The sequence below is a fragment of the Pseudomonas sp. Leaf48 genome (assembly GCF_001421885.1).
GTDB lineage: Bacteria > Pseudomonadota > Gammaproteobacteria > Pseudomonadales > Pseudomonadaceae > Aquipseudomonas.
On the sequence record NZ_LMLH01000028.1, the window covers coordinates 682,056 to 739,726 of the forward strand.

The window sequence follows — 57,671 nt, forward strand, 5'->3', positions numbered from 1 at the left end:
TACGCGCCTACCCCCCGGATGAACACCTCCACTCAGCCTCCCGACGGGGCGGGTGGATCAAGATCAAAAGCTGCAGGCGAGCTAACGCTCGGCCTGTTGAGTGGTGAAAAGCGAGGGGTGTACGCCGATCCATTGTGGGAGCGGGCTTGCTCGCGAAGGCGGCCTGCCAGCCGACCAAACTCTGACGGATATCCCCGTCCTCTGTGGGAGCCAGCCTGCTGGCGATGGCGGCCTGCCAGCCGACCTGTCTTTTGCGGCTGCCCCCAATCCCTGTGGAAGCTGGCTTGCCAGCAAAGGCGGCCTGACAGCCGCCATGTCTCTTGCGGCTGCCCCCAATCTCTGTGGGAGCTGGCTTGCCAGCGAAGGCGGCCTGACAGCCGCCATGTCTCTTGCGGCTGTACCCAATCCCTGTGGGAGCCAGCCTGCTGGCGATGGCGACCTGCCAACCGTCCAAACCCCAGGGGAGACATGTATATCCGGTCCATCAGGCCGGCCGGTAGGCCGCCTCGCTTTTGCTTTTGATATTTTGCCTCTTCGGCAGGCCGAGCGTAGGTGTTCATCAGGGGGGTGGGCGCGCAGCGCCGTGCGGCGAAGCCGCACACATCGAGAGGAGGTCGTAGCGAAGCAGACCGGAGGCGATGCCCCCTGATGGACACCGTAGCGAGGGAACACCGAGCCTCAGCGAGGTGCCGTACGCCGGGGCAAAGCCTTTTGCTTGCTTTTCGCTGGGCCGGCACTCCGGCGTTTGGAAAAGTGAGTCGCTGTAAGAGCGAAACCATAAGCCGCCGTTATCGCAGCAACGGATATGTACACCGACGAAAAAAAACCGCCGTCACCGCAGCAACGGATATGTACACAAACCATCACCGCCATCACGACCGCAATCACCCCATCTAATACCCAACCATTCAGCAAAAACAAACATCCCCCCGGTTAACAAAACATAACGTGTCGTCGATTGTCAGCCCTTCAAAAACACCGATAGGATAAGCCAGCTTCCGAAGGGGCTCTGGATTGCGGGTTTCAGAACCATGCTCTGAAAAGACTGATCCAGACACGCACCCTTACGGCGCCCTGAAAGGTTGAACGACCTAACAATAATAATGGGGGAAGGTCTATGAGTGAGCCTGTCATGGGTGTGGGTATCTGCCGCCCGCCGGCGTTGCGCAAAATCGCGTTGCTGGCTACAGCGCTCTCGCTGCTGGGCTCTGCCATGCTGTCGGCACCTGTGCTGGCTGCGGCTGCGCCGGCATCCGACGTTGTTTATTCCATTGAATCGGCCAAGGCTGCGAAAAGCCTGATGCTCGATGTCGTGCACGCAGGCAAGCGCCTGGTGGCGGTCGGGGATCGCGGGCACATTCTGTATTCCGATGACCAGGGTACGACCTGGACTCAAGCCAGGGTCCCGACCCGGGCACTGCTGACGTCGGTGTTTTTCGTCGATGACAAGCACGGCTGGGCCGTCGGCCATGATGCACAGATCCTCGCCAGCGAGGACGGTGGTATCACCTGGACCAAGCAATTCGAAGATTTGAAGCGCGAATCGCCGCTGCTGGATGTCTGGTTCAAGGACGTCGACAGCGGCTTTGCCGTGGGTGCCTATGGCGCCTTGCTGGAAACCACCGACGGTGGCAAGCACTGGGAAGATGTCAGCGATCGCCTGGACAACGAAGACCAGTTCCACCTCAACGGGCTCGCGGCGGTCAAGGATGCCGGGCTGTTCATCGTCGGCGAGCAGGGCAGCATGTTCCGTTCCGCCGACTGGGGCCAGACCTGGGAAAAGCTCGAAGGTCCGTATGAAGGCTCGCTGTTCGGGGTGATCGGCACAGCGCAACCTTCGACCTTGCTGGCCTATGGTTTGCGCGGCAACCTCTACCGCTCCAGTGATTTCGGCAGCACCTGGCAGCAGATCGAACTCAAGGCCCAACGCGGCGATCTGGAGTTCGGCCTGTCCGGCGGCACACTGCTTGAGGATGGTTCGATCGTGATCGTCGGCAACGGCGGCTCGGTGGTTCGCAGCAGCGACAATGGCGAAACCTTCAACGTGGTCAATCGCCCGGATCGCATCTCCGTCTCGGCGGTCACGGCGGCGGGCAATGGTAATCTGATCTTGGCCGGGCAGGGCGGCGTTCGCGTCACTTCGGCCAACGGCACCGAGGCGGGAAAATGAGCCGGGTTAATAATAAGAAGGTGCAGCTATGACTTCCCTGAGCACTCCTCATCAGGAAAAGGCGACGCTCCTTGAGCGCCTGATTTTCAACAACCGCCCGGCAGTGATCTTCATCTGCCTGATGGTCAGCGTTTTCCTGTTCTGGCAGGCGACGCTGATTCGGCCGTCCACCAGTTTCGAAAAGATGATCCCGCTGGAGCATCCATTCATTCAAAAGATGATGGAGCACCGCAATGACCTGGCGAACCTGGGCAATACCGTGCGGATTTCGGTGGAAGCCACCGATGGCGACATCTTCTCCAAGGAATACATGGAGACCCTGCGCCAGATCAACGACGAGGTGTTCTACATCTCCGGCGTCGATCGTTCCGGCCTCAAGTCGCTGTGGAGTCCGAGCGTACGCTGGACCGAAGTGACCGAGGAGGGCTTCGCCGGCGGTGAAGTGATCCCGCAAAGCTACAACGGCTCCCAGCAAAGCCTCGACCTGCTGCGCAACAACGTGCTCAAGTCCGGGCAAGTCGGGCGCCTGGTGGCCAACGACTTCAAGTCGAGCATCGTCGACATCCCGTTGCTGGAGTCCTACCCGGACCCGCAGGACCAAGGCAAGTTGCTGGCGCTGGACTACCGCAAGTTCTCCCACGAGCTTGAAGACAAGATCCGCAACAAGTTCGAAGCGCAGAACCCCAACGTCAAGATCCATATCGTCGGTTTCGCCAAGAAGGTTGGCGACCTGATCGATGGCCTGGTGATGGTGGTGATGTTCTTCGGCGTTGCCTTCGTCATTACCCTGATCCTGCTCTACTGGTTCACCAACTGCATGCGCAGCACCGTGGCCGTATTGAGTACGACGCTGGTGGCGGTGATCTGGCAGCTGGGCTTGATGCACTTCTTCGGCTTCGGGCTTGATCCGTATTCGATGCTGGTGCCGTTCCTGATCTTCGCCATCGGTATTTCCCACGGCGTGCAGAAGATCAACGGCATTGCCCTGCAATCGAGCGAGGCCGACAACGCCTTGACCGCTGCACGGCGAACCTTCCGCCAACTGTTCCTGCCGGGGATGATCGCGATTCTGGCCGATGCGGTGGGTTTCATCACGCTGCTGATCATCGATATCGGCGTGATCCGTGAGCTGGCCATCGGTGCATCCATCGGCGTGGCAGTTATCGTGTTCACCAACCTGATCCTGCTGCCGGTGGCGATTTCCTATGTCGGCATCAGCAAGCGTGCAGTCGAGCGCAGCAAGAAGGACGCCCACCGCGAGCATCCGTTCTGGCGCCTGCTGGCTAACTTTGCCAGCGCGAAAGTCGCTCCGGTGTCCATTCTGCTGGCGTTGATCGCCTTTGGTGGCGGCCTCTGGTACAGCCAGAACCTGAAAATCGGCGACCTCGACCAGGGCGCGCCGGAGTTGCGTCCGGACTCGCGCTACAACAAGGACAACAACTTCATCATCAGCAACTACTCCACCAGTTCCGACGTGCTGGTGGTGATGGTCAAGACCAAGGCCGAAGGCTGCTCGCGTTACGAGGCCATGGGGCCGATCGACGAACTGATGTGGAAGATGCAGAACACCGAGGGCGTGCAGTCGGCGATTTCCCTGGTGACCGTGTCCAAGCAGATGATCAAGGGCATGAATGAGGGCAACCTGAAATGGGAAACCCTGTCGCGCAACCCCGACGTGCTGAACAACTCGATTGCCCGGGCCGACGGCCTGTACAACAACAGTTGCTCGCTGGCGCCGGTGCTGGTGTTCCTCAACGATCACAAGGCCGAAACCCTTGACCGTGCGGTGCATGCGGTGCAGGAATTCGCCAAGGAGAACAACAAGGACGGCCTGGAATTCATCCTCGCCGCCGGTAACGCCGGGATTGAAGCGGCCACCAACGAGGTGATCAAGGAATCCGAGTTGACCATCCTGATCCTGGTGTACATCTGTGTCGCGACCATGTGCATGATCACCTTCCGTTCCTGGGCGGCGACCCTGTGCATCGTGCTGCCTCTGGTGCTGACCTCGGTACTGGGTAACGCCCTGATGGCCTTCATGGGCATCGGCGTGAAGGTCGCGACCCTGCCGGTCGTGGCGCTGGGCGTGGGTATTGGCGTGGACTACGGCATCTACATCTACAGCCGTCTGGAAAGTTTCCTGCGCGCCGGCCTGCCGCTGCAAGAGGCTTACTACCAGACCCTGAAGTCCACCGGTAAAGCCGTGCTGTTCACCGGCCTGTGCCTGGCCATCGGCGTGTGCACCTGGATCTTCTCGGCCATCAAGTTCCAGGCCGACATGGGCCTGATGCTGACCTTCATGCTGCTGTGGAACATGTTCGGTGCGCTGTGGCTGCTGCCGGCACTGGCGCGGTTCCTGATCAAGCCGGAGAAGCTGGCGGGGCAGAAGGGCAATTCGCTGTTCGCCCACTGATCCTGTGCCAATGAACAACGCCGCGACTTTGATCGCGGCGTTGTGCTTTGTGCGTTATCAAGAAGTGTAAAAGAACAGCTTTCTGGCCATGTCGGGCGATACCTTGCTGCGCCAGATTCGCGCAACTTCCTTGTTGTCCCGCGCTTGCTTGAGTTGGGCCTTGAACCCGATGTTGCGTTGGTCCGCGCGTTTCAAGTGCCCGACGCTATAGTCCATCTCGGGGCCGGCGCTGCCGACATAGTGAAAATGGGCATACCACAGGACTTCATTGGACTGTTTGTCCCTGATGGCAAACTCCGTTAGATAGTCCTTCGCGTGGGTGGCTTCGCGGGTTTTCACCAAGTGAATATCCAGCTCTTCGCTTTTCCATAACGCAAACACCTTGTCCGGTGTCGGCGCTTGCCTTTTGTATCCGGCATTGCGGTATTGCCGACCTGCTTCCCGCAAGTCCTGTGCCTGGGCGCGAAAATCTTCGATGGCTGTCAGTGTCTCCTGGGGTGGATTTTCAAGGCGGCCCAGCTCGTCGATGATTGAGTCCAGTTCTTCGGCGAGCTGCTCCAGCAGGCGGTTCCATTCCCAAGGGCTCTTTTCTTCGCGCAATACAGGGTCATCGAGTTGTTTGATTTCGCGGTTAATCATTTTGACCCGTTTTTCGCGCTCCAGCAGCAGCTTGCGCCCTTGCGCAATAATGGTTGCCGCCGACCGTGCTGGCGGTTTTGCCGGGACAGGTGCTGCCTGTACCACTTCAACGTAGATATTTTCCTGCGGGTTTTTACGAAAGGTGCCGATGATCGCGCCGGATTGAAAATCGTGGATGTCGATGAATTCTCCTTGCGCGTCGGGTTGCGACGGGCGAACGTCTCCGACGAGCGTGCCTTTGTTGCGTGATTTGAACACGCGCTTGCTGTCTGATTTGCGGCTTTGCGGCTTTGACGTGGAAGGCAATACTTTAGCCTCCTCGACCTCCAGGATGGCATCAGCCAGGTCTTGCTCGGCGAGAACGCGAGCTTCGTCCAGGCGGCGTATAAAACCGTCCTTGTATTGCACGCGCACATGGCGCGAACCCAGCTCCTCGAGCGCTCGGGTTGCATGGTCACTGAGCGCGTACTGCTTGATTGCGCTTTCATAAAGCGAAATACGTTCATCCGGCGAGTAGCCGCGCCTGCTGCGAGTTTCAATGTGTGCGATATACGCCGATTGAAATTGATTGCCGGCCATCTGGCTGATGAAGAAAGCCTCGGTCTCGTTATCGATCATGCCTGTTCGGACAAGCGTCAGTTCTTTATGGATATTGAGCGATTGCAGCTTCAGGTTGTCGGAAAAGTACACCTCTGGCAGCTGGACCTGCCTTAAAAGTGTATCGCGGGCAGCCGCCCCTGCCGCCGAGACCTTGCCCATTTCCTCAAGGGTTTGCTCCTGCCATATCGCGCACTCGATCAGCGCGTCTGCCCTGGTCAGATCAACTTTATGCAGCGCAAAAAACTCCTCATACGCGTCCGTTTCGCCACGGCGCATCTGCTCATCCATCCGGCGCAGCAGCGCTGACACACGTTCACCTCGCGAGGTAATGAACAGGTCACGACCAAGGTCGCGCAGCATGCCGCTGTAGATAATTTGTACGGTTGAGATGTTGGACAGCGCGTGCAATTGCTCCCTCTCGTGCACGGCTGCGTTGTCCAGCGCACGGATTCGGGTGAGGATGTCCAGCAGTTCCCGGCGTACCGGTTTGGATTCATCCATGCGTCGTCGCAATAAGCGCATGGTGACCTCTAATGCAATCTGGGCTGCCCGGGTTTTTTCCTGCTCGACTTGATGCTCCTGTGTGATCCGGTCCTTCTCCGTTGGCGAGGCCGCTTCCAGGTTGTCGAAGGCAGTCACCAGCTTTTCCCGCTGCAACTCAAAATCGGACCTGGCCTGGCGGACGCTGGTGAGTGCTTGATTTTGCGTGGTGACAAGCGTTTCGAGTCGAGCATTGATCTGTTGTTTATCGATCATCAGTTGCGCAACGCTGGCGGCGACTTCTGCGCGCTTGGCTTGAATCCTGCTTTTGGGTCCGCCACCTGTCAGCTTGAGGCCGCGATCAAGTGTCCAGTGACCCAGGCCATCGGTTTTAAGTTTGATGCCAGGATGGCCAGGCTTTTGTGGATGAATAATGAAAACCTCGCCAGAACCTGGAACGACGCTCACTCGGAAAAACAGCCCGGCGACCGACGCATGCCAGGTGTTGTCGATCTTGAAAAGTCCTTTGAGCGTGCCTATAGCAATCGGCTCGACCGGCTCTTTTGGCCAGTCGACACGTACGCTCTGCAGTTTTGCCAGCAGTCGCGCCGCGGATGAATCGCGCGCCAGGGTTTTGTCGAAGTCGAGCAGCGTTGTGCCGCCCCCCGGTGGTTCCGAGGGCAGTCCGACAGTACCTGGCTTGATGAGGTGGGCCGGTGGCGCGGGTTGATCGGGCGGCCGGCGCAGTGGTTCCAGCAGCACCCTCAAGCCTGTGTCTTTCTCAATCGTAATGGGGGCGTCCGTTGAGTCCGGGGACTGCACTGCGTGCAGCAACACCATGGCAATGTTCAGCAGAAAATCGATCCATGCCGGGTCACGTATGCTGGGGTCAGTGCTGGAGAGTGCAGGAATATCCTCGATGAGGCTATTGGTCAGCGACACCATCCAGCCGGCCAGCATCAGCGGTGTGCCGAGCGGCAACGCCAGTACCGTGTTGAAGAGCAGCCAGCCGCCTTCGCGTAAAATCGCCCATCGGCTCTCGGTGTTGGAAATGGAGTCACGGTCGGCCAGGTCGACCAACGCCCGGGCATTGCTGCCAAACAGGTACTCCATCAGTTTGCCGTTGTGCAGCGACGCCAGCAGTTCTTCGCCGGACGCTGCGGTGGTCAAGGTAGCGGGGCGGGGTTTGTCCGGCAGGCCGAAGGGGTCCAGTGGGGTAAAATGGACGATGTGCGGTTCCTTGAAACCACCCAGGTCATAAATTGGCCGGGCACGGTCCGACAGCCAGGTCAGCACGCTGGTCTGGATCTCGCCCGGTTCGGCAATGGCGGCGAGCAGTGCTGCACGAGTCGGGTATTGGTGCAAAGACTGCTGGTAGACAGGGCGGTAAAGGATATGCGGGCCGCGGTCGATGTCGGCGGGTTCGATCACAAACATGTTGGTGACCTCGTCCGCGTCGGCTCCCGGCTTGCGCAGCAACGCCAGCGGCCGGATGACAATATCGTCTTCGCCGACGAGCTGATCGGAACGGGCGGGCTGTACCAGCGCGGCAATCAACTGGTAGCCACGGCGGGTAAACCCGCGTTCACCCTTGATCGCCAGCGCCAATGCGTCCAGCGGTAATGTCACCTTGAGTTCATTGGCAAAAAGAACTTCGCGGTTTCGGGCGTCAGCGTCGTCACTTAACAGGAGCTGTTTGATCCTCTCGGGAAAGTGCTTGCCGATATCGACTTTGCTGACCAGCCCAAGCAGGTACTCAGGTGTCATCCATTGCGCCAGTGGTTTTCCATCAAGGTGGCGCAGGGTCATGCTGCCCTTGGGTTTTCCCGCCAGATTTTTCAGGGCCAGGTCGGTCAGGGACATTTTCACTGATTCCAGGTAGCCGCTGCCCAGATCACCGACGGGAACGTGAAAGGTCAACTCCAGGTCATCGGACGATACATCTGGTGCGTCGGAGTGATCCGCCACCATCTGCTCGTGCAGCGTTCGGGCAGTGAATGCCCGGATGTCCTCGATACCTTCGGCCCAGGATTTGCCCTTGGCGGTTTGCCGGGCGCCAGCGAGCTCCAGGCTGTGCTTGCGGTAAGCCAGTTGATCGGCAATCGCTGCGTCCTTGAGCCATGATGGCAAGGTCGATTGCAACAGGCGCAGGGGTTGGCGTTGCATCGGTGGCGCGTCGGCGAATAGCGAAACCGGGTCAGTTACCCTTGCGTAAAGGTTTTCCAGTTCGCTTGCGCTGATGCTTGCGGGAAGCTTGATCGCGGCGAGGTCTTCCAGTTGCTGATTGAGCAGCAGGGCGGCCTGCACGTCGAAAATGTTGCCGTCGGGCTCGTAGCGCTTCCAGGTGAATGCATCGAGCTGCAGTGGCTGTTGCACCCTCTGTCCCCATGCCTGGCTGAACTCATCAATGGAGGCATAGGATTCAAGAGTTCCGGACAGGCTGCACAGCAGTGCCCTCGCGCCCTGGGTGACCAGCAGGTCGGTGGATTGGAATGACGCAGACAGCAGGCCCTTTGATGCAGTGGCTTGCAGGGTATAGGCGTGGATGGCCGGTTCAGCAGGGCGGTCTTGCAAGCACGGATGATCGGCCAGTTGCCGCAGTATTGTCCCGTCGGTGCCCGACTGGCGCACGGCTGCGGCTCTGAGAGAGTCGCGCAGTTGGTCGCTCAGCCATTGCAAGCGACTGCAATCAGCATTACCTGGTTCACTCCAGTAGTCGGCCAAGGCTTGCTGGAAACCGATGTGCAGAATCGAAGGGAGCTCGCGAATGACATCTTCGAGCATCGACAGGCCGGGCCAGGTGCTTTCAGTGGTGTCGCCAATCGAGAGGAAGGTGACTTTTTGCCGCTGTGCATCGACCAGACGGACTGGACGATCAGCCGTTGCGGTGGAAAAAACAGGCGCATTGCCACTGGCCAGATAGCTCAATACGACATCGACCAATGAGTGGCTGGAGTAGCCCCCGGTGTCATCGGGGAAGTCGAGGAAGATCGAGCTGATGTCGGTATTGAGCGGGGCGGTTTTTTCGACGATCTGCTGCTCGAGCATCTTCGTCAAAACCGAGCGTAGTGTCGGGCGGTTGGCAAATTGTGTTCTGACAGCGAGGGCCAGAATGTTCAACGGGGAGGTCGAGGCGGGTATCGACATGGGCGCATTCCTTGGCAGTTGGGCTGATACAGCGCCGCCTGCACAAGGCATGGGCGACGCCGAGCTGTAGGGCCAAGGTATTGCGCGAAAGAGATTGAAGTGCGTTAGTGCGATACCACCGCCCAGCGCTGAAATTGTGCTAGTGGCAGTCGATTGCCATGTGCCCTTACTGTAGCTCTGTGCCCAGCACCACATTCAACGCACTGCGTGCATCGTCGAGCTGCACCAGCGTGGCATGCCGGGCGCCCAGCGCATCGCGATTCTCGATCGCAGTCAGAATCGCCTTGTGCCGTGGCAGCGCCAGTTCATGCAGGTTTGGCCGCTGGTTGGAATGTTTCAACGCCTCGGCAATCGCCACCGAAAGCATGTTGCACAGGTTGGCCAGTAAATCGTTGTGGGTGGCATCGGCGATGCGGCTGTGGAAGTCCAGGTCAGGTTGCAATAACGCTTCTGGAGTCGGGGCGGCTTCCATGCGCTGGTAGGCTTCGCCGATGGAGGCAATGTCCGCATCGGTGGCGAATTGTGCGGCCAGTGCGGCGGCGGCCGGTTCGATGATGCTGCGCACGCTGGTCAGCAAATCGAAAAACTCATTCTGCGGACTGCTTTGCATCAGCCAATGCAGCACATCCGGGTCGAGCATGTGCCAGTCCTTGCGCGGCTTGACCACGGTGCCGACCCGCGGCCGCGAATACACCAGGCCTTTGGCGACCAGCACCCGGGTGGCCTCGCGCAGGACCGGCCGGCTGACTGCATATTCCTCGCACAACAGGGCTTCGGCAGGCAGTTTGTCGTCGGGCAGGAAACGTCCCGAGACGATCTGCATACCCAGTTCCTGGACAATGCGCGAGTGCATGCTTTTGCGGTCGGAGGGTTTGCGGTAATCCATGGGGAGCGGCGCGTTCCTGTGCGAGGGGGGTGCCGCGCATGATAGCAGGCACAATGAGATGCATCAGTCGAAAGCTACGAGCACCTTGTACAGAAGGGTGCTTGTCGTGGCGAGGGTGCTTACTGTGGCGAGGGGCTTGCTGTGGTGAGGGGGCTTGCTGTGGCGAGGGGGCTTGCCCCCGTTGGACTACGCAGTAGTCCCGCTGTTTTTCAGGGCCGCTACGCAGCCCAACGGGGGCAAGCCCCCTCGCCACAGTAAGCCTCCTTCCCACAGCAAACCCCCTCGCCACAGGAGATGGTACTGATCAGTGGGAATGGCGAGGGACTTCGGCGCCGCGGCAGCCGACCAGGAAGTCGAAGTCGCAGCCCTGGTCCGCTTGCAGCACATGGTCGATGTACAGCTGGCGATAGCCGCCGACGATCAGGTTCTGCGGCGGTTGCAGATCGGCCATGCGCGCAGCCAGTTCGGCATCGGGAATGTCCAGGTGCAGACGGCCGCTGGCACAATCGAGTTCGATCCAGTCGCCTTCCTTCACTGCCGCCAGCGGGCCACCGGCAGCCGCTTCAGGAGCCACGTGTAACACCACGGTGCCGTACGCCGTGCCACTCATGCGTGCATCGGAAATACGCACCATGTCGGTCACGCCCTGGGCCAGCAGCTTGGCCGGCAGGCCCATGTTGCCGACTTCGGCCATGCCCGGATAACCTTTCGGCCCGCAGTTCTTCATCACCAGAATCGAGTTGGCATCGACATCCAGTTCAGGATCGTTGATGCGCGCCTTGTACATATCGAAGTTCTCGAACACCACCGCACGACCGCGATGCTGCATCAGTTCTGCCGAGGCAGCGGACGGCTTGAGCACCGCACCCAGCGGCGCCAGGTTACCGCGCAACACGCAGATGCCGCCGTCGGCGCGGATCGGGTTGTCGAGGGTGCGGATCACTTCGTCTTCGCCATAGATCGGCGCGTCCTTGGTGTTCTCGCCGATGGATTTGCCATTGACGGTCAGGGCGTTCGGGTTCGGGATCAGGTTGGCTTCACCCAAGCGACGCAACACCGCCGGCAAGCCACCGGCGTAGTAGAACTCCTCCATCAGGAAGCGCCCGGACGGCTGCAGGTCGACGATGGTCGGCATGCCGCGCCCCATGCGCGTCCAGTCGTCGAGGTCGAGCTCCACGCCGATGCGCCCGGCGATGGCTTTCAAGTGGATCACCGCGTTGGTCGAGCCACCGATGGCGGCGTTGACGCGAATGGCATTCTCGAAGGCTTCCTTGGTCAGAATCTTCGACAGTTTCAGGTCTTCGCGGACCATCTCCACCGCGCGCATGCCGGACATGTGCGCCAGCACATAGCGGCGTGCATCCACCGCTGGAATCGCCGCGTTGTGGGGCAGGGAAGTGCCCAGTGCTTCGGCCATGCAGGCCATGGTCGAGGCGGTGCCCATGGTGTTGCAGGTACCGGCCGAGCGGGACATGCCGCCCTCGGCGGCGAGGAAGTCGTCGATGCTGATGGTGCCGGCCTTGACCTGCTCGCTGAGCTGCCAGACCACGGTGCCGGAACCGATGTCCTTGCCTTTGTGCTTGCCGTTGAGCATCGGTCCGCCGGTGACCACGATGGCCGGTACGTCGCAACTGGCGGCGCCCATCAGCAGGGCCGGGGTGGTTTTATCGCAGCCGGTCAGCAGCACCACGCCATCGATCGGGTTGCCGCGAATGGCTTCTTCCACGTCCATGCTCGCCAGGTTGCGGGTGAGCATGGCGGTGGGGCGCAGGTTCGATTCGCCATTGGAGAACACCGGGAATTCCACTGGAAAGCCCCCGGCCTCGATCACCCCGCGTTTGACGTGCTCGGCAATCTGGCGGAAATGCGCGTTGCACGGGGTCAGTTCCGACCAGGTGTTGCAGATGCCGATGATTGGCTTGCCATGGAACTGGTGGTCGGCGATGCCCTGATTCTTCATCCAGCTGCGGTACATGAAGCCGTTCTTGTCGGCGGTGCCAAACCATTGGGCGGAGCGCAGGGTGGGTTTCTTATCAGACATGATCGATTCTCTTATTGTATGACTATATTGTTCAAGATTTGGCTTACCTTAAGCGCAAAATCGTCGGTTTGGAAGTGTTGTTGGGTAAATAGTATTACTATATAGTCGGCTGCAACGGAGGGATGGCCCTGGCGAGATTTCGCCAGAGGCGTCCCCCGAGGTTCTATAACAACAACAATCGGAGACCGATCTCATGAGCCAGGAACTGCGGCTTATCCGTCGCATCACGCTGAAACTGATTCCTTTCCTGATCCTGCTGTACCTGATCGCCTATGTGGATCGCTCCGCCGTGGGCTTCGCCAAGTTGCACATGGGTGCCGATATCGGCCTCGGTGATGCCGCCTACGGCTTGGGCGCCGGGCTGTTCTTCATTGGCTACTTCCTGCTGGAAATCCCCAGCAACCTGATGCTTGACCGTTTCGGTGCTCGACGCTGGTTCGCGCGGATCATGGTCACCTGGGGCGCCATCACCATCGGCATGGCCTTTGTCCAGGGACCCAACAGCTTCTATGTGATGCGCTTCCTGCTCGGTGCCGCCGAGGCCGGGTTCTTCCCGGGTGTGCTGTACTACATCACCCAGTGGTTCCCGGTGCGCCACCGCGGCAAGATCCTCGGTCTGTTCATCCTCTCCCAACCCATCGCCATGATGATCACCGGGCCGGTCGCCGGCGGCTTGCTGGGCATGGACGGCGTACTCGGGCTGCACGGCTGGCAGTGGCTGTTTATCGTCATCGGCATGCCGGCAATCCTGCTGACCTGGCCGGTGCTGCGTTACCTGCCTGATGGTCCACAACAGGTGAAATGGATGGACCAGGTCGAAAAGGACTGGCTGACCGGCGAGCTGCAAAAAGACCTGCAAGCCTACGGCCAGACACGCCATGGCAATCCATTGCACGCCCTGAAAGACAAGCGAGTCCTGCTGCTGGCGCTGTTTTACCTGCCGGTGACCCTGAGCATTTATGGCCTTGGCTTGTGGTTGCCGACGCTGATCAAACAGTTCGGCGGCAGTGATCTGGTGACCGGATTTGTCTCGGCGGTGCCGTACATTTTCGGCATCGTCGGCTTGCTGATCATCCCGCGCAGCTCCGACCGCTTGAATGATCGTTATGGCCACCTGGCGGTGTTGTATGTACTGGGCGCCATCGGCCTGTTCCTCAGCGCCTGGCTGTCGGTGCCGGTGCTGCAACTGGCGGCGTTGTGCCTGGTGGCGTTCGCGCTGTTCTCCTGCACGGCGGTGTTCTGGACCTTGCCGGGGCGTTTCTTCGCCGGTGCCAGTGCGGCGGCGGGCATCGCCTTGATCAACTCGGTAGGCAACCTCGGCGGTTACATCGGTCCGTTCGTGATTGGCGCGCTCAAGGAGTACACGGGCAACCTGGCTTCGGGGCTGTATTTCCTGTCCGGGGTGATGGTGTTCGGGCTGGTGCTGACCGGTGTGGTGTATCGCTTGCTGGAGCGCAAGCACGTGTTGCCCGCTGACCAGTTTGCCGCCAGCGCGCGCGGTGCGACCCGTACCTGAATCTGAAGGTTAACACCGGCCAAATGTGGGAGCGGGCTTGCTCGCGAAGGCGCAGTGTCAGTCACCTGTGATGTTGGATTTGACGGCCTCTTCGCGAGCAAGCCCGCTCCCACATGGGTCCTGCAGCGTTTTCGAGTTTTTGCATACAGGAGAGAATTTCATGCGTTTGGTTCAATTCGAGTTGAGTAACGGCGAACGCCGCGTTGGCGTGGTCGACAACGGTCTGGTGCGTGAGGTACAGGACGCGCGTACCGTTCGTGATCTGGCATTGGCGGCGATCGAGGCGGGCGCAAGCCTTGAGCAACAGGTGCAAAGCCTGGGCTTGGGCATCAGTCACGACTACGCCGACCTGCTGGCGAAGCTACGCATCCTGCCGCCGCTGGATCATCAGGACCCTGCCCACATGCTGGTCAGCGGCACGGGCCTGACCCATCTGGGCAGCGCCTCGGCCCGGGACAAGATGCACCAGCAAAGTGGCGACGAAACCGCGATGACCGACACCATGCGCATATTCAAATGGGGTGTGGAGGGCGGTAAGCCGGCGGCGGATGAGGCCGGTGTGCAACCGGAATGGTTCTACAAAGGCGATGGCAGCATCGTCGTCAGGCCGGGTCAGCCGTTTCCCCTGCCGCCGTTCGCCGAAGATGCCGGTGAAGAGCCGGAAATCGCTGGCCTGTACGTCATCGGCCACGATGGCAAGCCGTATCGCCTCGGTTTTGCCGTGGGCAACGAATTCTCCGATCACGTCATGGAGCGTAAAAACTACCTGTACCTGGCGCATTCGAAACTGCGCAGTTGCAGCTACGGCCCGGAACTGCGGGTCGGCGAGTTGCCCCAGCACCTGGCCGGCAGCAGCCGCATCCTGCGCGATGGTGAAGTGCTGTGGCAGAACGAGTTTCTCAGTGGCGAAGCGAACATGTGCCACAGCTTGGCCAACCTTGAATTCCACCATTTCAAGTACAGCCAGTTCCTGCGTCCGGGGGATGTGCACATTCACTTCTTCGGCACCGCGACCTTGTCCTTCGCCGACGGCATCCGCACCCGACCCGGTGACGTGTTCGAAATCAGCCAGGCCGAATTCGGCGCGCCTTTGATCAATGGTATTGCCCCGGTCGCAGCGGCATTCGAGCCCGGCAGCGTCGGCACACTTTGAGGAGATTTGCATGATCCGGATTCTTGGTCACAACTACATCGGTGGCCAGCGCAGCGCGCTCGGCACCGTCAAACTGCAGAGCATTGATGCGTTCACGGGCGAAGCCTTGCCCCACGATTTTTTTCAGGCCAGCCCTGAAGAAGTCGATGCGGCAGCGCAAGCGGCGGCGACGGCCTATCCTGCCTACCGTAGCCTGAGTGCCGAGCGACGGGCGCAGTTTCTCGATGGCATTGCCGACGAGCTCGATGCGCTCGATGACGAATTCGTCGCCGTGGTCTGCCGCGAGAGCGCATTGCCAGCGGGGCGGATTCAAGGCGAGCGCGCACGGACCAGCGGCCAGATGCGCCTGTTCGCCAAAGTGCTGCGCCGTGGCGATTTCTACGGCGCGCGGATCGACCGCGCACTGCCTGAACGGCAACCCTTGCCGCGCCCTGATCTGCGCCAGTACCGCATCGGCCTGGGGCCGGTGGCGGTGTTCGGTGCCAGTAACTTTCCGCTGGCGTTTTCCACTGCGGGCGGCGATACCGCGTCGGCCCTCGCGGCCGGATGCCCGGTGGTGTTCAAGGCCCATGGCGGTCACATGGCTACGGCCGAACTGGTGGCAGACGCAATCATTCGTGCCGCTGAAAGAACCGGTATGCCGGTCGGCGTGTTCAACATGATCTACGGTGGCGGAGTCGGTGAAGCACTGGTCAAGCATCCGGCGATCCTCGCGGTCGGCTTCACTGGTTCGCTCAAGGGTGGTCGCGCCTTGTGCGACATGGCGGCAGCGCGTGCGCAACCGATTCCGGTGTTCGCCGAGATGTCGAGTATCAACCCGGTGATTGTGCTGCCCCAGGCGTTGCAGGTACGCGCCGATACGGTCGCCCGCGACCTGACCGCTTCGGTGGTGCAAGGTTGTGGCCAGTTCTGCACCAATCCAGGCCTGGTGATCGGTATTCGCTCCCCTCAGTTCAGCGCCTTTGTGCAGCAGGTGGCCGGGTTGATCGGCGATCAGCCGGCCCAAACCATGCTCAACGCTGGCACCTTGAGCAGTTACGGCAAAGGCTTGCAAAAGCTCCTGGATCATCCGGGGATCGAGCACCTGGCCGGCAATGCGCAACAGGGCAATCAGGCGCAGCCGCAGCTGTTCAAGGCGGATGTCAGCTTGCTCATCGATGGCGATGAAGCGCTGCAGGAGGAAGTGTTCGGGCCGACCACGGTGGTAGTGGAAGTGGCGGATCAGGCGCAACTCAGTGCGGCGTTGAACGGTTTGCACGGCCAGTTGACGGCCACCGTCATCGGCGAGCAGGCAGACTTCGAACAGTTCCGTGAATTGACACCGTTACTGGAGCAGAAGGTCGGCAGGATCCTGCTCAATGGTTATCCAACCGGCGTCGAGGTTTGTGATTCGATGGTCCACGGCGGCCCCTACCCGGCAACCTCTGATGCGCGTGGCACCTCAGTCGGGACGCTCTCCATCGACCGTTTCCTGCGCCCGGTGTGCTTCCAGAACTACCCCGACAGCTTGCTGCCGGACGCGCTGAAGAACGGCAATCCGCTGCGCATTCAGCGTCTGGTGGACGGTAGTCCATCGCACGACGCGTTGTAAGGTCCGAACACAATACCTGTGGGAGCGGGCTTGCTCGCGAATGCAGTGGGTCAGTCAATGCATCTGTCGACTGATCCAGCGCATTCGCGAGCAAGCCCGCTCCCACAAGAGGGATGTGTAGAACAGTCATCAGGTGCATGCGCTATCATTGCGTTTTTCCCTGCAAAGATTGACTGCCATGACCGCCGTAACCGATACCTTGCTCAACGTCCTCGAACACTGCGATATGGTGGAAATCGACGGCTTGCACGCTTTTGAATTCTCCCTCGATGAGTTGGACAACCTGCACATCGAATGCATGGATGGCCGCGCGGCCAAGCACTGGGAGTTCACCCCGGCGCAGATTCAGGCGGCGACGTTCGATGCAACCCTGCAAAGCTGGCTGATCAAAGGTGATTCCGGTGAGCACCGGCTGGTGTGCATGACCGCTTTTCGCGGTGACAACGATGACGGTGAAGAAGCGTCCGGGGATGTTTAATCTCTGGCCACTGTTGATCGCCAGCGGCATCGGCGCGATGGGGTTTGAGTCAGCATCTGCCAACGACTATCAATTGCTCGTGGGTTCGTACACCGCCGGCCAAAGCCAGGGCATTTATCGTCTGAGCTTCGACAGCGCCACGGGGCAGATCAACGCCAGGCCGCTGCAAGTGATCAACAGCCAAAACCCGTCCTGGTTGACCCTGTCCAAAGACCAGCGACACCTGTTCGTGGTCAACGAAAACGGCCCGGGGCAGGCTGATCCGGTCGGGCGCGTCAGCAGTTATTCGATCGACCCCAAGACCGGTGAGCTGCGTCTGATCAGTCAGGTGCAGAGCCTGGGTAACGAGCCGACCCATTTGAGCCTCAGCGCGGATGCCGGCCACTTGTTTGTCAGTAACTACTGCGTAGCCGAAGATCCGGGCGGTACCCTGGCGGTGTTGCCTGTGGCTTCCGATGCCACGCTCAAACCTGTTGTGCAGATGAGCAGTCACCCATCGAGCCGGGTCAATCCCGAGCGGCAGATGTCGGCGCATGTGCATTCGACAGTCCCGTCACCGGACGGCAAGTATATGTTCTCCAATGACCTGGGGGCAGACAAGGTCTTTGTCTATCGCTTCGATCCCAAGGCCAACCCTGAGTTGCCATTGGCCCCGGCGACCCCGGCCTTCGTGCAGTTGCCACCCGGTAGCGGGCCGCGCCACTTGCTGTTCAGTGCCGATGGCAAACACGCCTGGCTGACCATGGAAATGAGTGCGCAGGTCGCCGTGTTCGACTACCACGATGGCCGGCTTGAGCAGACGCAGATGATCGATCTGGCGGCCGGTCAGGCGGTTTCAGACAAGGCAGCCGCTGCACTGCATGCTTCGGCCGACGGCAAGTTCCTCTATGTCAGCAACCGTGGCACGGCCAATCAGTTGCTGGTGTTCGCCATCGATCAGGCGAGCGGTCACCTCAAGGAATTGCAACGCCGGGCCGTGGAGGGCGATCACCCAAGGGAATTCAGCCTCGACCCCAGTGGCAAATTCCTGCTGATCGCCAATCAGAAGAGCAACCAGATTGTCGTTGTCGAGCGCGATGCGCAAAGCGGGCTCCTGGGTAAAACCGTGCAGAAACTGCCGATGGATGCGCCGAGCGACCTCAAGTTCCTGGTGCGTCAATAGGCCGCAGGCCCCGGCTGATGGGGCCTGCCTGCTTTTATCGATGACGCTGATAATTGGTAATGCTACAAAACATTTCAAGGCATCGCCCCTCGAAGGTTAAGTTTGCTTCACGGCCCCACCGGGCAAGTAAGCCAACTGACTCCGAGGATTAGCGCCATGAACTTCAACCTCTTCTCTGTAATTGCCGCTTCCGCCATCTCCGCTACCGTTGCCCTGCCAGCCAGTGCCAACGTTGAAATCAGCGACAGAAAAGCCCACACCCAAAGCTACACCCAGAAATACCTGCAACAGAGCGCGAATTTCTACGCCGCGCTGGATCACAAAACCCAGCACTGAAAGTCCAGCTTTTGCGACGGGGGGGCTGTGGCGAGGGGGCTTGCCTGTGGTGAGGGGGCTTGCCTGTGGCGAGGTGAACTTGCCTGTGGTGAGGGGCTTGCCTGTGGCGAGGGGGCTTGCCCCCGTTGGGTCGCGCAGCGACCCCCCCCTTGTCCAGTTCAGCTATGCGGCAGTTTTAATTTCGAATAGCTCGATTGCCTCAAGATACGCTGGGGTTGCTGCGCGACCCAACGGGGGCAAGCCCCCTCGCCACAGGCAAGCCTCTCATCACAGGCAAGCCCCCCTCGCCACAGGTGTGGGGCTTACTTCTTCATCACCGCCGTGAACAACTCCGACTCCAGCAACCGCTGCAACCACGCCTGCAAACGCCGATACGGCGTCTGGGCGAACCACTCGCGGTCGACATGGGCGAACTGTCGTACGAATGGCATCAGTGCCATGTCGGCCAAGGTCGGATGATCGGCCAGCAAGTAATCGCGACGCTCCAGCAGCTCATCAAGCTCGCGCAAGAACACTTCACCCTCGGTGCGATAAAACTCCATGGGCTGCTCGGGATAACGCTCGGCGTATTTGTAGCGATTCAAATGCACCTTGAACTGCGTGTCGTTCTCTTCGATCAGCCTGGCGATTTGCTCGGTTCCGACTGGATCATCCTTGAGCAACCAGTCCTGCGGATCATTCTGTGCCAGGGCCCAGCGCATGATGTCCAGGCTTTCATCGATCACCCGGCCGTCAACACTCAACACCGGCACCGTGCCCTTGGCGGACAGCGCGAGCATCTCGGCCGGTTTGGCTTTCAGGCTGACCTCGACGATGTCCACGGCAACCCCCGAGTAACGCAGGGCCAGGCGCGCCCGCATGGCATAGGGGCAGCGGCGGAAGGAATACAGGGTGGTCATTTCACCTCCAGGGTGCTCAAGCCGTTGCCCTGGCGCTGGACCTGGATCTGCACCGGTATCCGCTCATGCATTTCCTGTACGTGAGAAATCACTGCGACCTTGCGCCCCTGTGCCTGCAAACCGTCGAGGGCATCCATGGCCAGTTGCAGGGACTCCGGATCGAGGCTGCCGAAACCTTCGTCGATGAACAGCGATTCGATCTTCAGCGTGCTCGACGCCATGGACGCCAGTCCCAGCGCCAGCGCCAGTGACACCAGGAAGGTCTCGCCGCCGGACAACGAATGCACCGAACGCAGCTCGTCGCCCATTTCGGTATCCATCACCAGCAGGCCCAACATGCTGCCGCCACGCTTGAGGCGGTAGCGCCGCACCAGTTGTCGCAGTTGCACGTTGGCGTGGTGGACCAGCAGGTCGAGGTTGTAGGCCTGGGCGATCTTGCGGAAAGTGTCGCCGGTGGCCGAACCGATCAAGGCATTGAGGCGTGCCCAGCGCTGGTACTCGGTGTAGGCGTCGGCAATCTGCTGGCCCAGGGCCTGATTGGCATTTTGCCGGCGCTGATCTTCGACCTGTTCGGCACGCAGTTCCGCGCACAGCTGTTCGCTGACGGCGTACTGGCCCTGCAAATCGCCGAGGGCGCTGTCGAGTTGTTCGGCGTCGATGTTGCCGTTGTGCTGCGCCTGATGCTGGAGCAAGACCTTGTCGCGCTCCTGCACCAGAACCTTGGCCTGTTCGATGGCTTTTTCGCTGTCCTGCAAGCGTTGACGCAACTCGCTGACGCAGGCGTCATCGACCAGCAGTAATTCTTCAAGGCCGGCGTCATCCAGTTGCGGATGGCGGGCGCGCCAGTCGGCGATTTTACCGGCGAGTTCACGCTCTTCGCATTCAAGTGCTTGCAAGCGTTCCTGTTGTGCCTTGAGTTCGGCGGCGATTCGCACTTGCTGAGTGACTACGTTTTGCAGTTCCTGGGTCGTCGCGGTTTCGGCGCTGCGTGACGTTTCAACGTCCCGTTCCAGTTGTTGCTGCCACTGCTCGGCGCTGCCGTGTTTGCCGAGCAACTGCCCGAGGGTCTGCTGGCTCGCCTGTTGTTGTGCGGCCAGTGCATTGAATTGCTGCTCGGCGGCTTGCAATTGCTGCAGTCGGGTTTGCTGCCGATCCTGTTCCTTCTCAAGGTGTTGTTGGCGCTGTTGCTGTTCGGCCAGCTCCTCCTTTTGTTGCTCGAGTTGCGCCAGGCGCTCGGCAATCTGTCGGTCGAGCTGCAGGAAGGTCGCGGCCGGCTCGACGCGCAGCGCTTGCAGTGTCTCGGCCGGCAAAAGGCTGGCGAATGCTTTGAGTTCTTCGTCCAGACGCTGCTGGTCGTTGCTCAATTCCCGTTGTTGATTGTCCAGATGGCGTGCCGCTTGCTGGTGCGCGGTTTCGGCCTGGCGCAGTTGTTGGGTCAGGCGCGCGGCATCCTGTTGCAGGGTGAGCAGGGCGCTCTGGCGCTGCTCGTCCTGACCGATGCTCTGATTCAACTGGCTGTTTTGCTGGGCGAGCCAGGTATCGCGTTTCTCGCTGTCCTGATTCAGCAACTGACTGGCCAGCGGGTGCGCTTGCAGGCTGGGTGTCACGGTTTGCTGGCGGGTCGCCAGTTGCTCCTGCTGTTGCAGCAGTTCCTTTTGCTGGGCGATCAGTCCGCCGACTTCGGCGCGCAGGTCGGTGAGTTTTTCCTTGAGCAGATCGACGGCTTTCTGGGCGTTGGCCTGTTCGCCTTCATCAAAGCGGCCGAGGCTCTGCAGCAGCGCTTCGGGCTGATGATAGGGGTGCTCTTGGCTGCCGCAGACCGGGCAGGGCTGGTCATCCTGCAATTGTGCACGCAGTTCCTCGACACTGGCGCTGCGGGCCAGGCGCTGACGCTCCAGCAGCTCGCGGGTGACGCTGAGGGTCTGCTCGGCGACACTCAGCTCAGCCTTGGTTTTGACCCCGTCCTGGGTCAGGCGCTCACGCTCCTGTTGCGCACTGAGCTGGCGCTGTTGCAGCTCGGCGCCGCGCTTGTCCAGTTCCTGTTGGCTGGCCCACAAGCGGGTCAGCTCTTCGATCGCGCGCAGCTGTTTGCGGTTGTCCTGCAGCAGGCTGCCGAGAATGCCGATCTGCTCGGCGACGGCATCGGGTTCGGCGCCGGCCTCCTTGTATAGCACTTCCAGCTGTTGCTTCTGCGCGGTGAACGCTTGCGCGCTGTGCGTGGCGTTCTGCTCCAGGGTGGCCAGTTCCGCCTGCCCCTGGTTCAGCCGGTTGCCGATCAGCATCAACTGCTGCAGGCGATCGCGGTAGGCAGTCCAGGCGTTGCTCAAGGGGGCCAGATGGCTGCTTTGCTCAAGTTCGGCGGCGATGCGCTGCAAGTGCGCGGCGACCTGGGTTTGCCGGTCGTGCAGGGTTTGAATCGCACTTTGGCCCTGAGTGCACGCCTGTTCGGCGACGAGCTTCGCTTCGGCGCCAATGGCGGTGTCTTTGGCCAGGCGGGCGAGGGTGCTTTGTTCGTCGAAGGCCTGGCGCAAAAGCGGCGCGCTGTCGGTTTGCCGCTGTTGCGCTTCGGCCAGGGCGATCCGCACCGCGCCCAGCTCCTGCTCCAGCTGCGTCTGGCGCTCGCCGAGTACGCCGTGTTGCTGAGTGTGCAGGGCAATCTGCGCCGCCAAGGGGGTCCGTAATGCATCGATTTCGGTTTTGCGGGCGAACTGATGCCGCTGGGGGCCGAGTTGCTCCAGGCGGGTCAGCTGCAGGCGCTCGCCGTCCAGGCTTTGCCAATGGGACTGTGCCGATTGCAGTTGCTCAGTGGCGCTGTGTTGCGCGTCCTGCAACTGGCGCAATTCCTTGAGCCAGGTGTGCTGCAATTCGAGCTGCTTGAGCTGCGCCTGCTGCAATTTCAGCTGTTGTTGTGCGCCATTGAAGCGCTCATCAAGCTGCGCCCGGGCCTCGGGGGCCAGGGGTGTCACACCGCTGGCCTGATCCTGCAGCAGCTTGTGGGTTTCACGGGCTTCTTTGGCCTTGTCGAAGGCGCGCCGGCCGAGCCGGGTATAGAGCGCAGTATCGGTGAGTTTTTCCAGCAGCTCGCTGCGTTCGTTGTCGTTAGCCTTGAGGAAGGCGCTGAATTCGCTCTGGGCGAGCAACACCGCGCGGGTGAACTGCTCGAAGTTCAGACCCAGCACGGTTTCGAGCTGGACCTTGAAGTCGACTTTCTGGCTGGCCAGCAATTGATCCAGATCGATGTCGCGCAGGCTCTGGCGACTGGCCTGCAGCTTGCCGCCGGCCTTCTCCCGGGCGCGATTGGCTTCCCAGCGGGCGCGGTAGCGGCGGCCATCGATGCCGACAAAATCCACTTCGGCATAACCTTCACCGGTGCCGCGACGCAGCAGGGTGCGCGGATCGCCCGTGCTGATTTCGCCGTCGGCGTCCGGCGCCTTGGCCGACACCTGGGCGTTGCTCAGCCGCGGCACGGCGCCAAACAACGCAAGGCACAAGGCGTCGAGCAGGGTGCTTTTGCCGGCCCCGGTCGGCCCGGTGATCGCGAACAGTCCCGCGCTGGCCAAGGGTTCGGCGGTGAAGTCGATGTCGAACGGCCCGGCCAGGGAGGCGAGGTTTTTCAGGCGGATGGCGAGAATCTTCATGGTTGTTCGCTCTCCATCTGCACGTCTTGCAACAGCTCGGCAAAGTCCTTGAGGGTTTGCTCGTCGACCTCGCTGCCGTAGTTGTCCTGCCAGGCGCGGCTGAAAAGCTCCTGTGGAGTGAGTTGATCCAGTTCGATCAGCGCACCGCCCTCGTCGTTGCCTTCACGGCTGCCTGAGCCTGCGTATTCGGCGGCGATGCGCACCAGGCGCACGGCCTTGCCTTGCAGGGCGGTTTCCACTTGCTGGCGCAGGTCGGGCTGCGGCTCGTCGAGGCGTACCCGTACTTCCAGCCAGGGCTGGCGCTGGATGTCGGCCAGCAGATCGATGTTCGGTAGATCAGCCAGGAGCAGCAGTACGTCCGCCATCGGCGCAGGACCGATGCGTTGCAGGTTGACCGCGCGGGGTATCAGTTTCGGTTCGACGCTGACCAGGGTTTCGCCATCGAGGGTGATGTCGAGAATCTGGTGCTGGTAGCCGATTTCGGAGAACGACAGCGGAATCGGCGAGCCGCTGTAGCGGATGCGTTCTTCGCCATTGACCTTCTGCGGCTTGTGCAGGTGACCGAGCGCCACATAGCTGATGCTCGGCCCGAACAGGCTCGCCGGCAGGGCTTCGGCATTGCCGATGATGAGGCTGCGCTCGGAATCTTCCGACACCGAACCACCGGCCATGTGCGCGTGGCTGATGGCGATCAGCGCTTGGCCGGGTTGGCGCCTGGCGTTGGCCGCCTCGATCAGCCATTCATGCACCTGGCCGATGCCTCGCAAGTAGTTGTCACCCAGGTGTGCGCCGGTGACTTCCGCCGGGCGCAGGAACGGCAGCGCCAGGCACCAGGCGGCGATGGCGCCGCTGGCATCCGGCAGCGGCAACAGCAGGCGTTCGGCGTCCAGTTGTCCGTCGTCGAGCCACAGCACGCGACCCAGCGCATGGGTGCGCAAGCGGCGCATCAAGGGCGCAGGCAGTTCGATCCGGGAGCCGGAGTCGTGGTTGCCGGCGATCATCACGATGGTCAGCAGCGGCTGCTGCTCGTGGGCACTGACGATGAAATCGTAGAGACGTTCCTGGGCTTTGACCGGCGGGTTGACCGTGTCGAAAATGTCGCCGGCGATCAGAAGCACATCCGGCTGATCCAGCTTCAGCTGGCGCAGCAGCCAGTCGAGAAAGCAGCCGTGTTCGAAATCGCGATCCTGGCCATGCAGGTATTGCCCAAGGTGCCAGTCGGAGGTGTGAAACAGACGCAAGGCGAACTCCGTAGGAATAAAGGTCACTGCCGCGAGGAAATGGATGCGGCGAAAGGAGGAGAGTTTACTGGCAAAAGACCGAGGCTGCTGGATCCCTTGAAAGAGAATGGGGGGCGCAGGGGCGGTTCGAGAATGAACACCGGAGGCTCTGAAATGCCCTTTCAGGGTAGGGGGCTTGCCGGAGAAAACTGACGAGCGGTGGCGTCGAACTGTCAGTTTTTACAGTAGGCATGATCTCGGACAAAGCGCTTAATTTGTTTCGTACGTGGTGTCCAGCCGGACGTGAAGGACCACGCGTGCATTTTTTCGTGAGGCAAACGTACGGTTGCCCCAGCCGCTGAGGTCGTGATGGCAGCGCTGTGATTTGCACGGCATCGACTGTTGCAACCGGCAAACAATGGAGAGTCCCATGTCACAGCGTCGTGTAAATGTCATCAGCAAAAGCCCCAACCCGCGCCATGGACACGTCTTTTCCCCTAAGTCCAGAGCCTATTTTGCCTGGGAGGCAGGCAAGCTCGATTATGGTGCGCTGAACCAGCGAGAATCGGGCAAGTTTTTCCCTGCGACAGTCGGCGATCTGCATGACCCCTATGCACCGCAAGACCAGACCAGTTTCGCGCCGCCGCCTGATGGTAAAATTGCCAGTGCAAACCAGGCCACCGGGGCCATGCTGGATGAGCCGGGCTCGCATTGGCAAAAACACCCAGTGTGCCCTGGTGAAGTGCTGGAGATTTCCTGGTATTTCACCGCCAATCACGTGTCCCGGCGCTGGGTCTATTTCCTGACCAAGAAAGATTGGGATCCCGGCAAGGTGCTGTCGCGAGACCAATTTGAACCAGAGCCGTTTTATACGGTGCAAATTAATCTGCAACCGTTCTGGGAACATTCGGAGCAGATGAAGCCACCGACACCGACCGTTCACGGGCTGCCGCTGCCCGAGCGCAGTGGATACCATGTGTTGCTGGCCGTCTGGGAAGTTGCTGATACCCCAAATGCGTTCTATCAGGTGGTGGATCTGGATTTTGTGCCGCCGGATGGCGGGGGTGAACGCCCCTCCGTACCGACCGGGCTGAAAGCGGTGAGCATCACCGACAAGCAAGTGGAACTCGCTTGGAACGAATCGGATGGTCCAGCCCCGATTGCGTTTTATCGTATCAAGCGCAACGGGACCATGTCCGTGGATGTGCCTGCACCGGCGTTGACCTGGACTGACAGAGGCGTTCTGCCTCAGACCCACTACAGCTACGTCATTACGGCGCATGACGAAGCGGGCGAAGTTTCCGATCCGAGTCGGCCGGTTCAAGTGCAGACGCTGCCCGAAGGTGGCGGCCCCAGCGCTCCGATCAATCTTCACTCAATGGGGCAGACAACCCAGAGCATCACGCTGATGTGGGGGGCTTCCACCGGCACGGCGCCCATCGTGAACTACCTGATCTACCGGGATGGCGTTGTAGTCAAATCGCTCAGTGCCACCCAGACCGAGTATGAAGACACGGGGCTGACACCTGACACCGAGTATCGCTATGAAGTCAAAGCGCTCGACCTGGATGGGAAACTGTCCCCACCGAGCAATCTTTTGCGTCAGAAAACCAAGGCTGAAGGTGGCGGCCACCCGGCATGGAAGCTCGATACCTTCTATGAAACCGGCGCTCTTGTGAGTCATGGCGGCGGCATTTGGCGTTGCTTGCAAAGACACACCTCGTATGCACCTGATTGGGCGCCAGGCCTGGACACCAGCGAGGTACTTTGGGCTGCGCATACGCCAGCACGCAAATAGGTCCAGCAGGACGCCTCGCCACTGGTTGGGGCGTGGCGTCCTGTCCCCGGATCATTAAAGCGTTTCGCGGTCCAGCAACTGCCGCTTACGTTCAACCCCCCAACGATAACCCGACAGATTGCCATCGCTGCGCACCACGCGATGGCAAGGGATCGCCACCGCCAGACGGTTGGCGCCGCAGGCTTGTGCCACGGCCCGGACGGCTTTGGGCGCGCCGATCCGTTGGGCGATCTCGGCATAGCTGGCGGTGCTGCCGACCGGGATTTCCCGCAGGGCTTGCCAGACCCGCTCCTGAAACGCGGTGCCTTGCACATCCAGAGGCAGGTCCAGGCCGATCGCCGGCGCTTCGATAAAACCGACCACCCGGGCAACCAACTGCTCGAATTGCTGATCGGCGCCAATCAGATTGGCGCGCCGGAACTTGTCCTGCAGATCGCAGACCAGTTGCTGTGGATCATCGCCCAGCAGAATCGCGCACACTCCGCGCTCACTCTGCGCCACCAGAATCGCGCCGAGTGAGCACTGGCCGATGGCGAAACGAATATCATTGTTCTGGCCGCCCGCGCGGTAATCGCCGGGCTTCATCCCCAGCAGGTGGTCGGCCGCTTCATAGAAACGGCTATTGGAATTGAAGCCGGCCTCGTACAGGGCGTCTGTCACCGTGCCGCCGTCCGCCAGGCGTTCGCGAACCCTGCGCGAGCGATGGGCGGCGGCGTAACCCCTGGGGGTCAGGCCGGTGACGGCTTTGAACACGCGATGGAAATGGAAGCTGCTAAGGCCCGCGGCTTCAGCCAGTTCGGCCAATGCCGGCGGTGTCTCTGTGCTTTCGATGCGGCGGCAGGCGGCGGCCACGGTCGCGGCATGTTGTGCCGCAACGGCGCTCTGGTCCTTGCTTGCGCGCTTGCTGGGCCGGTAGCCCGCAGTCCGGGCCTGCTCGGCGGTGTCGAAGAACTCGACATTCTCAGGCTTGGGCAGGCGCGCCAGGCTGCTGGGGTTGCAATAGATACCGGTGGTTTTCACCGCGTAGACAAATTGCCCGTCGGCCTTGGGGTCCCGGGCAACGACGGCGGCCCAGCGCGGATCGTTTTCTATGCTGATCGTGGTCATTTGCGTCGTCATGGCGGCCTGTCCGGTGGGTGGTTCTGTGCAGGTTAACCAAGCTTGAGTGTCTTCACACTCCGGCGCTTGCGGTCAAACTCCAGGGCTTCAACCTGCGGTGCGGAAGGTGAAATTGATACGTTGTTCACCCAGTCGCGGGTGCAGGCCGTCCTTGATCGGCAACACGCCGTGATAGCGCAGGCGATCCCCGCCACCCCAGACCACGATGTCGCCGTGCAGCAAGGGGATTCGCTGGCTTTTGTCGCTGCGTTCAAAACCGCCGAACAGGAACATTGCCGGCAGGCCCAATGACACCGAAACAATAGGGGCCGCCAGGCAGGTTTCGTTTTTATCCTGATGCAGTGACATTTTAGCGCCGGGGATATAACGGTTGATCAGGCAGGAGTCCGGCACAAAGTCGGCGAATCCCGCCTCCGTTGCCGCCGCTTGAGCCAGCTGGTAAAACGCCTCGGGCATATCCGGCCACGGCAGGCCGCTTTGCGGGTCGTGGCGGGTGTAGCGATAGCCGCTGCGGTCGGTGGTCCAGCCCCAGGTGCCGCAGCTGCTGAGGGCTACCGACATGGTAAAGCCGCCGGGCGTGATCATCTGGCGAAACGGCGCGGCTGCCAACACCGCCTCTAGTGCGGGCAACACGCGCTCCAGCCAGGTCAGGGCGAAGCCTCTGAGAACGTATGATTGCTCACCGATCTGCTCGCGCCTGGGCGCTTGCTCGGGCTCTGCATCGGCAAACAGATCGAAAGTCATCGGATTCATAGGCTCATGACGCATCGTTCGAGAAATGCCTGGTGGGACTCAGGAAAGCGCACTGCCAGCCCCATCTGTTCATGCCAGCGTTTGGCAATGGGCACCAGGCCTTCCGGATTCGAAGTGACCAGTCTGAAAGGCATTGCCAGGGCGGACACTCCGACTCTTGCGGTCAAACCGTCCAGATGGTCGCGGCAGAGGGTGTTACAGGGCTTTGCTGACGCTGATTTCGCTGATCACGTCGCCCTGGCCATGAATGGCATCCAGCGCTGCCCTGGCTTCTTCTGCGGTGCCGTTTTCAAGTTGCGCGAACTCGAAGCGGCGTTCGCCGTTGAGCTTGTATTTGATGACGTACTTGGTCGTTTGAGCCACGGTCATATCTGCCTTTCTTTATATCGGGTACGTCACTCAGCTCAGTTTTGTGCTGGAGCGGCGGATGATTTTGATCGAGTGCGTCAGCGTCGGTTTACGGGTCACGCTGATCGCCCGGCGGTTGACCGTATCGATGGTGATGTTCCAGAAACCGGTGCTTGGCGCCGTGATGCGTGCCGGGAAGGTGTCGAACGCACCGCCGTGATAGGTGTGGCGACCGCCATTTTTGAAGCTGCGGAAGTTGGCGTCGTTCATCAGACGGATGTTGCACATTTGGGAGCATTGAATGACGACGATATCGTCCTCATTGAGGTGCTCGCGCTGATGGATAAATTTCATGGGGCGCCTCCAGAAGGGCTTTTTCTACAAAAACGGCGCGCAGTTTATCAGCCCGTAGGCTTTATTATCCGGCCGGGAAGGGCTCGGTGAACAATAAAAAACCGATATTGCGTAATTATTGGGCGGTAAAAGACATCGCTGCGGAGAAAAACCGGGTTTGTGTGGTCGGAGGGTCTTTATCGGAGGTTTTGTATGAAGTGGGGTGTATGGGGTCTGCCGTGGGTATTGGCAATGGGTGGTTGTGCAAGTGTCGCCGATATCAACCAGACGCTGCCGACCATGAACGTGCGTTCAGGAAAGAAGCCCCAGGAATATGCGCAGTGTCTGAGCGACAAGCTGGCTGACAGCCGCGGCGCCCTGCAAATAGAGCCGCAAAAAGACGGGCTGCGAGTCATCGTGCCGCAGAAATTGTCTTCTGGCCCGGCCGCGGTATTCGATATCGAAGAGCGCTCCAGCGGCAGCGGCATCAAGTTGCACGAACGTATCTCCAACGTGCCAGTGCGTCCACGGGATGTACAAGATGCTGCCAACGAATGCATTTCCGGCTGATAGACTATCGCCAGTTCGCATCGATGCCGTCAAAACCAGGCTTTGGCGGCATTGTCATTTCTGGAGTCGGGCATGAAGCGGGAACAGGTACGGCAACGTCATGCAGAGGGTCTTATCTCTGCCACCCATGTGATCCAGAACCCGGCATGTCCGGAGGAATGGATCGTGTTTTTCAAGAAAAGCGCCGGGCGCAGCTACTTTCTGGTGGACGATCAGGATGAAGTCGAGTCCTTCGCTCGTCTGGACGAGTTGGTCGAGACCGTGCGCGGTCTCGGGATCAAGTTCGCGGAAATCCACATGTAGGGCAGGGCGCCTTACTTGCAGACCACCACGACGCTGCGGTTCTTGTAGTTGCCAACGTCGGCGCCGAGGGTCTTGTCACTCTCCTTGAGCGAAGGCGTGCCGTCGGTACCGACAATCCGGTACCCGGTGCCAGCGCAGGAGGCCTCGGCTTTTTCGTAACAGGTGGCCCAGGAGTTGGCTTCGCCGGAACAATCGATGGTCAGGCCTTGTTCGCCATTATCCAGGTAGGTTTGTTCGGTGGTGGCGCAGCCGCAGAGGGCCAAAGCAGCTATCAGTGGCAAGATCTTGTTCATGGCGTGGTCGTCGTCAGGGGGATAGGCTAAGGCTGTGACAGCGCCGCAGGCAAAAGGTTATAGCGAAAGGCCACTTATGTGTGGAAGTTCACAAAAAAGCCCTGCGCAAAGGCAGGGCTGTGGTCGCATCAGTTCTTGTCTTTGCCGCGGCGCTTGGGTGCCGGATGCTGATCCTGGAACACCGATGCCACTTCGATGGCCAGTGCCTCGGTCGGGAATGGCCCGGCGATATTTTCGCCGGCGACGCTGTCTACCCACCATTGGCCGTCTTTCGCCTGGTTGATCAAGTACCCGTTAACGCTTTTTGCTGCCGACATTTAATAACCTCGTGGTCTGGTTCAATCGCACCATAATAGCGCCAAATGCACTCAACCAGTGTCGACAGGCGTATGGTGGTTTGTTTATTGCAGGGCCAAACCGTGCAAATCCGCGAGTCTCTGCTATCAATAATGGGCTGTCCGCAGGCCTGTTCACTCTCGCGGGGAACTATCGGCGAGAATTTTTCTCTATGATGGCATCGGATAGCCAGCGCGGGGCATTGTAAGGTGCCCGCCGCCTGATTAGACTGCGCCGAAACTCGAACACACAGCCTTTTCAAGGACTTATATGATCAAGAAATGCTTGTTCCCAGCAGCCGGTTACGGTACTCGCTTCCTGCCAGCGACTAAAGCCATGCCCAAAGAAATGCTGCCGGTGGTGAACAAGCCACTGATCCAGTACGGCGTCGAAGAAGCACTGGATGCCGGTTTGAACGAAATCTCCATCGTTACCGGCCGCGGCAAGCGCGCCCTGGAAGACCATTTCGACATCAGCTACGAGCTGGAAAACCAGATCAAGGGCACCGACAAGGAAAAATACCTGGTCGGCATCCGCAAGCTGCTCGACAACTGCTCGTTCTCCTACACCCGCCAGACCGAAATGAAAGGCCTGGGCCACGCAATCCTGACTGGCCGTCCGCTGATCGGCGACGAACCGTTTGCGGTGGTCCTGGCGGACGACTTGTGCGTCAACCTCGAAGGCGACGGCGTGCTGACCCAGATGGTCAAGCTGTACAAGCAGTTCCGCTGCTCGATCGTGGCCATCCAGGAAGTCGATCCGCAAGAGACCCACAAGTACGGCGTCATCGCCGGCGAGATGATCCGCGACGACATCTACCGCGTTCACAGCATGGTGGAAAAACCAAAACCAGAAGACGCACCGTCGAACCTGGCCATCATCGGCCGCTACATCCTGACCCCGGACATCTTCGACCTGATCGAACAGACCGAGCCAGGCAAGGGCGGCGAAATCCAGATCACCGACGCCCTGATGAAGCAGGCCCAGAACGGCTGCGTGATGGCCTACAAGTTCAAGGGCAAGCGCTTCGACTGCGGCGGCGCCGAGGGTTACATCGACGCGACCAACTTCTGCTTCGAGAACTTCTACAAGACTGGCAAGGCTTACTGATAGCGGCTTGGCTGGTGTGCTGAACAGAATAACTCACGCTGTGTAAAGCATAGGTGAGACTAAAAAGACGCCCCGACTTGTTCGGGGCGTTTGCTTTTGCGCGTTGAAAGAAAAAACTTTCAAATATTGCTGTAGCCGATTGCCCGAGGCGGATACGTCACGAGGTAAGAGTTATTTACGCGAAAAAATTGTTACTGTTCGCTATAAATGGCTGAATTTCTTTTGATAGGATTGCACTCAGTAAATATTTGTCCTTTTGAGTGCGTGTGCCCAAAAAATAAGAACTGGTGCTGCTGATATTTGAGTCTAATTCATAGTTTTTTTGCATGTCTCCGAATGTCTGAAGGCTTGTTCCTACGTCTCGCAAGAAGTTATGTCAATTTGTAACGTTGACATATCATGAAATTATTCTTGCATTGAATTGCGATGTGACGAAGCCTTAGAAATAAATAGTTTCTTGATTAATCATTTATTTCTCCGTTGCTGGTGACGGTTCGAGGTGTACATGGAATTCGACGTTATTGTCGTGGGTGCAGGAGCAGTTGGTGGCTCAATTGCATATGAGCTATCAACACGAGGTTTAAGTGTATGCCGCATAGGTCAGACGGATCGCACAAATTCAGCGTCAAAAGCTGCGGGAGCTATGAATGGATGTTTCGGGGAGGTAACAAGCGGTTTACTTTCAAGTGATTATGGTCGATTGAAACTAGATATGGACCGACAAGCCCAACACCTGTGGTCAAACTGGGCGCAGCGGCTGGCAACTTCTTCAGGTGATTCTAGTTCATTATTTACCGCTATGGGGACTCATGTGCTGCTCAATACCGCAGGCATGGATGAGGTGGATAGCGTTAACTACGACACCATCGAGAGTACCCTTCGTGAGTATGGTGAGCCGTTCGAAATTGTAGAACCACGCAAGATGGAGTGGCTTAAGCCCAACCATCTGGTTCGCCCTCTGCGGGGGTTATACATACCAAACGAACATTCGGTTAATTCGCATCTTTTACTACAGAAACTGGATGCTGCATTTCTCACCGAAGGAGGCGCTCTGAAAAATGAGAATGCTAAGCGAGTGTTGGCTGAGGGTGGAGTAGCGACGGGTGTCGAGTTGTGCAACGGGGAGGTTCTAAGGGCAAAGAAGGTTGTGGTTGCCGCAGGCGTTCAATCTCTGGAGTTGCTAAGTGATTTTGACGAACTCGTAAAAAAAATTCCACCGTTGTTTAGTGGTTATGGCGTTTCCATTCTTGTAAAGGTGCCAGAAGGGGTCGAATTGCCGAGTTCGGTCATACGGACGCCAAATCGTGCGTTTGCATGCGGCTTACACTGCGTCCCTCGTGGAGATGGAGTCTTGTATTTGGGGGCAACTAACATTATTTCGGAGCGGCCAAAGCAGCTGGCTCTCATATCAGATGTTCAGTTTTTGCTTGATTGTGCTGTTGATCAATTGAATCTGGACCTTGGTAGCGCTGAAATCATTTCTATACAAGTTGGTAATAGACCTATTCCGGCAGATGGTTTTCCATTAATTGGCGAGTGTTGCATCGAAGGTCTTTGGCTCGCAACAGGTACCTACCGAGATGGTCTGCACCAATCACCGTTGTTGGCGCGGTATATAGCTGATTGCCTAACAGATGTAGAGACATCCGATCTAGATCTCAGCCCTTTCAACCCAGTCCGTGCTCCGTTATCTGGGTTAGCCCGCGAGTATACAGTCAGGGAAACGGTACAGCAGATGTTTGCCACTGGATATGAGTATCGTTGGGATATAAAACCTTATTGGTTTCCTCTTTTAGATGAAGGGCTGTCGCGTAATTATGAGCAACTAATTAGTGACTTGCATCCGACTTTCACGCCTCCGCCGGAGTTGGTGGCATTTTCTTATCTTTATGAGTCGATCTTGAAAAGGCTTTCGCAATATTATAAGGAGTGGTCATGAGTCTTACTGATCGTGAGTATTTTGCTATTGGTCAAGCGCGGGCCATGTTGCAGGAATCTGGTGTCTGGAGCTTGGAAGAGGATTTGAGTTGTCTTATAGATCGCTATATCGAGCGGTTGGATAAAAGTCGTGCGATCGAAGAATTTATGTTGGCGGTTCAAGAGCGCTGTAACCGAGTTCCTCTTGGGCATATTGTTGGCATGGTGGAGTTTGACGAAATGCCGCTGGTGGTAGGTAGCGGCGTGTTCATCCCCCGTCCTCACAGCCAAATCATTCATAAGTGGCTTGAGACTAGCGCCGCGCTGCGAGCGGGCGTGAATGTTCTCGATTTGTGTGCTGGAAGCGGCGCGATTGGCTTGGCAATCGCACGGCGCAGACCAGATCTTAAAGTGACATGCGTGGAGTTTGATGAGATAGCGGTGCAGTACCTCAAGCGCAACATCGATCGGCTTGCCGGCAGGAAGATACGGGTCAATCACTTGCAAGCAGACATTCGTGACGAACAGGCATTTAAGCGATTCACACATGAAGTGGGTTTGATTGTCGCTAATCCTCCGTACGTCCCTCAGTCCCAGGAGTTGCTGCCTGAATGGAGTGTTCATCATCCACAGGCGTCAGTCTATTCCGGTACCGATGGACTAGAACTGATACGGCAAATCATCTCGCTCGCGGACCAGCTACTAAGTCGTGAAGGTTGGCTAGTCATTGAGCATGGTGAGGCGCAGGCCCAAGCAATACGCGAATTGTTTAAGCAGAGTCAGCTAACAAATGTACAGACGGTAATGGACAAGGAAGCGTCCGACGCGTCGGGCAGTTCAGTAATGACCGTCGGATGCAAATCTCTTTGATTTTCATAAAGGAGTTTTAGAAATGGATGCGCAAACTAAACAAGACTGGATGAGCGTTCGGCGCGGTAACACTACTGGAGCGCTTGCCAAGGCTTACAAGGAAGGACTTACAGGTTTTACCGTTGCGAGTCGTGTGGGTAAGGAAATTACATTGCAAGACGGAGGTACGTTCACGGAGTTCGTTTCGTGTTCGTACTTGGGCTTAGAAACCCATTCGGCATTGATCGGCGCCGCACACCACGCTATGGAAACTTCCGGATTGCACCTGTCGTCTTCTCGAAATGCAATGCGCCCGAGTTACCTGCCTCAATTGGAAGAGTTACTTGGTCAGGTTTACAGAGGCAGTGGCGTCGCGGTGTTTACCTCTACCAGCAGTGTCCATTTAGGTGTTTTACCGTTGCTGGGGAGTGGTTCGTTAAGTAGATACCCGGTCAAAAAACGAATCCACTGGCTGATGGACAAAACCGCCCATGCTTCGATGCAGGTACTTAGGGGGATTTTGGAGCAGTTCGGTTCTGTTTCTAGAGTTGAGTCCACCAATCCAGAATCGCTGACCACAATGCTGAAGGAATGCACCGACAAAGGTGAGACTCCGGTGCTTTTAATCGATGGAATTGGTTCGATGACCGGTCTTGTGCCCATCGCGGAGCTTTCTCGGCAACTAGAGTTGGCGAGGGGATACCTATACGTAGACGATGCTCATGGTATTTCGATCGTCGGACGTCATGGTGCGGGTTATGCCTTTTCAGCGGTTCATCACTCGTTACCAGCAAATACTATTCTGGCGGGGTCACTATCCAAGGCATTTGGTGGCTCAGGTGGTTTTGTCGTAGTTTCAGATTCACGGGATATTGAAATTATCCGAACCCTAGCGAACCCACTGATATTCGGTCACTCCATTATGCTGCCCATGCTGGCGGCGAACGTTGCCTCGGCGAAAATCCATCTCAGTGAAGAGCTCGATGTCCTGCAACAGAGACTTTGGGAAAACGTCAGCCATTTAGATTCCCTCACCTATAACAGGTTACTCAATGCAGGTATTCAATCACCGGTAAGAGGAGCGTTTTTCGAAACAGAGGAGGCCGGTTTGCAGGCTGCGAGAGTCCTGCGTGACCAAGGCATGCTGGTCTTCCCGGTGTTTTATCCAATTATTGCGAAAGGCAAAGCGATGCTGCGTTTTGCGATATCAGCAAGCCACAGTGACAAAGACATCAGGTTATTAGGGAAGGCTCTGTTGGATATGACTAGCAAAGGGTTATGGGGGCCTGCTATCGATGAGCCGGATCACGCCTGACTGACAACTATCTTCCAGAAGTTGGCTAAAAGAGGTGGAAAAGATGAAACAACAGGGACAGTTATCGCAGACAGACATGTCTAACATTTTGCAGTCGCAGCGCGAACGGCTTGACTTGATAAATTTGCAAGTTGTAGACCTGCTTTCTGAGCGAATGAAGGTTTGTATGGGCATTGCCGATCTCAAAGCCATCCATGGCATTGCGATGATGCAGCCCGGACGAATTTCCTACGTGCTCGATATGATTAAGATCCAATCGGAAGCGGTAGGATTGAGGCCTGCATACACCGAGTCGATATTCAAACTGATTATAGAAGAGACATGTATTCAGGAAGATCTCCTGATCAATCAGTATCTGGGCCCGGGGCAATCCTCATGAAAATATTGCTGATTGATAACTTCGATTCCTTCACACATAACATCGCTCAGTATCTGTATGAAGTGACAGGCATTTGCGCAGATGTAGTTAAAAATACCGCCCGGTACGATGAATTGGGCATCGGAAAATATGATGCTGTTGTCCTGTCACCCGGTCCAGGGCACCCCGGAGATGAGGGGGATTTTGGTGTTTGCGGTGACGTCATTCTCCATTCACCTGTCCCGTTACTCGGTATTTGTTTGGGTCACCAAGGCATCGCTCAATTTCTCGGGGGAACCGTGGGGCACGCTCCCAATCCTGTTCATGGCTACCGCAGTCGCATTACTCATTCAGGTAAAGGGCTCTTTCGAGATTTACCGGATCAGTTCGAAGTGGTCAGATACCATTCGTTGATGTGTACAAGCCTGCCAGCAGATCTCAAATGTACGGCCTGGACGTCTGAAGGTGTGATCATGGCAATTGAACACGTGACGAGGCCGGTTTGGGGTGTTCAGTTCCACCCTGAATCTATCGATTCAGAATATGGCCATGCGCTTTTGAGCAACTTCATACGAATGGCACTAGAGCATAACGACACCAATAGGACTCGCTTAGAGTCCGGCACGGAAAGCACGTCGTCAAAAAATGCATACGTCGCAGTAGGGGGGATGCTGAATATGCAGCTTGCTTATCGTGAATTCTCCGAATACACGGATCCACAATCAGTATTTTTAACGCTTTATGCTGATGATCGTCATGCTTTTTGGCTAGACAGCGAGAAGTCGGAAAGACCTAATGCCCGCTACTCGATCATGGGAAGCGGGGAGACTCAAGGGGCGATAAGGCTTGAATACGATGTCAACGATGAGTGCCTTAAACTTGTGGGGCCCAAGGGTAAAAAAAGCATCAAAGGCGACTTTTTTACACTGACTGCGCAGATCTTCGAATCTGTGCAAGTGGCAACCCCTCAGTACTTGCCGTTTGTTTTCAAGGGAGGTTTTGTTGGCTACCTCGGTTACGAGTTGAAGGCACTAGCGGGTGGGCGCAAAGCGTATCGTTCGGTTCATCCGGACGCTTCATTTATGTTTGCACCACATTTCTTTGTCTTTGATCATCATGAAGACAAGGCCTATGAATGCATGATGATTGCGACTGGCGAAGCTGTTGTTTGGCCGTCCTTACCTGATTTTCTCAATCGTTATGATGAGTCAGATCATTGCAGTACGTTTATTCCAGGTGCGGTAGATGAGCTGAAGCTTTCGCTTGAGGACGGACCACGTGATTACATCAGTAAGATCAATCAATCTCTCAAGTACATCACTGATGGAGAGTCGTATGAGATCTGCTTGACCAACAGGGCAAAAATGGCGTACGACGGCGCGCCTTTGAGCGCTTATCGGCGAATGCGTCAAGCCAGCCCAGTCCCCTACGGCGCCTATCTATCGTTTGCAGGATTTTCAGTATTGAGCGCTTCGCCCGAAACCTTTCTCAGAGTCGACGATAGCGGATTGATAGAGTCCAGACCGATCAAGGGGACCAGGCCGCGTAGCAACCAATTCGCAGAGGATCAACTATTGCGCGATGAGCTATGCAACTCGCCCAAGGACAGGGCCGAAAATTTAATGATTGTCGATTTGGTGCGCCATGATCTGAATCAAGTGTGCCGTCCAGGGAGCGTTCATGTTCCTGAGATTTTCTCAGTGGAAAGTTTTTCATCGGTTCACCAGCTGGTCTCAACGGTTCGTGGGCACCTTCGCTCGGATGTTACTGCGATCGAAGCTATTCGAGCCTGTTTCCCGGGTGGCTCAATGACGGGAGCTCCGAAGAAACGCACGATGGAAATTATTGACGTATTGGAGTCTTCTGCCCGTGGTGTGTACTCAGGCGCATTAGGCTGGTTATCTTTCAGTGGTGGAGCAGAACTGAGTATTGTTATCCGGACAGCAGTGCTTCAGGGTAACGAGGTCGAATTTGGAATTGGTGGTGCAATTGTTGCGCACTCCGATCCACAGCAAGAGCTCGAAGAAACTTTGGTCAAAGCGAGCGTGCCTTATTACAGTTTTGTCGCAGGGAGCGAATCATGATGAGCGACACGGTAGTTGTCTTGGGTGGGGCTGGTTTGGTTGGTTCATTGATCAGCCGCATTTTTGTGCAATATGGATACGATGTCCGGTTGGTGGATCGCAAGCCTTCGGAGCAGAAAAGTGGCTTCTATGAAGTTGATGTCACAAGCCCATTCAGTAACACCGAGTACATCTTCCAAGGGGCAGTTGCAGTTGTCTTTGCGCTGCCTGAAAGCGTGGCCATCCAGGCAATACCTTGGGTCGTTGGTTCCGTTTCGAGCGATGTTGTGTTTATACCGACTTGCTCTGTTCAGGAGCCATTTTACAGAGCATTGAAAGATTCCTCGCCCCAGCAGCCTTTCGTGGGTGTCAATCCGATGTTTTCACCCAAGCTCTCAGTTCAGGGGCGTACCGTCGCAATTTGTCTAGAAGCCAGCGACACGCCTACGACCTTCATTGAGCACCACCTGATGGGGGCTGGGATGAAGATAAAGCGAATGACGCCAGTGGCCCATGATGAGCTCATGGCGCTCTGTCAGGCGCTGCCCCATGCCGCAATTCTCGGGTTCGGTTTAGCGTTGGCAAGGTCTTCGCTAGATATGGAAAGTGCTCTTGAGGTGATGCCGCCTCCGATGCGCACAATGATGGCGTTATTGTCACGGGTTCTCGTGAATCCGCCTGAAGTCTACTGGGACATACAGCTAGAAAATGACCAGGCAAGCCATCAGCGCGCTGCGCTGGCGGAAGGGATGGAGCACTTGATTAAAAATGTCCGTAATCAGGATTACGACGAGTTCAGACGTGACCTGCAGGGCGTTTCAAATAAATTAGGCAGCCGCTTGAGTTCTGGTGCCGTCGATTGTCAGCACGTTTTTTCATTGCTGAACTGAGTAAATCCTCGCTAAGGAAGCGCGTAGGAAACGTTTCTCGGGTGCAATGAAAAATGCCTCGTGAATTTTTGTAGGCATTAAGGAGTTTTACTGATGGCATTAATAAGTGAGGCGAGATGCCTCGGGGCGAGATCAAAGCGTTGGTTGGGTCTAAGCGTCCTGATGCTACCCGTATTGCTGGTGACAGTTGACAACACGGTGCTCGGATTCGCGTTACCCAAGATTGCCGAGGCCCTGCGTCCCACTGCCAGCCAGCAGCTGTGGATGATCGATGCTTATTCGCTGGTATTGGCAGGGCTGCTGGTGTCGATGGGTGGTCTGGGAGATCGGGTTGGTCATCGTAAGTTGTTGTTGGTCGGGTCCTTGGGCTTTGCGATTGTGTCGGTGCTGACCGCGTATTCGGGTACCGCCGCACAACTGATTGCCGGACGAGCTTGTATGGGCATTTTCGGTGCAATGCTGATGCCGTCAACGTTGGCGTTGATACGTTCGGTGTTCGAGGATCGAGAAGAACGCAGGCTGGCAGTCGCGATCTGGGCGACGACATTGACGGTAGGTTCGGCACTTGGTCCCTTGGTGGGTGGGGTTTTGCTGGAATTCTTCAGTTGGGGCTCGATTTTCCTGCTGGCGGTGCCTGTGTTGGTGCCGTTGCTGGTGTTGGGACCACTGTTGCTGCCCGAGTCCGAGCGGGATGCTTCAGGACCGTTGGATCCGATAAGCATTCTGCAATCGATGGTAGCGCTTGGTGCCATTGTCTATGGCATTAAACACATTGCCAGCAGTGGTATCGACTGGATGGCGCTGACAGCATTTGCAACAGGCACAGTAGCGGGCTGGATGTTTGTGCGTCGACAATTACGTCTGCCAGTGCCGTTGATGGACCTTAGTCTGTTGCGCAATGGTGCATTCAGCGGCTCTGTAGCGATCAACCTGATGAGTCTCGCGTTTCTCGTCGGCTTCGTGTTCTTTACCACTCAGTTCCTGCAGATCGTTCTTCAGATGTCGCCCTTGAGCGCCAGCCTCGCGCTGGTTCCAGGGCAAGTCGTGGCAATTGCAGTGGGGATGGCGGTTGTGCCGGTTGCGCGGCGAGTACAGGTGCATGTGCTGATACCCATCTTGATGGCGTTTGCTGGATCGGCGTTTCTGCTGGTCGCCAGCATGGGCAGTAGCCTGACCATTCTGGTGGTGGCTTTTGCCTTGCTCAACATTGGTGTGGGTGCGATTGCGACGGTGTCCAACGATGTGATTTTGTCTGCTGCGCCACTGGCTAAAGCGGGCGCTGCGTCGGCCATCAGCGAAACGGCCTATGAAGTGGGCGTGGTGTTGGGGACGACAGTGCTCGGCGGTGTCGTCACGGCCTACTATCGCGGTGCGTTGCAGCTTCCGGGGTTTCTGAGCGACGTGCAGATGATGCTGGCGAGTGAAACGCTGTCTGGCGCTTATCATGTGGCGGGAGGCTTGTCGGGTGATCAGGCAAGGGCGTTGATGGTGCAGGCGGGGGCGGCGTTCGAAGGTGGAATCGGTTTGGTTTCGTGGGTAACGTTCGGCTTGGCACTCATGGCGATTTTGATTGCATGGCGCACTCTGCGCATACCGCAAATGCAATCTGCATTGGAGCATTGATCAAAAGTCGCGAATCCCACGCCCCGCGCATTTGAGCACAACGCTTGCTCAGCGGCCGTGCGCAGGTATGCTGTTGGCCTGCCGAGGAGATTGAAAATGGCCTACGATTTTGACCTTTATGTGATTGGTGCTGGTTCCGGCGGGGTGCGGGCTGCGCGGTTTGCTGCCGGGTTTGGTGCGAAAGTGGCGGTGGCCGAGAGCCGTTACCTGGGCGGGACCTGTGTGAACGTCGGTTGCGTGCCGAAGAAACTGCTGGTGTACGGTGCGCACTTTGCCGACGACTTCGAGCAGGCCTCGGGTTTTGGCTGGAGCCTGGACGAGGCGCAGTTCGACTGGGCGACGCTGATCGCCAACAAGGATCGCGAGATCAATCGCCTCAATGGCATTTATCGCAACCTGCTGGTCAACAGTGGCGTCACGCTGCATGAAGGCCACGCCAAAATCGTCGATCCGAATACCGTCGAGATCAATGGCGAGCGCCACAGCGCCAAGCACATTCTGATCGCCACCGGTGGCTGGCCGCAGATTCCCGATATTGCGGGGCACGAGCACGCGATCAGTTCCAATCAGGCGTTCTTCCTCAAAGAGCTGCCCAAGCGAGTGTTGGTGGTGGGCGGTGGCTACATCGCCGTCGAGTTCGCCGGCATCTTCCACGGTTTGGGCGCCGAGACCACATTGCTCTATCGCGGTGAGTTGTTCCTGCGCGGCTTCGACGGCTCGGTGCGCAAGCATTTGCAGCAAGAGCTGACCCGGCGTGGCATGGACTTGCAATTCAATGCCGATATCGCGCGCATCGACAAGCAGGCTGACGGCAGCTTGAAAGCTACCCTCAAGGACGGACGCGCGCTGGAAGTGGATTGTATTTTCTACGCCACTGGCCGGCGTCCGATGCTGGACAACCTCGGGCTGGAAAACACCGGTGTGAAGCTCGACAAGAAGGGCTTTGTCGAAGTCGATGAGCTGTATCAGACCGCTGAACCATCGATCCTCGCCCTGGGTGATGTGATCGGGCGCGTGCAATTGACGCCGGTGGCGCTGGCCGAAGGCATGGCGGTGGCACGGCGTCTGTTCAAGCCGGAGCAGTATCGTCCGGTGGATTACAAAATGATCCCGACGGCCGTGTTCAGTCTGCCGAACATCGGCACCGTTGGCTTGACCGAGGAGGAGGCTCGGGAAGCTGGCCACGAAGTGCAGCTTTTCGAAAGCAGCTTCCGGCCGATGAAGCTGACCCTGACCGAGTGCCAGGAGCGCACGTTGATGAAACTGGTGGTGGATGCCAAGACCGACAAGGTCCTGGGTTGCCACATGGTTGGCCCGGAGGCCGGTGAGATCGTTCAGGGTCTGGCAATTGCCTTGAAGGCCGGCGCGACCAAGCGCCACTTCGACGAAACCATCGGCGTACACCCGACGGCCGCCGAAGAGTTCGTCACCATGCGCACGCCGGTCGCCGGTTAATCGCCTTTGGCTGTGGCTGTGGCTGTGGCTGTGGCTGTGGCTGGCGCTGCCGCAACGGCAGCGGCCAGGCGCACGCTTTCTTCCAGGTCTGCCTGGGCCTTGGTCAGCTCGGCTTCCAGTGCCTTGTTCAGCTGCGACTGCTCGTCGACATTCTGTTTGAGTGCCTGGCTTTCCAGCAGGGCGACGCGCAAGCGTTCCTGGAGGAGGGTGCGTTCGCCGTCGACCCGGGTGGTCTGTTCCAGTAGCTGATCCTGGCGGGCGTGGCTTTGCTTGAGCTGTTCGTGCAGTGAGCTCAACTCGCGCAGGGTGCCGCGGTTTTCCGTCAGCAGGCGCTCGTTGTCGCGATGCAGTTGGGTGATTTCGTCCTGGCGCACCAGGGTGCTCTGCTGTGACTGACGCAACTCCATCTGCAGCTGCTGAACCTGGCCTTCATGGCGACTGATTTCCTGTTCGCGCTGTTCCTTCACCGCATTGCGATAGTGCTCCAGGGCATCGCGGGCATGCAGATGCTTTTCCTCAAGGGAGCGGATCTGCTCGTCCTTGTCTTGCAGGCGTAGTTCGAAATCGGCCAGTGCCTGATTCAGCCCGGCGTTGCGGGTCTGCTCGGTCTGCAGCATCGAGCGGGTGTCCTGCAGTGCGTCGGATTCCTGGGCCAGCGCCAGGCTTTGAAACTCGTACTGCTGCTGCAGCTCAGTGTTGGCGTCCTGTGCTTCGGTGAGGCTGGTTTCCAGTGCCTTGCGTTGTTGTTCGAACTGCGTGCAGGCCTGGTCGATGGGTTCCTGTGCCTGCTCCTTGAGCCGTTGGGCGAGCCTTGCGACCAGCGCCAGCAACTCGTCATCAATGGGTTCGGAGGGTGTTTCGGTGCGTTCGATGCTGTCGTCCAGCTCTTTGAGATAGCGATGGATCGTGGTTTTCGAACCGGTATTGCCCATCTCGATCCGCACGGCGTCGATGCTGGGGTTTTCGCCGCGGGCGAGGATCGCCAACCGGGCCGCTTGAACTACCGCTTTATTTACACCACCGCGAGCCATGGGGTCTCCTACGATTTAATACTGTGGTACATACCACTGACATACACATTGTACCATTGAATTGAATAAGTTAAATGCTCGATGATACTGACACGGGATATACTGGTATTACCACGTGTGAAGGTGGTTTTGATACGTTTTTGGCACAAGTGGTCCCCTGTAGGAGCGAGCATGCTCGCGAAAAACCAGAGAGCCCCGTGGGCATTCAGGAAGCCCGCGTTATCGTTGGCGTCCATCGCGAGCGTGCTCGCTCCTACAATTCAACGCGGTCCTTGTAGGAGCGAGCATGCTCGCGAAAAACCAGAGAGCACCGCGGGCATTCAGGAAGCCCGCGTTATCGTTGACGTCCATCGCGAGCGTGCTCGCTCCTACAGTTCAACGCGGTCCTTGTAGGAGCGAGCAGGCTCGCGAAGAACCAGAGAGCACCGTGGGCATTCAGGAGACCCGTGTCATCGTTGACGTCCATCGCGAGCGTGCTCGCTCCTACAGTTCAACGCGGTCCTTGTAGGAGCGAGCATGCTCGCGAAAAACCAGAGAGCACCGCGGGCATTCAGAACGCCCGTGTCATCGTTGACGTCCATCGCGAGCGTGCTCGCTCCTCCAGTTCAACGCGGTCCTTGTAGGAGCGAGCATGCTCGCGAAAAACCAGAGAGTACCGTGGGCATTCAGGAGGCCCGCGTCATCGTTAATGTCCATCGTCGGAACGCCGCCCGGAGCCTGCTCGCTCCTACAGTTCGCCAATTTGTAACTAGTCAGAAGGTATTTCCATGAGCGACCTCAATCGTTACCTGCAAGCCGCCACTCGCGACAACACCCGGCGTAGCTACAGGGCAGCTATTGAGCATTTCGAAGTGACCTGGGGTGGTTTTCTGCCGGCTACTGGCGACAGTGTGGCGCGCTACCTGGTGGCCCATGCCGGGGTGTTGTCGATCAACACGTTGAAGCTACGGTTGTCGGCGCTGGCGCAGTGGCATAACAGTCAGGGGTTTGCCGATCCGACCAAGGCGCCGCTGGTGCGCAAGGTGTTCAAAGGCATCCGTGCGCTGCATCCGGCGCAGGAGAAACAGGCGCAACCTCTGCAACTTCAACATTTGGAGCAGGTGGTCAACTGGTTGGAGCAGGAGGCGCAAACTGCCCGGACTCAGGGCGATCGCCCCGCACTGTTGCGCGCCAGGCGGGACACCGCATTAATCCTGCTAGGTTTCTGGCGGGGCTTTCGCAGCGATGAGTTGTGCCGGCTGCAAATCGCGCACGTTCAAGCCAGCGCCGGCGCGGGGATCACCCTCTACCTGCCGCGCAGCAAGAGTGATCGCGAGAACCTTGGCAAGACTTATCAGACGCCGGCGCTGCAGCGCTTGTGCCCCGTGCAGGCCTACATCGAATGGATCAACGAGGCGGCACTGGTGCGCGGCCCGGTGTTTCGTGGCATTGACCGTTGGGGGCATCTGAGCGAGGAGAGCTTGCACGCCAATAGCGTGATACCGCTGTTGCGTCAGGCCCTGGGGCGCGCTGGAATCGCGGGCGAACTCTATACCAGCCACTCCCTGCGTCGTGGATTCGCCACTTGGGCGCACCAAAGCGGCTGGGATCTGAAATCGTTGATGAGTTATGTGGGCTGGAAGGACATGAAGTCCGCCATGCGTTACATCGAAACCAATCCCTTCCTGGGCATGGCGCTGCGCGCAGAAAAGCCGGTCGCGCCCGAGATACCGAATTCTTCTATTAATACTGTCGGCTAATAGCGAAAACAAATCAGCGGCATGAGGTTTGCCAATGAGCCTTGCGTTCGTCGAGTGGGTAAAGTTCTCTCCATCAACTTCTTAACCCCTGACGGAGAGTCAACGATGCCTATCATCAACAGCCAAGTTAAACCGTTCAAAGCTGATGCATTCAAAAACGGCGACTTCGTAAAAGTCTCGGACGCTGACCTCAAAGGCAAGTGGTCTGTGGTGTTCTTCTACCCGGCCGACTTCACCTTCGTATGCCCGACCGAGCTGGAAGACCTGGCTGACAACTACGACGCATTCCAGAAACTGGGCGTCGAGATCTACAGCGTTTCCACCGACACTCACTTCGCCCACGCTGCCTGGCACAACACTTCGCCAGCCATCGGCAAGATCCAGTACACCATGATCGGCGACCCAACCCACGCCATCTCGCGCAACTTCGACGTGCTGATCGAAGAGGCTGGCCTGGCGGATCGTGGCACCTTCGTAATCAACCCGGAAGGCCAGATCAAGATCGTTGAACTGAACGATGGCGGTGTAGGCCGTGACGCTAGCGAACTGCTGCGCAAGATCAAGGCTGCCCAGTACGTCGCTGCTCACCCGGGTCAGGTTTGCCCAGCCAAGTGGAAAGAAGGCGAGGCCACTCTGGCTCCGTCCCTGGACCTGGTCGGCAAGATCTAAGTCTGTGACGCGCTTCATCAGGGCGGACTTCCGCACCTTCTAAGCAAGCTGCACCGCCCAATAAAAACGCCCGGGCGAGATTCGCTCGGGCGTTTTTTTATGTCTGTGAATACAAAGGAAATCGCCCGTATGTTGGACGCCAATCTTAAAGCCCAGTTGAAATCGTACCTGGAACGGGTCACCCAGCCGATCGAGATCGTTGCCTCCCTCGACGACGGTGCGAAATCCCGGGAAATGCTCGAACTGTTGAAAGACGTTGCCAGTCTTTCCACCCAGATTACTTTGCTCGACAACGGTGACGACGCACGCAAGCCATCGTTCTCGATCAACCGCCCCGGTGCCGATATCAGCCTGCGTTTCGCCGGCATCCCGATGGGCCATGAATTCACATCCCTGGTGCTGGCCCTGCTGCAAGTCGGCGGTCATCCATCGAAAGCCAGTGTTGAAGTGATCGAGCAGATCCGCTCGATCAAGGGTGAGTTCAACTTCGAGACGTACTTCTCGCTGTCCTGCCAGAACTGCCCGGACGTTGTCCAGGCGCTGAACCTGATGGCGGTGCTGAACCCGAACATCCGTCACGTGGCCATCGACGGCGCGCTGTTTCAGGCAGAAGTCGACGAGCGCCAGATCATGGCGGTGCCAAGCATCTACCTCAACGGCGTGAACTTCGGCCAGGGCCGCATGGGCCTGGAAGAAATTCTCGCCAAAATCGACACCAGCGGTATCGAGCGTCAGGCTGAAAAAATAAGTGCCAAGGAAGCCTTTGACGTACTGGTTGTCGGCGGTGGCCCGGCCGGTGCTTCGGCGGCGATCTATGCAGCCCGTAAAGGCATTCGTACCGGTGTGGCGGCTGAGCGTTTTGGTGGGCAGGTGCTCGACACCATGGCCATCGAGAACTTCATCTCTGTACAGGAAACCGAAGGGCCGAAACTGGCCGTTGCGCTGGAAGAGCACGTCAAACAGTACGACGTGGACATCATGAATCTGCAGCGTGCCGATAAGTTGGTGCCAGGCAAAGAAGGTGAGTTGCACGTAGTCCACTTCGCCAGCGGTGCGCAATTGAAAGCCAAGACTGTCATCCTGGCGACCGGTGCACGCTGGCGTGAAATGAACGTGCCTGGCGAACAGCAATACCGCAACAAGGGCGTTGCATACTGCCCGCACTGCGACGGTCCGCTGTTCAAGGGCAAGCGCGTGGCGGTGATTGGCGGCGGCAACTCCGGCGTCGAAGCGGCCATCGACCTGGCCGGTATCGTGTCCCACGTGACGCTGTTGGAGTATGACGTTCAACTGCGTGCCGATGCGGTGTTGCAGCGCAAGTTGCACAGCCTGCCGAACGTGACCGTGATCACCAGCGCGCAAACCACCGAGGTGGTCGGCGACGGTCAGAAGGTCAACGGCCTGCGTTACAAGGATCGTCAGACTGACGAGCTGCGAAGTGTAGAACTTGAAGGGATCTTCGTGCAGATCGGTCTGCTGCCTAACACTGATTGGCTCAAAGGCACCATCGAGCTGTCACCCCGTGGTGAGATCATTGTCGATGCTCGCGGCGAAACCTCGGTGCCTGGTGTGTTCGCCGCCGGTGACGTGACCACTGTGCCGTACAAGCAGATCGTGATTGCGGTGGGCGAGGGCGCCAAGGCTTCCCTGAGTGCTTTCGATCACCTGATCCGGACGTCGGCACCGGCATAAAATCGGTAGCCGGAGACACAAAAAACCCATGAGAGATCATGGGTTTTTTGTGTCTGACACATTCCAAAAGTGGGAGCGGGCTTGCTCGCGAAAAGCGCTGTGTCATCCAGCAGAGATGTTGGCCGACACTGCGCGTTCGCGAGCAAGCCCGTTCCCACAGGGGATTTTTCTATGGTCGTTCCCACGCGTGGGAATGATCCACCGTGCTTTACAGCGGTGCTGGCTGAATGATCTCGACCCAGTAGGCATCCGGGTCCTTGATGAACGCCAGGCTCTTCATGCGACCGTCGCTCAGGCGCTTCTGGAAATCGCAGCCCAGTGCCTCGAAGCGTTCGCACGCGGCAACGATGTCCGGTACCGAAATGCAGATGTGGCCGAAACCGCGGGGATCAGTGTTGCCATTGTGGTAGGCAAAGTCAGGATCGTTTTCGGTGCCGTGGTTGTGGGTCAGTTCGAGAATCCCGGGGATCGACTTCATCCACTCGGTACGCGCGGCGGCATCGGCCGGGATCTGGTTTTTGTCGACCAGCGCGAGGAAGTACAGGCTGAACTCGGCTTCCGGGAAATCGCGTTTTTCCACCAGCGAGAAACCCAGAATGCGCGTGTAGAAGTCCAGTGACCTGGTGATGTCCTTGACCCGCAGCATGGTGTGGTTGAAGACGAATTTCTGGGTGGCGGTGTCCGGTTGTGCGGTAACGCCGGGGAAGGTGTTCAATTCTTGCAGGCTCATGGGCCCTCCGGAAAATATGTGGGCTAACGAATGGTGACAATGATACGCAAGGGTTCCGACATCGCCAAACCCGAATGACCGGCTATTGCCTGACAGCCGGACGGGCCTCAGACTTTAGGCCTCAATCCGTAGGTGCCCAGTGCAATGTGTCGATTCTGTAAATCGTTGTTGGTCCTGGCAGGTGTACTTTCATTGGCCAGTGCCGCTTACGCAGATGCGCCAGTCATGACCTGGCCAGCCGGCTGGCAGGTTGAGACAGTTCCCGAAGCTGCTTCCGGCGTCAGCCGTCAGCGCGCGGTAAAAGTTGATCAGGGCGCTACACCGGTCATGGTGATGGAGTTGACCATCAGTCAGGTGGAAAGCGGGCATCAGGTCAATCTGCAGGGTGTGTTGCTGGAAATGCGCAAAACCTTGCAAAAGGACTTCTTTCAAGGCGGATACCAGAGTGTTTGCACTCGAATTCATTCGACGATGTTGAGTCGCCTGGCTGCGCTGGAAACTACCTGCACCATCACGCAGAACGGCCAGCATGTGCTTTCTCAAACATTGGTCGCTGCGGTGGATGCCGATAAGGCCTATGTTCTTTCCTACGCCGGAAAAGCGCAGGATTATAAGGCGAGTCAGGATGAAATTGCGGCTGCGCGCAACAGCCTGAAACTTTAAAGCGGCGACAGTGTTTGGCGGGCTGGTAGCGGGGTTTTTAGATATTCAGAATGGATTAAGCAAATAGTTAGTCGGCAACCAGGTAGTTGATCGCTGCTGTTCGTTGCAATTAGATGCCATTCATGAAAAAGCCCTGCATCGGCAGGGCTTTTTTGTTGCAACGAGTGTCAGCCGCGAAGCCAGGAGTCCACGGTGCCTGCACCGTATTGTTCCTTCCAGGCTTTCAGGCCGCGGTGATTGCCGCCCTTGGTTTCAATCAGCTCGCCGGTGTGCGGGTTCTGATAGACCTTGACCACACGGGCGCGACGGGTTTTTGGTGCAGCCTGCTGCAGGCCGGATTTTGTCGGGTTCGGATCGAGAATGGCAATGATGTCACGCAGGCTTTTGCCGTAGGTTTTCATCAACCCCTGGAGTTTCTCTTCGAATTCGATTTCTTTCTTGAGCCCGGCATCGTTCTTCAGCGATTCCAGCTGCTTGAGCTGCTCTTGAAGGGCCTTTTCGGCTGCACGAAATTCAGCGAGTCTGGACAATATCTTTACTCCAATAGTGTGTTTGGCTGATACCAACCGCAAACAAAGCTATAAGCCAAGAGCCTTGAAGCGACCCGGTGACAGTGATTCACCTGCCAGTTTAGCGCTGGTATGAAAAATTGTAGTAGTTAATTGCTCAAGAGTAAATCCTGACATTTTCTTCATGTAACAACGGTGCTGTGTTGATTCCCATGGCTGGGGGTTATCGTTGTATGCCGGTTAAATGTTTAGTTAATGTTCACTTAATGCACTAATGAACTCCGCGCCGGGCACCGGTTTAGCGAACAGATAACCTTGCAGAAAGTTCACACCCCGATCACTCAGGTAATCACTTTGCTCAAGGGTTTCCACGCCTTCGGCGACCAGTGCCAGATCGAGCTTGCCCGCCAGTTCGATGATGCTGTCCAGTATGTGGCTGGAGGGGGTATCGATACCGATCATGGCCACGAAACTCTGATCGATTTTCAGGAAGTCCACATTGAACTGGCTCAGGTAACCCAGGCTCGAGTGACCCGTACCGAAGTCATCGATGGCGATCTTTATGCCCATTTCACGCAGTTGTTCGAACAGTTTACGGGTGGTGGCCGTAGGCTCGATCAGTTCGCGCTCGGTCAGCTCCAGTACCAGGTGGATCGACCCTTGAGTAAATGCGTCGAGAAACTCTTGGCAATCCTGAACCAGTTGCAAGTCCTGGCAGTGATTGGCGGTGATATTGATGCCGATATGAAGCGGCTTTTCGAATGAGGCGCTATGCGGCGCGAGGAGGGCGGCTGTCTGGCGCATCAGTGAGCGCGTCATTGGCACGATCAGCCCGGTGTGTTCAGCAAGCGGGATGAACAGGTCGGGACGCACCAGGCCTTCGGTTGGATGCTTCCAGCGCATCAGGACTTCAGCCCCCGACCAGCGCTTGCTGTCGCCATCAACAACGGGCTGAAAATACGGAATGAATTCCGCCGCATCCAGCGCCCGCTGCATTTCATGGGTCGGCGACACGGAACGCATTTGCAGGAAATGCCCGATGAAACCTGCGATCACGCCAAAAAACAGCAGCAAGCTGAACAACGGCGGGTATTCGCTGGTCATGTAGCGCCAGGTTTCGCCTGAAGGAAAACCGGCCGACACGGAAAAGGCATAGCGTTGCGAGGTCAGATAGCTGTGCGCTACCGGCAGTCGGGGCAGGGCAGTGTCATGAAATACACCGTCGGCCGACAACCAGTTCTTGCCGACTTGCAATTGCAGTAAAGTCTTGCGTCCAATCAGGCGCAGTACGTTAGCCAGGTGGTAGCCATCAAGGGTCGCCAGGGCGCCTTTTTTGCCTTCGCTGCGCCGATACACCAGCAGCGCCGTGTTGGGCGTGACCGGGTTGCCGTTCATCAGCCATAACGCCCCCTGGGTGTAGTCACCGGGGTTGATCTTCTCCTCAATGTCACCGAACAGCGAACTGCAATAGATGATGTCCTCCCACACCAGATTGGTCGAACGCACGAACGGGCGGCGGGTGACCTGTTCGCGTAGGGTCAGTTTGACGTCGTTGCAACTCTGGCCGGCGAGTGGCAGTAACTCGTGTGCGGCTTGAGCGGTGTTATCGAGCATCAGTTCGATCTGGCGAATCGCGTCCTCGGCAGTTTGTGCGCTGCTTTGTTCCTGGGTCCGCTCTGCCTGCATATGAAGAATGAAGGACCCGAGCAACACCGGGAGCAATCCGCTGATCAGAGTGACAGCCATTCTGGTGCGGCGATGGCGGGTCTTGGCTTTGAGTGGCATTCGCGAAACCTGAGGCGGTGAAGTAGGGCTCTCAAATGCTGGCAGGGCAGGGTGCCTCCCAAGAAGAGTTCGGTGATTGCCATGATAGATGGCCGACGGCGGTTTGGGGTTTTACGCTGTAACAAAGCGCTTGCGCGGTCATGGAAAAAGGGGATTTTATACAGAAGGCGGACAAACTGTTTTACGCTGTGTAGAATCGGGTTACGCATACAAGAATAAACGTCTTCTGGCAGCAGAAGCCTCGCCCGCAAGAGCCTTGGGTCGACAATGAAGATATTCGGGTTTCAACTGATCTACGGTGACTTTCTCGCCCGCAGTGTGCGGGGCATCTCCTGTGCGCCACCCACCGGTCTCAGCATTGCTAGCAACTGACATTTGTTAATTCTGAAAGCATGATGAGGCGCCGACCATGGCAGATTTATACGAAAACCCGATGGGCCTGATGGGCTTTGAGTTCATCGAGCTCGCATCGCCAACTCCCAATACCCTGGAGCCGATCTTCGAGATCATGGGCTTTACCAAGGTCGCAACCCACCGCTCCAAGGACGTGCACCTATATCGCCAGGGCGCGATCAACCTGATCCTCAACAACGAGCCCAACAGCGTTGCTTCGTACTTTGCTGCCGAACACGGCCCGTCGGTGTGCGGCATGGCGTTCCGGGTCAAGGATTCGCAAAAAGCCTACAAGCGTGCCCTGGAACTCGGCGCCCAGCCGATCCACATCGAAACCGGCCCGATGGAGCTGAACCTCCCGGCGATCAAAGGCATTGGCGGCGCGCCGCTGTACCTGATCGACCGTTTCGGCGAAGGCAGCTCGATCTATGACATCGACTTCGTGTTCATTGAAGGCGTCGACCGTCACCCGGTCGGGGCGGGCCTGAAGATCATCGATCACCTGACCCACAACGTGTACCGCGGCCGCATGGCTTACTGGGCCAACTTCTACGAGAAGCTGTTCAACTTCCGCGAGATCCGTTACTTCGACATCAAGGGCGAATACACCGGCCTGACCTCCAAGGCCATGACCGCACCCGATGGCATGATCCGCATCCCGCTCAACGAAGAGTCGTCCAAGGGCGCCGGGCAGATCGAAGAATTCCTGATGCAGTTCAACGGCGAAGGCATCCAGCACGTTGCCTTCCTGTCCGACGACCTGGTCAAGACCTGGGATCACCTGAAAAAGATCGGCATGCGCTTCATGACCGCGCCGCCGGATACTTACTACGAAATGCTCGAAGGCCGTCTGCCCAATCACGGAGAGCCAGTGGGTGAGTTGCAATCGCGGGGCATCCTGCTGGACGGTTCGTCGGAGTCGGGTGACAAGCGCCTGCTGCTGCAGATCTTCTCGGAAACCCTGATGGGCCCGGTGTTCTTCGAGTTCATCCAGCGCAAGGGTGATGACGGTTTCGGCGAGGGCAACTTCAAGGCGTTGTTCGAATCGATCGAACGTGATCAGGTTCGCCGTGGTGTGTTGTCCACCGACTAAGCAGTCGCTGTCTTGAACTGTGGGAGCGGGCTTGCTCGCGAAGGCGGAGTGTCAGTGAGAAATCTACTGCCTGACACACCGCCTTCGCGAGCAAGCCCGCGCCCACATTTGTTTTTGTGTGTGGCCTACGGGCGGCGCTGTCGCATCAGATGCTTGAAGCCTTCAAAGACCAACACCAGCACGGCCATCCAGATCGGGATGTACGTCAGCCACTCGCCTTTCTTGATGCTCTCCCCGAGCAACAACGCCACGCCCAGCAGCAGCACCGGTTCGACATAGCTCAGCAGCCCGAACAGGCTGAACGGCAACAGTCGGCTGGCGATGATGTAGACCACCAGCGCCGACGCACTGATCACGCCCAGCATCGGGATCAGCAGCGACAACCACGGATGCTGCTCGAACACGCCGAAGCCTTGCGCGCCACTGTGCACGAACCAGAAGGCCACGGGCAGCGTCAGTGCCATGTCCAGCCACAAACCGCCCAGGTTGTCCGCCGCCAGTCGTTTACGTAAAACGAAATAGGCCGGGTAACCAATGCAGACCAGCAGGGTCGCCCAAGAAAAACCACCAACCTGATACACCTCGTTGATCACCCCGAGGCAGGCGAATACCACGGCGATTTTTTGCAAGTACGAGAGGCGTTCGCCGTAGGCGATCCTACCGGTCAGGACCATGGTCAGGGGCAACAGGAAGTAGCCCAGGGATACGTCGAGGCTGTAGCCGTTGAGCGGCGCCCACATGAACAGCCACAGTTGCACGCCGAGCAGCGCCGAGGAGGCGACCAGGCCGGCCATCAATTTCCGGTTGGCGCTGACACGCCGGACAATCTCGACCACACGTTTCCATTCGCCGGACAGCACCATGAATACGGTCATGCAAGGCACGGTCAACAGCATGCGCCAGCCGAAAATCTCCACACCGCTCAACGGAGTCAGCAGTGAGGTGTAGTAGTACATGACGGCAAACAGCACCGAGGCTGAAACCGATAGAGCGATACCTTTAGACAAGCTGTCCTCGCGAAGCTGAAGGTGAAACGGGGTGCGGAGGATACGTGGTTTTCGTGTTGAATATTGGTCGGATGATCGATGTTTTCAACATCTGCGCAGGATTTTTAATCGTCGCCCCCTCACCCTAACCCTCTCCCGGGGGGAGAGGGGACTGACCGTGTCGTCTCAAGAAATTATGCGACCTGAAAGACCGGGTCGATTATGGTTTCGATGCAAAAAGTTCAGGCTCAAACATATTCCAAGCAGTACTCGGTCAGTCCCCTCTCCCCCTGGGAGAGGGCTAGGGTGAGGGCTGGCACTCAAGCCGTACGCGATCTACGCCCCGACACGAAATGGCTCACATCATTGAACCCCGGCGTCGACGCATGCCCCGGTGTCACCAGCGAATCAATAAAGGCCCCGTCTTCTGCGCTAACGCGGACCGCTTGCGCCTTAGTGTAGGCATCCCACGGCTCTTCGGTGCGTGGACCAACAATGGCCGAAGTCAGCGCACTGTTATTCAACACCCAGGCAATGGCGAACTCGACAATGCCAACACCGCGTTCCTGTGTGTACTGCTGAATCTGCCGAGCAATGTGTAGGGATGTTGTGGTCTTCGCGGTGCAGATATCGAGGTAGTCCGTGCCCAGACGCGTCAGGCTGGCCTCGATGCCGTTGAAAATGTGCTTGCGGCTCAGGTCGCTGCGGTTCGGCAGACCGTCGGCCGGTCCGAAGTCGACTTTCGTGGCCAGCGCCCATTCCTGCCGGCGACTGGCGATGGCTTCGCCGACGATTTCCTCGGAGCGGCCGTCGGAGTAGACATCGGCTGTGTCGATGAAGTTGGTGCCCAGGTTCCAGGCCTTGTCGATGCTCCGCAGGGAATCCTCGGTGCTGGTCTGTTTGCCGAACATCATGGTGCCCAGAGTCAGGGTGGAAACCGCTGCAGGAACGGGCGAGCGATATGGCGCGGGTGTGGCGAGTGGCGAGTGGCGGTGGGTACCGTTCAGTTGCCAGTCGATCAGGTGCAACCCTGCGCAACCTCGACCTGCAACGCAAAAAAAAACAGGGGGTACCTGTCAACTTTGACAGTATCGCTTTCTCTGCATTGAGCGCTAAATTCCGCCAAAGGTCAGTTCGGCTTGCTGTGCAGCGGATTTGCGAGGCTGTGCGTAGCGCCCATGTTTTCGACCGACGCTAAGGCCATGGCATGGCCATGGCTCCTACGGCTGCATTGGCGTGACAGGAGAGCAGGAATATGGCGAATGATCCGAACCGGCTGCAACGGCAGATGGCAAGCACCGACTATTTGAAAATGCGCAACCAGCATCGGGCGAACATTGCCGATATGGTCATCGAGATCAAAGATGAGGATTACGCCGACAAGACGGCTGGCCTGCTGAATGGGCCGAAGCTGATTGATGGGCTGACGGTATACATTCCATCGTGGCCAAATCCTCCAGCGCCGAAGGAAACCGACAAAGTCACACTGTATCTGGATAACGGATCAGGGCGTTGGGACGAGGTGGGCTATCACGAGTTCACCAGACCGGCGGACGGTGGGCCCCTCCCGGAAACCTTCCCCTTTGCCATGACTATCGATACCAATGCTCTTCCGGACGACGCGACGTGCATATTGAAGTACATCAACCTCGATTACACGGACTGGGAGACTGAATCACAACAGGCCACAGTCATTTGTGATCGGCTACCACCGTACAAGCATATTCCACCGAGCGAGTTGAAGCTCGTCGCTGATTATCTGGACGATGACAATCTTCCGGCTGGCGGTAACCTCAATGTTACGGTTCCCGGTTATCCGGACTGGAAACCTACTGATAAAATTGCCATCTATCTGGTGGATGCTGCAGCGATTCCCGAAGACCCGTCAGACGCCGAGTTGGTGTTTTTCGACAATGTCCCTGCCCCCGGCGTTAATGATACAACTGTGCAGATTCCCGCCGATAAAATCCGTGCTTTTGGCGACGCGGAGTGCGTATTTCTGTACGTATTGATCGATTCAGCACAAAACCCCAGTGCCGTATCGGTGCATAAAGCCGTGGGCCTTACTTTCGGGCCACTTCCCGAGAATTTAAAACCACCGAAAGTTCCCCAGGCCGACCCGGGGCCGTTGCTGATTGAGGACGTAGGGCGGGGCGTGAGTGTCTGGATCGATAAATACGATAACTGGAAGGCCGGTGACAAGGTTCGTGTGACATGGGGGGGCACTGAGATAGCGCCGGACCTCGACTTTCTCAACATGCTGACCATGGAAGTTCCTGTTCGACCTGCCGTACTCATGCTGGAGGAGTACGGACAGACCACCACGGGTACCAAAACGACTGCGGTCAGTTATCAGATCTTTCGCAAGGGGCGCCCGTTTGGCCCCGAGTCCGCGAACTTTCCAGTCAACTTCGAGGTTCCGATTCCGTGGGTGCCCTGGCCTCCGGTGGATTGGCCTGATCCTGTTCATCCGTCACTGCTGGCAGGGGAAGTGAAGAACTTCGACGACAGCAGAACCAATGAACTGACCAGGGCCGATAAAGGCCAGAGCGCCAAATTCACTTTCACCTGGCACGCCACGGCGATCAACGACGATGTAGTCGATTGCTTCTGGGATGGTACCCCGGTTACCGAAGCGCAAGTCACTTTTGACGACTCAGTCCATACCGCGGGCGACCCCCATACTGTCACTATTCCCTGGAGCTACATCAAGGCAGGGGGAAACAACAAAGAGTTGCCTGTGCACTATCAAGTCCAGCGGCCCGGCGTGGAAAACGATCTGCATTCAGCACCCATCGACGTCGACGTCAACGCGATAGCGGTGGAGCTGCCCGCAGCAAGTTTCCCGAAAATCGACAACCCAACCGGTTACCCGGGCTGCCGGTCTCTGGAGCCCGACGGGGCCCTGAAAGTCCGGATACCCGACCTTACGGGGTTGCTCAACGCGGGGGACACCATCAGCTTCGTGTTCATCCCCATGATCGGCGACGATCTGGGCAGCCCTGAGAATCCAATTCCCGGTGTGAAGTTCGAAAAGGATTTTGTCCTGGGTGATTCCGCGTCCCCACTGACCGGCTTTGACTTTGATGTCACGCCTTACAGCACCTATATCAAGCCGCTATATGACCTGAATCCGAGTCGCAGAGGCCGGGCGAAGATCCAGTACTTCTTCGATGACGGAACGGAAGTGGTGGGATCTGCGGCGTTAGTCACCCGCACAGCATTCCATTCGCCTGCTGACGAGTGTCCGATTACACCTTAGTCGCCTTCCAGGCTCGGCACGGCTGTTTTCCATCCGTGCCGACGCTTGCCTATGTACGGGGTCATGCAGCTGTGAGGGAGAATTCTCCCGCTCTTTAGGATTACTCCTACATATCTGCTGTAGGAAAGTTCCTAAGATCGCCGGCTTTTCAGCAGCACGATCTGAACGGTGCCAATAGGTTGCCATTAGCCGCCAGACCCAGGAGCGACACCATGTACGTCAGTCACGCATTTTCAGTTTCACCACTCACACGGATGCTCAAACTTGCCATCTTCGCGCCGGCGCTGCTGATCAGCCCCTGCGCGCTGGCACTGTCGGTGGTTGAGGATGGCAATTCGCGCACGGTTGACGGCACGACAGTGGTAGACAGATGGCTGGTGCGGGATGCTTCAAGTCTGACCGCCAATAACGCTACGACCAATCAGATTCGTGCCGAGGCAGGTTCGACGCTGGTACTCAACAACTCGAAAACAACGGCCTTGGGTACCAGCAGCGGCGTTGAACTGTCCAACAGTGACGCCACGATCACCAACAAAAGCCGAGTGGTCAGCGATCGCACGGGGTTGCGCCTGATCGGCACGGTACGCGGTGGCTCCACTGCACGGGTCAGCGACAGCGAAATCATCGGCGGCGAGTTTGGCGCAAGCTTGAGCGCGCAATCGCAGCTGACACTGGAGTCCGGTACAACAGTCACTGCCACCAACGCAGATGGCATCGGCGTGCAGAGTTTCGGCGGCAAGGTTCGTGCTAGCGACAGCACTATCGTTGGCGGGCTCAATGGTGTCAGCCTGTACACCGCTGGCAATCTGCCGGCCGACAACGCGCTGATTCTCGATAAAAGCCATGTCGAAGGCCTGACGGGTTCGGCCATAATCGTCAATGGTCTGACCCAGACCAACACCGAACGGGCCAATATCGAAATCAACAATGGCTCCACGCTCAAGGGCGGCAATGGCACGCTGCTGGAGGTTATCAACGGTTCTTCGGCCAATTTCAAGGTCAATAACAGCCACCTGACTGGCGATATTGTTGTCGCCGATGGCAGCAGTGCCGACGTCGCGCTTGACCACCTGGCGACGCTGACCGGGCGCCTGGAAAATGTCGAGAACCTGGCGATCAGCAACGACGCCCGATGGATCATGGTCGAGGACGGTCAAGTACAGAACCTGACCTTGAACGGCGGGGGGGTGCAGTTCGGCAATCCGGGGCAGTTCTTCAAACTCTCGGTGGAAACCCTGGCGGGCGAGGGCGGCACGTTCTATATGCACAACGACTTCACCACGGGGCAGATCGATACCCTGACGGTGACAGGCAATG

Annotated in this window: 46 protein-coding genes and 1 pseudogene (1 of these 47 only partly in view); 28 read left to right on the forward strand and 19 right to left on the reverse strand. The window is 57.9% G+C overall.

All coding sequences use genetic code 11. The features are described 5' to 3' along the window. Positions 1–1,117 precede the first annotated feature (1,117 nt). The gene (locus ASE98_RS18910; RefSeq protein ID WP_060542841.1) at positions 1,118–2,170 is read left to right on the forward strand and encodes a WD40/YVTN/BNR-like repeat-containing protein; all 1,053 of its coding nucleotides are present in this window, start codon (positions 1,118–1,120) and stop codon (positions 2,168–2,170) included. Positions 2,171–2,198: 28 nt separating this feature from the next. Next, a complete protein-coding gene (locus ASE98_RS18915) occupies positions 2,199–4,583 on the forward strand; it encodes an efflux RND transporter permease subunit (RefSeq protein ID WP_060542842.1) in 2,385 nt (794 codons plus the stop codon). Positions 4,584–4,640: 57 nt separating this feature from the next. Here ASE98_RS18915 and ASE98_RS18920 read toward each other — a convergent pair whose 3' ends face one another. Continuing rightward, positions 4,641–8,444: a dermonecrotic toxin domain-containing protein gene (locus tag ASE98_RS18920; RefSeq protein WP_156465525.1), complete on the reverse strand. Its 3,804-nt coding sequence runs from the start codon at positions 8,442–8,444 to the stop codon at positions 4,641–4,643. Between the two features lie 426 nt (positions 8,445–8,870). On the opposite strand from ASE98_RS18920, the gene ASE98_RS26685 reads away from it, so the two are divergent. Then, positions 8,871–9,248 carry a hypothetical protein gene (locus ASE98_RS26685; protein WP_156465526.1) on the forward strand — a complete coding sequence of 126 codons (378 nt, stop codon included), beginning with the start codon at positions 8,871–8,873 and terminating at the stop codon, positions 9,246–9,248. 367 nt (positions 9,249–9,615) lie between these two features. Here ASE98_RS26685 and ASE98_RS18925 read toward each other — a convergent pair whose 3' ends face one another. Next, positions 9,616–10,335, reverse strand: a complete 720-nt coding sequence (locus ASE98_RS18925) for a FadR/GntR family transcriptional regulator (protein ID WP_060542844.1) — start codon at positions 10,333–10,335, stop codon at positions 9,616–9,618. Between the two features lie 304 nt (positions 10,336–10,639). Beyond that, a complete protein-coding gene (locus tag ASE98_RS18930) occupies positions 10,640–12,376 on the reverse strand; it encodes an IlvD/Edd family dehydratase (protein ID WP_060542845.1) in 1,737 nt (578 codons plus the stop codon). Between the two features lie 193 nt (positions 12,377–12,569). Here ASE98_RS18930 and ASE98_RS18935 point away from each other — a divergent pair, with 193 nt between their 5' ends. The 6 genes from ASE98_RS18935 to ASE98_RS18960 all read left to right on the forward strand — a co-directional run bounded on the left by ASE98_RS18935 (position 12,570) and on the right by ASE98_RS18960 (position 18,612). Then, complete coding sequence (locus ASE98_RS18935; protein WP_060542846.1) at positions 12,570–13,892, forward strand: MFS transporter; 1,323 nt, start codon at positions 12,570–12,572, stop codon at positions 13,890–13,892. Positions 13,893–14,052: 160 nt separating this feature from the next. Then, complete coding sequence (araD1, locus tag ASE98_RS18940) at positions 14,053–15,045, forward strand: AraD1 family protein (protein ID WP_060542847.1); 993 nt, start codon at positions 14,053–14,055, stop codon at positions 15,043–15,045. A gap of 10 nt (positions 15,046–15,055) precedes the next feature. After that, entirely contained in the window at positions 15,056–16,636 is a 1,581-nt protein-coding gene (locus ASE98_RS18945) for an aldehyde dehydrogenase (NADP(+)) (RefSeq protein ID WP_060542848.1), read from the forward strand. A 178-nt stretch (positions 16,637–16,814) separates the two neighbouring features. Beyond that, positions 16,815–17,114 (forward strand): DUF5629 family protein, encoded by a 300-nt coding sequence (locus ASE98_RS18950; protein WP_060542849.1) that lies wholly within the window; start codon positions 16,815–16,817, stop codon positions 17,112–17,114. Then, positions 17,107–18,276, forward strand: coding sequence for a lactonase family protein (locus ASE98_RS18955; protein ID WP_060542850.1), 1,170 nt, complete (start codon positions 17,107–17,109; stop codon positions 18,274–18,276). Before ASE98_RS18950 ends, ASE98_RS18955 begins: the two co-directional genes overlap by 8 nt. 156 nt (positions 18,277–18,432) lie before the next feature. Next, the gene (locus tag ASE98_RS18960; RefSeq protein ID WP_060542851.1) at positions 18,433–18,612 is read left to right on the forward strand and encodes a hypothetical protein; all 180 of its coding nucleotides are present in this window, start codon (positions 18,433–18,435) and stop codon (positions 18,610–18,612) included. 302 nt (positions 18,613–18,914) lie between these two features. Here the strand turns inward: ASE98_RS18960 and ASE98_RS18965 are convergent, their stop codons facing one another. The 3 genes from ASE98_RS18965 to ASE98_RS18975 are packed head-to-tail and all read right to left on the reverse strand — an operon-like array spanning position 18,915 to position 24,390. Continuing rightward, positions 18,915–19,511, reverse strand: a complete 597-nt coding sequence (locus tag ASE98_RS18965; RefSeq protein WP_060542852.1) for a glutathione S-transferase — start codon at positions 19,509–19,511, stop codon at positions 18,915–18,917. After that, on the reverse strand, positions 19,508–23,149 hold the full coding sequence (locus ASE98_RS18970; protein WP_060542853.1) for an AAA family ATPase: 3,642 nt from the start codon (positions 23,147–23,149) through the stop codon (positions 19,508–19,510). The genes ASE98_RS18965 and ASE98_RS18970 overlap by 4 nt, the downstream gene beginning before the upstream one ends. Further along, entirely contained in the window at positions 23,146–24,390 is a 1,245-nt protein-coding gene (locus tag ASE98_RS18975) for an exonuclease SbcCD subunit D C-terminal domain-containing protein (protein ID WP_060542854.1), read from the reverse strand. The genes ASE98_RS18970 and ASE98_RS18975 overlap by 4 nt, the downstream gene beginning before the upstream one ends. A 409-nt stretch (positions 24,391–24,799) precedes the next feature. Here ASE98_RS18975 and ASE98_RS18980 point away from each other — a divergent pair, with 409 nt between their 5' ends. Beyond that, positions 24,800–26,167 carry a lytic polysaccharide monooxygenase gene (locus ASE98_RS18980; RefSeq protein ID WP_060542855.1) on the forward strand — a complete coding sequence of 456 codons (1,368 nt, stop codon included), beginning with the start codon at positions 24,800–24,802 and terminating at the stop codon, positions 26,165–26,167. Positions 26,168–26,221: 54 nt separating this feature from the next. Here the strand turns inward: ASE98_RS18980 and ada are convergent, their stop codons facing one another. From ada to ASE98_RS18995, 5 genes and pseudogenes are all read right to left on the reverse strand, one after another. Continuing rightward, positions 26,222–27,286, reverse strand: coding sequence for a bifunctional DNA-binding transcriptional regulator/O6-methylguanine-DNA methyltransferase Ada (gene ada / locus ASE98_RS18985; protein ID WP_060542856.1), 1,065 nt, complete (start codon positions 27,284–27,286; stop codon positions 26,222–26,224). 87 nt (positions 27,287–27,373) lie between these two features. Next, positions 27,374–28,054 (reverse strand): DNA oxidative demethylase AlkB, encoded by a 681-nt coding sequence (gene alkB, locus ASE98_RS18990; RefSeq protein ID WP_060542857.1) that lies wholly within the window; start codon positions 28,052–28,054, stop codon positions 27,374–27,376. Further along, positions 28,051–28,137: pseudogene (locus ASE98_RS27320) on the reverse strand (2OG-Fe(II) oxygenase); the annotation flags it as partial. The pseudogene ASE98_RS27320 and the gene alkB, both read right to left, overlap by 4 nt. A gap of 97 nt (positions 28,138–28,234) precedes the next feature. Further along, positions 28,235–28,408, reverse strand: coding sequence for a hypothetical protein (locus ASE98_RS26690; RefSeq protein WP_156465527.1), 174 nt, complete (start codon positions 28,406–28,408; stop codon positions 28,235–28,237). A 30-nt stretch (positions 28,409–28,438) separates the two neighbouring features. Continuing rightward, positions 28,439–28,741, reverse strand: a complete 303-nt coding sequence (locus tag ASE98_RS18995; RefSeq protein ID WP_007912251.1) for a DUF1883 domain-containing protein — start codon at positions 28,739–28,741, stop codon at positions 28,439–28,441. Between the two features lie 192 nt (positions 28,742–28,933). Here ASE98_RS18995 and ASE98_RS19000 point away from each other — a divergent pair, with 192 nt between their 5' ends. Beyond that, the gene (locus ASE98_RS19000) at positions 28,934–29,290 is read left to right on the forward strand and encodes a hypothetical protein (RefSeq protein WP_060542858.1); all 357 of its coding nucleotides are present in this window, start codon (positions 28,934–28,936) and stop codon (positions 29,288–29,290) included. A gap of 72 nt (positions 29,291–29,362) precedes the next feature. Next, positions 29,363–29,593, forward strand: a complete 231-nt coding sequence (locus tag ASE98_RS19005) for a hypothetical protein (RefSeq protein WP_060542859.1) — start codon at positions 29,363–29,365, stop codon at positions 29,591–29,593. Positions 29,594–29,604: 11 nt separating this feature from the next. On the opposite strand, the gene ASE98_RS19010 is transcribed toward ASE98_RS19005, so the two are convergent. Together ASE98_RS19010 and ASE98_RS19015 are read right to left on the reverse strand one after the other, a co-directional pair. After that, positions 29,605–29,886 carry a hypothetical protein gene (locus tag ASE98_RS19010; RefSeq protein WP_060542860.1) on the reverse strand — a complete coding sequence of 94 codons (282 nt, stop codon included), beginning with the start codon at positions 29,884–29,886 and terminating at the stop codon, positions 29,605–29,607. Positions 29,887–30,014: 128 nt separating this feature from the next. After that, positions 30,015–30,203 carry a hypothetical protein gene (locus ASE98_RS19015; RefSeq protein WP_060542861.1) on the reverse strand — a complete coding sequence of 63 codons (189 nt, stop codon included), beginning with the start codon at positions 30,201–30,203 and terminating at the stop codon, positions 30,015–30,017. 289 nt (positions 30,204–30,492) lie between these two features. Between ASE98_RS19015 and galU the strand changes: the two genes are divergently transcribed. The 9 genes from galU (at position 30,493) to gorA (ending at position 41,802) form a co-directional block, all read left to right on the forward strand. Beyond that, on the forward strand, positions 30,493–31,332 hold the full coding sequence (gene galU, locus ASE98_RS19020; RefSeq protein WP_060542862.1) for a UTP--glucose-1-phosphate uridylyltransferase GalU: 840 nt from the start codon (positions 30,493–30,495) through the stop codon (positions 31,330–31,332). 505 nt (positions 31,333–31,837) lie between these two features. After that, complete coding sequence (locus ASE98_RS19025) at positions 31,838–33,271, forward strand: NAD(P)/FAD-dependent oxidoreductase (RefSeq protein WP_060542863.1); 1,434 nt, start codon at positions 31,838–31,840, stop codon at positions 33,269–33,271. Continuing rightward, positions 33,268–34,119, forward strand: a complete 852-nt coding sequence (locus ASE98_RS19030; protein ID WP_060542864.1) for a HemK/PrmC family methyltransferase — start codon at positions 33,268–33,270, stop codon at positions 34,117–34,119. The genes ASE98_RS19025 and ASE98_RS19030 overlap by 4 nt, the downstream gene beginning before the upstream one ends. Positions 34,120–34,141: 22 nt before the next feature. Next, entirely contained in the window at positions 34,142–35,413 is a 1,272-nt protein-coding gene (locus ASE98_RS19035) for an aminotransferase class I/II-fold pyridoxal phosphate-dependent enzyme (protein WP_060542865.1), read from the forward strand. A gap of 43 nt (positions 35,414–35,456) precedes the next feature. Further along, on the forward strand, positions 35,457–35,792 hold the full coding sequence (locus ASE98_RS19040) for a chorismate mutase (protein ID WP_060542866.1): 336 nt from the start codon (positions 35,457–35,459) through the stop codon (positions 35,790–35,792). Beyond that, the gene (gene pabB, locus ASE98_RS19045; RefSeq protein ID WP_060542867.1) at positions 35,789–37,855 is read left to right on the forward strand and encodes an aminodeoxychorismate synthase component I; all 2,067 of its coding nucleotides are present in this window, start codon (positions 35,789–35,791) and stop codon (positions 37,853–37,855) included. The genes ASE98_RS19040 and pabB overlap by 4 nt, the downstream gene beginning before the upstream one ends. Further along, positions 37,852–38,724, forward strand: coding sequence for a prephenate dehydrogenase dimerization domain-containing protein (locus ASE98_RS19050; RefSeq protein ID WP_060542868.1), 873 nt, complete (start codon positions 37,852–37,854; stop codon positions 38,722–38,724). Before pabB ends, ASE98_RS19050 begins: the two co-directional genes overlap by 4 nt. A gap of 162 nt (positions 38,725–38,886) precedes the next feature. After that, positions 38,887–40,347, forward strand: a complete 1,461-nt coding sequence (locus tag ASE98_RS19055) for an MFS transporter (RefSeq protein WP_201782598.1) — start codon at positions 38,887–38,889, stop codon at positions 40,345–40,347. 96 nt (positions 40,348–40,443) lie between these two features. Beyond that, positions 40,444–41,802, forward strand: a complete 1,359-nt coding sequence (gene gorA / locus ASE98_RS19060) for a glutathione-disulfide reductase (protein ID WP_060542870.1) — start codon at positions 40,444–40,446, stop codon at positions 41,800–41,802. On the opposite strand, the gene ASE98_RS19065 is transcribed toward gorA, so the two are convergent. After that, entirely contained in the window at positions 41,799–42,833 is a 1,035-nt protein-coding gene (locus ASE98_RS19065; RefSeq protein WP_060542871.1) for a DNA-binding protein, read from the reverse strand. The genes gorA and ASE98_RS19065 overlap by 4 nt on opposite strands. 767 nt (positions 42,834–43,600) lie before the next feature. On the opposite strand from ASE98_RS19065, the gene ASE98_RS19075 reads away from it, so the two are divergent. From ASE98_RS19075 to ahpF, 3 genes are all read left to right on the forward strand, one after another. Then, on the forward strand, positions 43,601–44,572 hold the full coding sequence (locus tag ASE98_RS19075) for a site-specific integrase (protein ID WP_060542873.1): 972 nt from the start codon (positions 43,601–43,603) through the stop codon (positions 44,570–44,572). Positions 44,573–44,677: 105 nt separating this feature from the next. Next, positions 44,678–45,241: an alkyl hydroperoxide reductase subunit C gene (gene ahpC / locus ASE98_RS19080; RefSeq protein WP_007975937.1), complete on the forward strand. Its 564-nt coding sequence runs from the start codon at positions 44,678–44,680 to the stop codon at positions 45,239–45,241. A 129-nt stretch (positions 45,242–45,370) separates the two neighbouring features. Further along, positions 45,371–46,933, forward strand: a complete 1,563-nt coding sequence (gene ahpF, locus ASE98_RS19085; RefSeq protein WP_060542874.1) for an alkyl hydroperoxide reductase subunit F — start codon at positions 45,371–45,373, stop codon at positions 46,931–46,933. Positions 46,934–47,141: 208 nt separating this feature from the next. On the opposite strand, the gene gloA is transcribed toward ahpF, so the two are convergent. Beyond that, positions 47,142–47,663, reverse strand: coding sequence for a lactoylglutathione lyase (gene gloA / locus ASE98_RS19090; RefSeq protein ID WP_060542875.1), 522 nt, complete (start codon positions 47,661–47,663; stop codon positions 47,142–47,144). Between the two features lie 144 nt (positions 47,664–47,807). Here gloA and ASE98_RS19095 point away from each other — a divergent pair, with 144 nt between their 5' ends. Continuing rightward, positions 47,808–48,326: a DUF4946 domain-containing protein gene (locus ASE98_RS19095; protein ID WP_060542876.1), complete on the forward strand. Its 519-nt coding sequence runs from the start codon at positions 47,808–47,810 to the stop codon at positions 48,324–48,326. Positions 48,327–48,493: 167 nt separating this feature from the next. Here ASE98_RS19095 and ASE98_RS19100 read toward each other — a convergent pair whose 3' ends face one another. Continuing rightward, positions 48,494–48,856 (reverse strand): histone-like nucleoid-structuring protein, MvaT/MvaU family, encoded by a 363-nt coding sequence (locus ASE98_RS19100; protein ID WP_060542877.1) that lies wholly within the window; start codon positions 48,854–48,856, stop codon positions 48,494–48,496. Between the two features lie 231 nt (positions 48,857–49,087). After that, entirely contained in the window at positions 49,088–50,620 is a 1,533-nt protein-coding gene (locus tag ASE98_RS19105) for an EAL domain-containing protein (RefSeq protein ID WP_060542878.1), read from the reverse strand. A 409-nt stretch (positions 50,621–51,029) separates the two neighbouring features. Here ASE98_RS19105 and hppD point away from each other — a divergent pair, with 409 nt between their 5' ends. Continuing rightward, on the forward strand, positions 51,030–52,106 hold the full coding sequence (hppD, locus tag ASE98_RS19110; protein ID WP_060542879.1) for a 4-hydroxyphenylpyruvate dioxygenase: 1,077 nt from the start codon (positions 51,030–51,032) through the stop codon (positions 52,104–52,106). A gap of 125 nt (positions 52,107–52,231) precedes the next feature. Here the strand turns inward: hppD and rarD are convergent, their stop codons facing one another. Together rarD and ASE98_RS19120 are read right to left on the reverse strand one after the other, a co-directional pair. Next, complete coding sequence (rarD, locus tag ASE98_RS19115; RefSeq protein WP_060542880.1) at positions 52,232–53,113, reverse strand: EamA family transporter RarD; 882 nt, start codon at positions 53,111–53,113, stop codon at positions 52,232–52,234. Between the two features lie 299 nt (positions 53,114–53,412). After that, positions 53,413–54,021: an aldo/keto reductase gene (locus ASE98_RS19120; protein WP_269084477.1), complete on the reverse strand. Its 609-nt coding sequence runs from the start codon at positions 54,019–54,021 to the stop codon at positions 53,413–53,415. Positions 54,022–54,347: 326 nt separating this feature from the next. On the opposite strand from ASE98_RS19120, the gene ASE98_RS19125 reads away from it, so the two are divergent. Together ASE98_RS19125 and ASE98_RS19130 are read left to right on the forward strand one after the other, a co-directional pair. Further along, positions 54,348–56,354 carry a hypothetical protein gene (locus ASE98_RS19125; RefSeq protein ID WP_060542881.1) on the forward strand — a complete coding sequence of 669 codons (2,007 nt, stop codon included), beginning with the start codon at positions 54,348–54,350 and terminating at the stop codon, positions 56,352–56,354. Positions 56,355–56,566: 212 nt separating this feature from the next. Beyond that, a protein-coding gene (locus tag ASE98_RS19130) for an autotransporter outer membrane beta-barrel domain-containing protein (RefSeq protein ID WP_060542882.1) crosses the window boundary here: on the forward strand, positions 56,567–57,671 show its 5' end (the start). 1,112 nt of this gene lie beyond the right edge of the window; 1,105 of the gene's 2,217 nt are visible here — the first part of the coding sequence; its start codon is at positions 56,567–56,569; its stop codon lies beyond the right edge, outside the window.

What these genes read in the sequence shown, in the direction of transcription:
- ahpF (WP_060542874.1), top strand. Translation starts at nt 45,371, where the DNA reads ATGTTGGACGCCAATCTTAAAGCCCAGTTGAAATCGTACCTGGAACGG.
- gloA (WP_060542875.1), bottom strand. Translation starts at nt 47,663, where the DNA reads ATGAGCCTGCAAGAATTGAACACCTTCCCCGGCGTTACCGCACAACCG.
- ASE98_RS19005 (WP_060542859.1), top strand. Translation starts at nt 29,363, where the DNA reads ATGAAGCGGGAACAGGTACGGCAACGTCATGCAGAGGGTCTTATCTCT.
- ASE98_RS19050 (WP_060542868.1), top strand. Translation starts at nt 37,852, where the DNA reads ATGATGAGCGACACGGTAGTTGTCTTGGGTGGGGCTGGTTTGGTTGGT.
- ASE98_RS18980 (WP_060542855.1), top strand. Translation starts at nt 24,800, where the DNA reads ATGTCACAGCGTCGTGTAAATGTCATCAGCAAAAGCCCCAACCCGCGC.
- ASE98_RS19000 (WP_060542858.1), top strand. Translation starts at nt 28,934, where the DNA reads ATGAAGTGGGGTGTATGGGGTCTGCCGTGGGTATTGGCAATGGGTGGT.
- ASE98_RS18950 (WP_060542849.1), top strand. Translation starts at nt 16,815, where the DNA reads ATGACCGCCGTAACCGATACCTTGCTCAACGTCCTCGAACACTGCGAT.
- ASE98_RS18965 (WP_060542852.1), bottom strand. Translation starts at nt 19,511, where the DNA reads ATGACCACCCTGTATTCCTTCCGCCGCTGCCCCTATGCCATGCGGGCG.
- ASE98_RS18930 (WP_060542845.1), bottom strand. Translation starts at nt 12,376, where the DNA reads ATGTCTGATAAGAAACCCACCCTGCGCTCCGCCCAATGGTTTGGCACC.
- ASE98_RS19025 (WP_060542863.1), top strand. Translation starts at nt 31,838, where the DNA reads ATGGAATTCGACGTTATTGTCGTGGGTGCAGGAGCAGTTGGTGGCTCA.
- ASE98_RS18970 (WP_060542853.1), bottom strand. Translation starts at nt 23,149, where the DNA reads ATGAAGATTCTCGCCATCCGCCTGAAAAACCTCGCCTCCCTGGCCGGG.
- araD1 (WP_060542847.1), top strand. Translation starts at nt 14,053, where the DNA reads ATGCGTTTGGTTCAATTCGAGTTGAGTAACGGCGAACGCCGCGTTGGC.
- galU (WP_060542862.1), top strand. Translation starts at nt 30,493, where the DNA reads ATGATCAAGAAATGCTTGTTCCCAGCAGCCGGTTACGGTACTCGCTTC.
- gorA (WP_060542870.1), top strand. Translation starts at nt 40,444, where the DNA reads ATGGCCTACGATTTTGACCTTTATGTGATTGGTGCTGGTTCCGGCGGG.
- ASE98_RS19125 (WP_060542881.1), top strand. Translation starts at nt 54,348, where the DNA reads ATGGCGAATGATCCGAACCGGCTGCAACGGCAGATGGCAAGCACCGAC.
- hppD (WP_060542879.1), top strand. Translation starts at nt 51,030, where the DNA reads ATGGCAGATTTATACGAAAACCCGATGGGCCTGATGGGCTTTGAGTTC.
- ASE98_RS19065 (WP_060542871.1), bottom strand. Translation starts at nt 42,833, where the DNA reads ATGGCTCGCGGTGGTGTAAATAAAGCGGTAGTTCAAGCGGCCCGGTTG.
- ASE98_RS18945 (WP_060542848.1), top strand. Translation starts at nt 15,056, where the DNA reads ATGATCCGGATTCTTGGTCACAACTACATCGGTGGCCAGCGCAGCGCG.
- ASE98_RS19095 (WP_060542876.1), top strand. Translation starts at nt 47,808, where the DNA reads ATGTGTCGATTCTGTAAATCGTTGTTGGTCCTGGCAGGTGTACTTTCA.
- ASE98_RS19075 (WP_060542873.1), top strand. Translation starts at nt 43,601, where the DNA reads ATGAGCGACCTCAATCGTTACCTGCAAGCCGCCACTCGCGACAACACC.
- pabB (WP_060542867.1), top strand. Translation starts at nt 35,789, where the DNA reads ATGAAAATATTGCTGATTGATAACTTCGATTCCTTCACACATAACATC.
- ASE98_RS19010 (WP_060542860.1), bottom strand. Translation starts at nt 29,886, where the DNA reads ATGAACAAGATCTTGCCACTGATAGCTGCTTTGGCCCTCTGCGGCTGC.
- ASE98_RS19105 (WP_060542878.1), bottom strand. Translation starts at nt 50,620, where the DNA reads ATGCCACTCAAAGCCAAGACCCGCCATCGCCGCACCAGAATGGCTGTC.
- ASE98_RS19040 (WP_060542866.1), top strand. Translation starts at nt 35,457, where the DNA reads ATGAAACAACAGGGACAGTTATCGCAGACAGACATGTCTAACATTTTG.
- ASE98_RS26690 (WP_156465527.1), bottom strand. Translation starts at nt 28,408, where the DNA reads ATGACCGTGGCTCAAACGACCAAGTACGTCATCAAATACAAGCTCAAC.
- ASE98_RS18915 (WP_060542842.1), top strand. Translation starts at nt 2,199, where the DNA reads ATGACTTCCCTGAGCACTCCTCATCAGGAAAAGGCGACGCTCCTTGAG.
- ASE98_RS18955 (WP_060542850.1), top strand. Translation starts at nt 17,107, where the DNA reads ATGTTTAATCTCTGGCCACTGTTGATCGCCAGCGGCATCGGCGCGATG.
- ASE98_RS19030 (WP_060542864.1), top strand. Translation starts at nt 33,268, where the DNA reads ATGAGTCTTACTGATCGTGAGTATTTTGCTATTGGTCAAGCGCGGGCC.
- ASE98_RS18995 (WP_007912251.1), bottom strand. Translation starts at nt 28,741, where the DNA reads ATGAAATTTATCCATCAGCGCGAGCACCTCAATGAGGACGATATCGTC.
- ada (WP_060542856.1), bottom strand. Translation starts at nt 27,286, where the DNA reads ATGACGACGCAAATGACCACGATCAGCATAGAAAACGATCCGCGCTGG.
- alkB (WP_060542857.1), bottom strand. Translation starts at nt 28,054, where the DNA reads ATGCGTCATGAGCCTATGAATCCGATGACTTTCGATCTGTTTGCCGAT.
- ASE98_RS18935 (WP_060542846.1), top strand. Translation starts at nt 12,570, where the DNA reads ATGAGCCAGGAACTGCGGCTTATCCGTCGCATCACGCTGAAACTGATT.
- ahpC (WP_007975937.1), top strand. Translation starts at nt 44,678, where the DNA reads ATGCCTATCATCAACAGCCAAGTTAAACCGTTCAAAGCTGATGCATTC.
- ASE98_RS18925 (WP_060542844.1), bottom strand. Translation starts at nt 10,335, where the DNA reads ATGGATTACCGCAAACCCTCCGACCGCAAAAGCATGCACTCGCGCATT.
- ASE98_RS19035 (WP_060542865.1), top strand. Translation starts at nt 34,142, where the DNA reads ATGGATGCGCAAACTAAACAAGACTGGATGAGCGTTCGGCGCGGTAAC.
- ASE98_RS19055 (WP_201782598.1), top strand. Translation starts at nt 38,887, where the DNA reads ATGCTACCCGTATTGCTGGTGACAGTTGACAACACGGTGCTCGGATTC.
- ASE98_RS18960 (WP_060542851.1), top strand. Translation starts at nt 18,433, where the DNA reads ATGAACTTCAACCTCTTCTCTGTAATTGCCGCTTCCGCCATCTCCGCT.
- ASE98_RS18910 (WP_060542841.1), top strand. Translation starts at nt 1,118, where the DNA reads ATGAGTGAGCCTGTCATGGGTGTGGGTATCTGCCGCCCGCCGGCGTTG.
- ASE98_RS19015 (WP_060542861.1), bottom strand. Translation starts at nt 30,203, where the DNA reads ATGTCGGCAGCAAAAAGCGTTAACGGGTACTTGATCAACCAGGCGAAA.